Source organism: Pseudomonas sp. WC2 (genome assembly GCF_050586545.1).
In the GTDB taxonomy this organism is placed as follows: Bacteria; Pseudomonadota; Gammaproteobacteria; order Pseudomonadales; family Pseudomonadaceae; genus Aquipseudomonas.
Window position 1 is genome coordinate 1 of sequence record NZ_JBOBDR010000023.1, and the last position, 55,911, is coordinate 55,911.

Sequence of the window (55,911 nt, forward strand, 5' to 3'; positions counted from 1 at the left end):
ATCCGCGCCAACGACCTCAAAGCGTGATGTAGCAGGCTCCAGCCGAATCATCCGCTTCATCTTCCACTCAAACGCCAGCGTCAAACTCACCGCCGCGCAGGCCAGGCCCAGCGCCAATCCCCACCAGACGCCCGTCGGCCCCCAGTTCAAGTGGAACGCCATCCACCACGCCGCCGGTGCGCCGATCAGCCAGTAGCAGCCGAGCCCGACCAGAAACGTGGTCTTCGCATCCTTGAGCCCACGGATGCAGCCCATGGCGATCGTCTGCGTGCCGTCGAACAACTCGAACCATGCCGCCACCGCCAACAGGCTCACCGCCAAGCGAATCACCTCGGCAAACGCCGGATCATTGTGATCGAGAAATAACCCGACCAACTGATTGGGCAGCAACCAGAACACCATCGCAAACCCCAACATGACCACGGCGCCAAAGACGATGCCGACCCGCCCGGACATCCGCGCATCGCTCAGTTGCCCGGCACCGTAATGCTGGCCGACGCGCATGGTGATCGCATACGACATTCCTGCCGGCACCATGAATGCCACCGAAACAATCTGCAGGGCGATCTGGTGTGCGCCCAACTGCGTGCTGCCCATGGTGCCCATGCACAGCGCCGCAAACGCGAACAGCCCGACTTCCACCGCGTAGGTGCCACCAATCGGCAGACCGAGGCGCCAGAGTTCTTTCAGATACTGCCGATTAGGCCGCGACAACCCGGCACGCAACGGATAGGCGTCATAGGCCGAGTGCCGGCGAATGTGCCAGGCCAGTGCCAACGCCATGCAATTGGCGACAATCGCCGTGACCAGACCGATGCCCATCAGGCCCATTTTCGGCAGGCCGAACATGCCAGTGATCAGCGCGTAGTTGAGCAGGAAATTCGCTACCGTGCCAGCGAGGCTGATGACCATCACCGGGGTCGCCCGGCCAATCGCACTGGTGAAGCCGCGCAGGGCCATGAAGCTCAGGTAGCCGGGCAGGGCGAAGGGCAGGGCGATGAGAAATTGCCCGGCGGCGTTGACGTTGGTTTCGGTCTGGCCGAACAGCAGCAGAACCGGTTTCAGGTTCCACAGCAGCAAGCCGGCGCCCAGCGCCATCAGCCACGCCAGCCACAATCCGGCCTGAGTCAGGCGCGCGGCGCCAATGATGTCGCCAGCGCCCTTGCGAATCGCCACCAGCGTGCCGACCGCCGCGATGACGCCGATGCAGAAAATCGACACAAACGAATAAGTCGCCGCGCCCAGTCCGCCGCCGGCCAGCGCTTCGGGACTGAGTCGCGCCATCATCAGGGTGTCGGTCAGCACCATCAACATGTGCGCCAACTGTGAAGCGATCAACGGCCCTGCCAGCCGCAGAATGGCCCAGAGTTCGGTACGCACAGGATGTTGCATGGTCATCACCACTCGATTTCAGAGGGAACAGGGGAGCGTCGATTCTCGGCGCTTGGCAGGCATTGCACAAAGGGATAAAAAGGATGGGTGGCATGAGTAAAACTCATCCCTGGTCTAAATTACCTATTTCGCTGTATCCCGCTGCAGGAGCCTTGTGCATGTCCCGTCGACTTCCTCCCCTGTATGCCCTGCGTGCATTTGAAGCTGCCGCACGACACAGCTCGTTCACGCGTGCAGCCGAGGAATTGTCGATCACCCAGAGTGCGGTGAGCCGGCACATTCGTACGCTCGAAGATCACTTTGCGTGCAAGCTGTTTCACCGCAGCGGTCGCCATTTGCAGCTCACCGAGTCAGCCCGCTTGTTGTTGCCCGGCATCCGCGAAGGTTTCGCCGCCCTTGAGCGGGCCTGCAATACCTTGCGCGCCGAAGACGACATCCTGCGCATGAAAGCCCCGTCGACCCTGACCATGCGCTGGCTGCTGGCGCGCCTAAGTCGCTTCCGCCATTTGCAGCCGGGCAACGAAGTGCAACTGACCAGCGCATGGATGGACGTCGATTCGGTGGACTTCAACGATGAGCCGTTCGATTGCGCGGTGTTGCTGAGCGACGGGCATTTCCCGCCGGATTGGGAGGCGAGCCTGTTGTTTCCCGAAGAATTGATTCCGGTCGGCGCGCCGAACCTGCTCAACGATCAACCGTGGGATCTGGCCCGGCTGGCCTCCACTGAACTGCTTCACCCGACGCCGGATCGCCGCGACTGGCGCAGTTGGCTGGAGCACATGGGGCTGTCCGATCAGGTTTCGCTCAAGGGCGGGCAAGTCTTCGACACGCTGGAATTGGGCATGATTGCCGCAGCGCGCGGTTACGGTGTGTCGATGGGTGATCTGCTGATGGTGGCCGAGGATGTCGCGCAAGGTCGACTGAGTCTGCCGTGGCCGACCGCCGTCGCCAGCGGACTGAATTATTACTTGGTGTGGCCAAAAACCCGCCCGGGCGGTGAACGTTTGCGCCGTCTCAGCGACTTTCTGCAGGGCGAAGTCCGCGCCATGGAGCTGCCGGCGGTCGCGCGCTTGAGCTGAAACGTTGGAGCCGCCACAATGGCGGCCTTGCGCCATACCCACGTTGCGCGCTCAAGTATTCGGATTTACCGCCGACTACGAGCATGTGGAACCGTCGTGCCGGTATCCACGATCCACCCCCATTATTAGAAAATTATCCGAGTCGGGATCAAGGAGGATCCCGTCGCTCGGCCAGGAGCTGTCCATGTCTCAACCTCGCGCTCGGATCGCCTCGCAGCTGGGCCTTGCCCTTGCTGTGATACTGGCGATAGTTATCAGTGGCAGTACGGTGTTCGCCCTGCGTTCGCTGGATACCGCCAACCTCGCTACCCGTGAAGAGCATTTGGCCAGTGAGGCGCGGCTGCTGGCCGACCAACTGAGCACGTTCCACGGCACGCTGCGGGAAAGCACCCAGCGTCTGAGCGGGTTGTTCGAGAAGCGCTTCAGCGCCGGCCTGAGCATTCACGCCGATGAACCAGTGAATGTCGCCGGCACCCAGACTCCGGGCCTGCATTTGGGCAGCGAAGTGCTGAACAACAACTTCAAGGAAGTCGACGAGTTCAAGCAGATGACCGCCGGCGTCGCCACGCTGTTCGTGCGCAGCGGCGAAGACTTCGTCCGCGTCAGCACCTCCCTGACCAAGCAGGACGGTAGCCGCGCCATCGGCACCTTGCTCGATCACGCACACCCGGCCTACGCGAAACTGATGGCGGGGCAAGGCTACGTCGGTCGCGCCTTGCTGTTCGATCGTTCCTACATGACCCAATACACCCCGGTGCGTGATGGCAGCGGCAAGGTGATTGCGGTGTTGTTCGTCGGTTTTGATTACACCGACGCGCAGAACGCCCAGTTCGACAACCTCAAGCGCTTCCGCATCGGCCAGACCGGCTCGCTGGCGCTGCTCGATGAGCAAAACAAATGGCTGGTCCCGCCGGCGGGCGTGCAGGCGCTGGATCAAGCGATCCCGGTAATCAACGGTTTGACGAAGACGCCGGGCAAAGGTCAATTCTGGGGCGACAAGTCCGAAGATTTCTACAGCGTCGCCGTACCGTTCGACGGTGGTCCGTGGTCGGTGGTGGCGAGCATGCCGAAAGCCGAGATTCGCGCGGTGACCTGGAGCGTCGGTACGCAACTGGCGATCGGCAGCCTGCTGGCGATGCTGTTGGCGGTGGGCTCGGCGATGTGGCTGCTGCGTTCCAAGCTGCAACCGTTGGGTGATCTGGTGCGTCAGGCCGAAGCCCTGGGTGCCGGTGACCTGAGCGTGCGCTTGAACGTGACCAGCAACGACGAAATCGGTCAGCTGTCCCGCGCGTTCAATCAGATGAGTCAGGCCCTGTCGACGATGGTCGAGCACATCCGCCGCTCTTCGGAAGAGGTCAACAGCCGTGCACAGGCGCTGTCCGGTTTGTCCGGTGGTGCCTATGAAGGCATGGAGCAGCAATCCGGCGAAATCACCAGCATGGCCGGTGCGGTGGAAGAGTTCAGCGCCACGTCGTTGAACATCGCCGACAACATGGGCGCGACCCAGCGTCTGGCCCAGGAAAATGCCCAGCAAACGCAGATCGGCCGCAGCTCGATGCAAGAAGCTTCGTCGTCGCTGGAGCAGATCGCCGGCGCGCTGAACAGCACCGCCACGGTGATCAACACCCTTGGCCAGCGTTCTCAGGAAATCGGCGGCATCGTCGGTGTGATTACCTCGATTGCCGAGCAGACCAACCTGCTGGCGCTCAACGCTGCGATTGAAGCGGCGCGCGCCGGTGAGCAAGGTCGCGGTTTCGCGGTGGTTGCCGATGAAGTGCGCAGTCTGGCCTCACGCACCCGTCAGGCGACGGATGAGATTTCCAGCATGATCCACAGCATCCAGCAGGAAACCGGCAATGCGATCAGCACCATGGAACAGGGCAATGTGCTGATGCAGGAAGGCTTGTCGCGTAACGCCAATGTCGCCTCGGCGCTGGCGCGGATTGATGAGCAGAGCCGTTCGGCAGGTCAGCAGTTTGCTGCGATCACCACCGCAACTCAGGAGCAGAGCAGCACCGCGACCTTGCTCAGCAGCAACTTGCAGAGCATTGCTTTGGCTAACAGTGAGCAGCGTGAGGTGGTGTCGAACCTCGCGGTCACCGCGAAAGAGCTGGAGAAGCTGGCGGCGGATTTGCGGTCTGAGGTTGATCGTTTTCGTTGATGCGCCTTTGAAATAGCTTTCGCGAGCAGGCTCGCTCCCACATTGGATTAATGTCCACCTGTGGCAGCGAGCCTGCTCGCGATTGCAGTCACCGCAATTCAGCGGCTCAATTACATTTGGCGTTGCTGGACACTTCCTTGCTCGCCAGTTTCAACTGCTTGGCCAGTTCGGCCGCGTTGGTGCTCGCGTAAACCCGGCCACCGGTGTTTTTCGCAATGCACTGCGACGGTCCGCCGGCGCCAATGCTCACCACGTTGACCCGCAACCGCGGTTGCTCCTGGGCAATGCGTCGCGACACTGCGCAAACGTCCTTCTGGCAACCGTCCTCGCCGTCGATGAACATCACGATCACCGCGTCGTTGTTGCGCCCGTCCACGGTGCTCGCTGCCTTGGCCAGGCTATCGGCCAACGGTGTGCCATCGTTGGGCACCAGGCCACGAATCCCGTTGATCAGGCGCTGACGGTCACCAAACTTGAACACCCCTTGGTCAGGCGTGCTTTCGCACCCGGCGAAGGTGATCAGGCGCGTGTCGATCTTCGGGTCCAACGCGTTGATCATCCCTGCCAGCGAATCCTGCGCCACGTTCATGCGGCTCGGTTTCTCGAAGATTCGCATCGTGCGTTCAGGGTCGGTGTACTTGTTGAGATTGTTGCCAAAAAACCAGTCTTCGTCGGCTTTCACCGCTCGGGTGTTGAGCTCCATCGACCCTGAAGTATCGAGCACCACGACGAATTGCGGGATCACCGCATTCGGGGCTTTTTTACGGCAGGCGAAGTTGTCCAGTGTCGGCGGCGGGGGAGCGACCACTACGGGTTTAGGTGGCGGGACGGGCTTGGGCTCCGGAACGGGTTCCGGCTCTGGCACTGGCTCTGGTTCTGGAACAGGTTCCGGTTCCACAACAGGCTCGGGCACGGGCTCGACCGGTTGTTCCACCGGGGCCACGATCGGTGCCGCCGGCGGAACAGCAACCACGGCGGGTTCACGGTGCAGGAACCACCAAAGCCACAGCGCCAAAAGCAGCAACAGCAGGGCCAACAGCGCGGCGGCAATCCACCAGCCACGGCGCGAAGGCGGCACTACCGGCGCCAATGGCACGGGCGGCACCACTGGCGGCACGATCGGACGCGGCGGTCGCTGGTTCCAGCGCACTACCAGCGGCTCGCCGTTGAGGCTGTAGAGCTTGTCCAGCTCCGGGCTGCCGAGCAGGCTGCGCAGATCATCCGCGACCCCGGGCTGCCCGCGTTTTTGCAATTCGTCGGCCAATTGTTCGAGGGAGGTCTGGCGCACCTCATAGGTTTGCAGCAAGCGGCGCTGCGCGTCCTCATTGAGCTCGGCATAGGGCGTGGGCTGGCCACCCAGTTCGGTCCACCATTCCAGCACCTCGCCACTGCCCATCCGGGGGATGGCGAACAGACTCGCGGTGGTGGGTGGAAAGTGTTTCTGAATGAGGGCGACTTTGGCCTGCAGCGCACTCATCCCCTCCGGTGTGGCGTGCGCATCCCTGATGACCCGCTGCATGACGACGATTCCTGAAAAAGCTGCAGGCCTGCGACGGCAGGCCTGCGGGGTGAACAGTTACTCTTCGTAACCGAGACTGAACTGCAACTGATTGACCTTTTTCTGCAGCGTTTTCAGCTGTTCCTGCTTGGCTGCCAGCGCCGCCGGTGAAGCCTTGGCGGTTGGCGCTGCCTGCGAGGCCTTGAGCTGCTGCTCGAGATCGGCAATCTGCTTCTGCACCGAGCCTTCATTACCGCGTCGGCCCTTGAGCGAAGTCAGCAACTTGCCCAGCGACTGGTTGAGCTCAGCCTGGGATTTCTGCTGGCTGGCCAGATCGAGTTTGGTGTTCAGTTGCTGGGCCTGGATGTTCTGGTAGACCTGTCGGAACATCGCGTTCTGCTGGCGCGACTCGGCCAGCGCCTGCTCCTTCTGCTTGACCTGATCGCTGTAACCACCGGAGTAGTCACAGTTCATCTTGGTCAGCATGCTGCTGTCGCGATTGGTCGCATCGCATTCGCCTGGCTTGGTGGCGCAACCGCCCAACGCCAGGATGGCGGTCAGGACCGCCAGCTGTTTTAGCGTCATGTGCTTAGCCCAGAGTGATCGCGGAGCGCTGGCTGTAGAGACCGTCGACTTCCTTTTGCAGGGCGGCGACCTTCTCGTTCATCTTCAGGATGTTCACGTCCACCTGCTTCATCTCGGCGCTGGCACCCCCAGCACGTTCGGCATCAGCCACTTTGGTGTACTCGGTGACCTTGGTGCGCATGTTGCCGAGGTCTTTACGCAGGCGTGCGATGTTCTGATCGATCTCGGCGATTTGCGTTTGCGCCTTGTTCTTGTCGACTTTCTTGTTGGCGATGTCTTTCTTGATCTGGGCGATGCGCGCTTGATCGTCGTTGATCACTTGTTGCGCGGTGGCGGTACGGGCAACCACGTTTTGCGTGTCTTGCTCGACATCGCTGTTCATCTTCGCCAGACGGGTGGTGGTGTCGGAGTATTCGCTGCGACGCTGATCCAGGTAGTAGTTGGCGCCCATGGCCACGCCGCACGCGGTGATACCGGCGGCGATGGCGCATACAGCCTTGTTGCTGCTGTTGGACAGCGCGCAACCGAGAATGCCGACGCCGGCACCCACGGCGCAGGCCTGATAGCCGGACTTGCTGAAGAACTGCGCGTCACTGCCTTGGGTCAGGCGTGGGTCGGCGCCGTCGCTACCGCCAAGCATCGAGCTGCCGGTGTTGGCGCAGCCGGTCAGCAGCAGGCTGCCAGTGACAACGAAAGCGATTTGTAGCTTGAAGCGAGTCCAGAGGCTGCGCGACATGGTGAAGCTCCTTGATGACAGTGTTGTGGTGCGTTGTTATTGGGATACGGTTTTGCAGCTGTTGAGCCAGGCGTCGGTGTCGATCTTCTGCTTTTGCAGGAAGGTCTTCTGGTTCGCCCAGTGCGTGCGCAAATACGGTTTGAGGTCTTGCAACTGTTTGTTGCGGGTGATGATTTCTTCCATCACCGGCACCTGTGCTTCGAGCAGCGGCTGGCCGTACAGCGTCGCCGATTCCACCAGGCTGCTGGCGTAGTAACGGCTGAGTTTGTGCAGGCGATCCTTCTGCTCGTCGAGCTTGCCTTTGCGCATGTCGCAACTGGCGTCCTTGTCGGCGGACTCGCAGTTGAGCTTGTAGTTTTTCTGCAGGAAATCCACGTACTGGCCGTCATCGAGCATCTTGGTGCAGAGGAAGGCACCGAGGTTGAGGCTGGCGCGAATCGCTTGATCGCGGGTTTCTTCCTGCTGCTGATTGCTGGCGCGCAACTGGTTTTCCAGGGCCTGGAGTTTTTCCTTGAGGGCTTTGTCTTCGACGCCCGAGGCCAGGGTATTCAGGGACTGCACGGTGCCTTTGTCCGCCGATTCGGTTTCCTTGCTGCCGGTGCCGAGTTTCTTCCAGCTGCTCTCGATGCTGGCGACTCGCTCGCGTGAAGTCAGGGTCGGCGAGACCATTACCAGACGCAGGCCGCTGGTCTTGTTCTTCGCTGGGCCGTCGGCGTTGTAGTACGGCTGCTCCTTGCGCAGTGCGGTGCGCAGGTCTGCCTGAGCGGTGAGGTAATTGCCGCCGCGCACCACATAGCCGCCGGCCTGGCCGTGCTGACGGTCGAGTTTGTTCAGGCGAAACGGTTCGAACATCATCTCGTCGACGTTGCCGAGCATGTCGTGCAGGCCCAGCGGGTTGGGCTTCTGCAGGCCGGTCAGTTGCAGTTTGCCGTTGGACGATTGCGCCCCGGCGAACCACTCATAGGCGTTGATGCCGTCCGGCATTGGATAGTGCGTGTCGCGGAATTCTGCGGCGCCGACTTCCAGCCCACCGCGTGCGGCGAACTCCCACTCGACTTCGGTCGGCAAGCGCAGAAAGCCCAGCGCGCCGTCTTCTTTCGGCAACTTGTCGGCGGCGTTCTTGCGCAGCCACAGGTTGTACTTGTCGGCGGCATCGATGGCTTGCACCCAGCTCACGGCGACTTGCGGCAGGCGCATTTTGGTCGCGGCGGTGGGGCAGGTGTCTTCGGTCAGCGCGGCGTATTGCAGCTGGCTCATCTCGTACTTGGCCATCAGGTAGTAACGGGATTTATCGCTTTTGCCACCGGTGAAGCTGCCGGCGATAAAGGTTGGCCGAGTCTGCTCGACGTAGCCGTACTCGGCGCCGTCCTGGCCGATGTTGATCGGGTAGTCATCGAGCGGTCCGGCGACCGGGATGAACACCTTGCGAAACACCATCGAGCCTTCGCAGGGCATCGGCAGGACCACGTCGCTGGCCTCGGGCATCGGGTTGTAATACTTCTCTTCCCAGCCCGCCGCCGAGGCGTCGAGCAGGTAGCCCAGGCTCAGGGGCAACAGCAAGCCAAAATGTTTATAGCTCACGCAGACTCTCCGCAGGTTGGATGGTGATGGCTCGCACGGCGCCGATCATGGCCACCAGTGCAGCGACCACAAAGGTCAGGAGCAGGGCGGCGAGGCCATGCCAGAAAGTGATGTGACAAACGAAGGTGCCGGTGGCCTGGCTGCTGCCGAGCAAGTAGTCGAACAAATGGCTACCGACGGCATAAAACCCCAGCCCGCCAAGATAACCGGCCAGGCTCAACAGCAGCGCCTGGGTGATCACGAAGCCGCCGACCGCCGCACGGTTGAAACCCAGCAGGCGCAGCACCGCGAGGCTTTTGCGCTTGCGGTCGATGTTGGCCAGAAACGCCCCGACCATCGACGCCACGCAGCCGATCAGCGCCGCCAAAGCAATCACGCCGAAGATCAAACCCAGTACATGGTTGATCGCTTTGACGTTGTCGATGTCGGCCAGTCGGCTCGAGGTTTCGATGTGTTGTTCGTTGAGCCAGCGTTCCAGCGGCGCGACCTGATCGATGTCCCGCGCATACACCCGAGCACGTGCATACAGAGGTTGCAGATTGCCTTGCGGCTTGCCGGTGGTAGTGCCGAATGCAGCGACCTGATAGCCGTCGCGAAAACGTTCGAGGTCCAGCAGCAGTGGCGGCGCAACGAATCCGGCGGCGCGGCCGAAGCGTGCGCCATCGAGCACCGCGAGCACGTTCAAGGTGATTTCACCGCGTTCGTTGACGCCTTCCAGCCGGCGCAGCACGCGCAATTGCACACGGTCGCCAGCCTTGGCCTGCAAGCGTTGCGCGGCGCGGGCGCTGAGGATCACTTGATTGCCGACAGGATTGAATTGCGGCAGGTTCAGCTGCGGGTCGCCGGGTTCGGTGGCGATGATTTCCGCGCCTTCGACAAACTTTTGCAGGCCGACAAACAAGTCCGCCTGAGTGTTGAGCGAGCGGGTCTGGCCGAGGGCAAATCCGGTTTCCGGGCGCTGGCGCAGGCGTTCGATCCAGGCGCTGTCGTAGTTGCCGTTGCTGAGCATCTTCACTTCGAGATTGCGCGGGTCACGCAGCAGTTCATCCTGCAACTGACTGACCACCCCGTGCTTGAGCCCGAACAACAGCAACAGCGGCGCGATCACCGCCACCAGCGAGGCGGCGATGCACAACGACACCTTGCGGTCGTGCCAGAGGTCTTGCAGGGCCAGCGTGGTCAGCAGGCGCAGGCGCTCAGTCCATCGGTTCAAACAGTGTCTCTCCCTGACGGCTGATGGCGCCGAGCCGTGGCAAACCGAAATCCTTGAGCAAGGCCCAATCATGGGAAACCACCAGGGCGCTCAAACCCATGCTCGACACCAGACTCAGCAACAATTCGAACAAGCGGCGCGCGCTGTGCGGGTCGAGGGCGGCGGTCGGCTCGTCGGCCAACAGCAGCAGCGGTTCATGGGCAATCGCCCGTACGCAGGCGACCCGCTGGCGTTCACCGATCGACAAGGCTTGCGGCTTCTTATCCAGCAAACCTTGCAGGCGCAGCACCTCGACCGCGTGATCGACGTGAGCGCTGTGCGCCGGCATGCCCAGCAAGCGCCGTGGCAGGCTGATGTTGTCGCGCACACTGAGAAACGGCAGCAGGCCGCCACTTTGCAGAATGAAGCCCAAATCCCGCGAACGCACCGTCGCCAGTCCGGGCTGATCATCGCTGGCCAGCAGGCGAGCAATGTCTTGTACCGGTTGTGTGGCCGCCGACGTTTTGCCCAGGCGAAAGCGTTCTAGCTCGACCGGCGCCAGCAATAGGCCAATCGCTTCGAGCAGTGTGCTTTTGCCGCTGCCGCTTTCACCGGTGATGGCGAGGATTTCCCCGGCACCGACCTGCAATTGCGGCAGACGCACGTGATGCGCCAGCGCGCCTTCACCGCGGCGCACCAGCAGGTTCTTGATATCGAGCATCAGCGTCTCGTTAAGGCATCATTTCCAGAGGCACGGGGTAAACGTTGTCCCGCGCATCGCTGTCCTTGGCCAATGCCACCCAACGGTCGACGTCAGCGTTGTAGCGCTGGTAGTGGCGCAGTTTGGTGTTGAGCGTGCGGATGAATTTCTCTTGCGCCAGACCGTCCCAGCTCTTCCAGGTCTCTTCGTCGAGGTTCAGCACTTCGCTCTGGTAGGGCAGGTCTTCGAGGTACTCGCCGAGCACGCCCATGTCCGCCAGTTTGGCATTGCCGTTCTGCTTGAGCTGATTAGGGTCGGCGCCCATGGTCGCAGCGACCGAGCGCAGGCGATCGAACATCTCCGTCGGCGAAATCAGGCCTTCGTTGGCCGCGTCGAGGATCTGCTTCATCACGTCGCTCAAATCGCTGAGCTGGGATTTGGTCAGCAGCACGCGTACGTCGGTGGTCGGGATGTTCTGTTTGATCAGATCGCGGTCGGTGATCCACGCCTTGAACACCGGTGGCGCCTTGCTGTTGGTCTTCTCGCCGAGATACGCCAGTTGCATGGCGTGGCCGATCAGCGCGGCGTCGTCGAGCATCTTCTTCTCGGCCGGATCCTGCTTGGCGTTCGCCGCACTGCCGATGGCGTCTTCGCCCATGTAGGCGGCTTTTACCTGCGAGGTGATGGCGGCGGCCAGGGTGTCGACCTTGCGCCCGAACTCCTGAATGTCGCCCGCGTTCACCGGGTAGTACAGCGAGGTGTTGGTGCCCGGGTAAGTCGACAGGTTCTGGTACTGCGCCTCGGCTTTGGCGTGGTCTTTGATCCCCGCCGGTGTTTTCAGGTGCAGGGTGTAAATCGCCACGCCCGGATTGGCCGCCTCGAGGCGGACCTGGGCAGCGCTCAAACCGGTTTTCGACAGTTTGTCGTCGCCTTCGATGGCGCCGGCATCGGTGATCAGCACTACGTAACGCGCGCCGAACTGACTCCAGTCGACCTTGTCGATGCTGTGCATCACACCGGCGTAGGCATCTTCGTCAAAGCTGCTGCTGGAAACCTTGGCCTGCTTAAGGTCGGCGACCTTGGCGAGGAAGTCCGCGCTGTCTTTTACCTTGGTCGGATCGGCGTACATCTTCGTGGTGTATTCCAGCCCCGGCACCGCATCGGTGCTGGAACGGAAAGCGACCAGGCCGAACTTCACTTGTTTGCCTAGATTTTGCGATTCGATCTGCTGATAGACCTTGCGGATCGCCTCGCGGGTACGGTCGATGTACGGGTCCATGGAAATCGTCGAGTCGATGACAAACACCACTGCCGCACTGAATTCCTTCAATTGGCTGGTGGCCTTGTCTTCGGCTTCCTTGCCCGCGGCTGCGCCGCCAGCGGCAGCACCTTTGGCGTTTTTGTCCTCGGCCTTGCTGACCGATGCAACATTGAGCAGCCGCGTGCGGAAACCCGCTTCGGTCATGACTTCTTCGCCGCTGAGTACCGGCAGCAGGTAGAACTGCTTTTGCAGGTCGACGAAGTATTCAGGTTCTTCGGCCAGGACGCCGGGGGCCTGTTGGCCTTTCTTCAGCGTGGCCCGCAGTGGGGCGACTTTGCTCACCGGGTCCGGCGCATCAAGGATGCCTTCGACCGTGGCGCGTTCTTTGAAGAACAGCAGACGGTCGCGGTTGGCCGGGTTGGTGAAGGCCAGGGTCAGCTGCATTTTCCAGTCGGTGGTGCAACTGGCGGGCAGCCAGCCGATGGTTTTGCCGTAACTGTCGGGGCCGACTTTCAGCCACTCGGCGTTGCTCGCTTGAGCGCGTTCGTAGACGTAGAAACGGCTGAACACCGGTTGTTCATCGCCAGCCGCACCGCCCGCCGTCGGGCTGATCTTGCAGCCCGGAGTGGTCAGTACACGCTGGAACAAAGTCTTTTTGCCCGCCTGGATCAACGGTTTTTCATCGGCCTGGGCCAACGAGCCGATGCACAGTGCAAGCAATGCGGCGCCGCTGAGCAGGAAACGATTCATGGACGCGCGCATCACTTTTGCAACTCCTCGAAACGCTGCTTGGCTTCGGCATTGTTCGGGTCCTGGGTCAGGATGGTTTCGTACCAGTACGCCGCCGTGGCGTTGTCTGCTGTAGGGAAGCAATCGCTGGCTTTCAGGTACTTGGGATCGTATTCGTGGGCGTAAGCGTTGGCGATCAGAGCGTCACCGGCCTGGGCGCGGTTGGCGTACAGACGCTGGGCGACACCGCAGTGTTTGCCGGCCTTGGCCTGGTTGATGATCTCCAGCAGCTTGGCGCTGTCGGGTGCGGCTTTGATGCAGGTCTGCACGAACGTCAGCTCGGGCACACTGTTCATGCTTTCCAGGGTGCAGGCCTCGGCATCGGCACTCGCCGTTGGCGTTGCGGCGACCGCTGGAGCGGCAGGTTCCGGGGTGCGTTTCATCCACCAGAAAACGGCGGCAGCTGCCAATAGCAGTAACACCACAATGATCAGGCCGATCAGACCTTTGTTGCTCTTCTTCACCGGCGCCGGCGGCGGGGTGTAGACGGGCTCAGGGGTAATCGGCTCAGGTTCGACGGGCGCCTCGAGGTCGGGCAGCACCAGCTCTGGCAATTCGGGAATCTCCGGCTCCGGAGCTTTCGGCGTGCTCAGCTGTGCGGCGCCGTAAGTCGAGCGGGTTTCACCGCCGGCGGTGGACGGCAGCAGCCCGACACCCGGGCGGACGACACCGACGTCGGTATGCCCCGGCCCCTGCTCGCGCAGTTCGATGCGAAATTGCGAATTGGCGCCGCCTTCCAGCAATGGATCGACGACTTCCGGGCCAACCTGGGCTTCGAGCGCTTCACCGCTGGCGGCAACGTCGAAACGCGACACCTGAAACCAGAACGGGTTGTTGCTCCAGACTTGTCCTTCCTGGAGATAGAAACTGTCCTGGTTACGCTGAATGGAAAACTCCAGCTGTTCCTCGGCGCCTGTCCATTTTTTTACAGTCAGGCAGGCGCGGCCAGGGACATTGGGCTCTAACGCGAGCAGGTCGACACGAATTGGCATTGCTTATCTCGCTGCGAACGCGGTGAGCACTTGGCCCAGCCGTTCGTTCTGTTCAGGGGTGATTTCGCGACCGGCACCATGGCCGGCGTTGTCCAGCGTGATGTAGGCCAGGCCCGAGAGCCAGTCGCCGAGAAACAGCTGCGCCTGATTCGACGGCTGTGCCGGCAGCACCGGAACCTGTCCCGGACCGATGTCGGCATAGAACGAAAACAGCGGCGCCTTGGCACCGGCACGGCTATTAGGGCGTTCGCTCACCGGTTTCTGGATGTAGCCGAACCAAGAGACGAAGTCGCGCAGCACACGTTGCACTTCCAGCACCTGACGTTCGACCAGTTGATCGCGACGGGCGCCACTTTGCGCGCGCTTGAGTACCGCGCGGCTCAGTTGGCCCGGCAAATCATGGCGGTAGCCGGCGGTGATCAATTCATCGACCACGGCTTCCAGCAGGGCTTTCTCCAGGCCCAACAGATTTAGCAGGCTTTGCCGGGTGGTCAGTTCGCGCAGGTGGGCGATCCAGGCTTTGAACGCGGCTTTGGCGAAGCGGTGCTCGTTGCTTTGCAGCTCCGGCGCGGCGTTGGTTTTGCTACTGAGCGGAGCACTTTCCTGACCCAGATCGCCACCGAAGTCGAAATCGAAACCGGCGTCGTTGCCGTACAAGCTCTGGCTTGGCGACGCGCTGACCGGCTCATCGCTGGCCGCCGGCTCGTCATCGGTTTCGTAGACGCCACTGAGGTACAGGTCGCGCACTTCTTCGCTGCTCATGTCGAGCTGATCGATCAACTCGCCGAGCACCGCCGGACGCCGGCCCAGACCGGAAAGAATCATCTGCGCCTGGGCTTTCTTGGCCGCCGCCGCGCCGTCGCCGTCGGCGTGATACCAAGTGCTGAGGCCATGAGTGGTCAGGCCTTCAAGGCATTCGTTCAGCTGCTCGCGGATGCGCTGCAGTTTGAATTCGATGTTGGCCACGCCGGTGAAACTGCCGCTGAAGTGGCTGATACCACCGTCATCATCTTTGAGCATTTCCGCCCAGGCCTTGGCCGGGTTGGCGACGTGTTTGCACACCAGCGCGTTGCTGGCGAAGCTGCTGCCCAGCGCTTCGACGCGGCTTTGATAATTGCTATTGAGGCCGGTTTCGGCGCCACTGGCGTCCTGCACGATAAACGCCGCGTCCATCCGCGGTTTGCGCACCAGGAAGGTGTTCTGGAACGGCGTGCCGGCCCAGTCGTTCATCCAGTTGAGGCTGCCGAAGCGCTCGAGCATGGTCAGTTTGACCATGCCGTTCCAGCTCTCGTCGTATTGATCGGCGGTCAGGCTCAGCGAGTTGGTCACCCGCAGGTCGAGCATGGTCAGCGCCCAGATCAGTCCGGTCGCGCGTTTGCTGCGCTCGGCAGCATCGGCGCCCTGGGTCTTTTCGATCCAGCGCGTCAGCACCGGGCCGACGTCGTTGACGTCACTCTGTTTGGTCGAGCCGGTGCAGACCACCAGCGCGTTCATTTCCTGATTGTCGGTGTAGCGTTCGAACAGGTAGGCGACCTTGCCACGCAGAATCAGTTGCGAAACCGAGTTGTCCTTGGTCGCCGATTCCGGATCGCTGGAGTCGGCAATCTCGTGAAGTTTTTTGCGCCCGCGATAGCCCGGGAAGTCGAGCAGGTCGACCTGATTGACGATGTCGTCTGCCGGCGGCTCGATCAGGCCGAAGGTCATTTCTGCCGTGAGTGCCGCCAGTTGCGCGACCGGGATGCCCTGACTGTTTTGCAGGCGTCCGCTGACTTGCGGGCGCACGTCGACCGGCAAATCTGCCGGGCTGCCGAAGCGCTCGAGAATGTCGACGTTCATGATGCTGTCGCGCTGGCTGTAGGTGTCGTTCTCGAACGTCACCAAAGCTTTCAGCGGGGCGAACACGGTCTCGGGCAAGCCGAGTTTGTGCAGCGCCCCGGCCAGTTGCTGATACACGCGGGTCAGTTCGCGTTGCTCACCCCAGAGGATGGCGAACAGCTCGGCACGCTCCTGATAATTCAGCCGTGGCGCCAGTTGCAGCGCTTTCGGCCAGTACAGGTGTTCGAGTTTTTTTACCGAGTTGCGGAAGTTGTCCCGCAGGTAATCCCACAGCGACACCAGATCGTCAGCGTTGACGCCCGGTTGCAGCGGTCCGTTCTCGCGGCCTTCGAACGGTTTCAGCACGCGCTGAATACGTTCTTCGTCGATCTCGTAGGAAATCCGTTCAAGGTCGAAGTCCTTGAACCAGGAGTTGGCGAGAATCTTCGCCAGCTCGATTTCCTTGAACAACGTCAGCTCCACCGGGAACTGCGGATCCTCGCTCGGCGTGGCGCGACGGCTGAAGCGGGTCACCAGACCAGTCGCTTCCTTGCCGCCACCGACCGGGTTGATGTGGCGGATGAAGTCCAGGCGCTGGCCGCCGTAATCGGTCTCCAGTTTGCCGTTCTGACCGGCCGCCAACGCCGAAATCAGGTAGGACTTGCCGGCCTGGGACAGACCGAAGAAACCGATGGTCATCGGCGTGCAGGCCACGCGACCGAGGCTGTGAGCCAGGTTGCGGGCGCGATGCAGGCGGATGTTCAGGTTGTCGGCTTCGCTGTCCAGACGTGGCGCGTTGACACGCGTCTGGCCAATCCAGTCCAGTGCCTGACCGGCACCTTCATAAACCGCAGCCCATTGGGCAGAGAGCTGGCGTTGCTCGGGGGTCAGGTCGTTCATTTGCGTTTCACACTTCCACTGTCGAGCCAGTACTTGGTCTCGCTCAGGCCGGCATCGAGCATGGTGTTGAGTTCCAGCTCGAGGTCGCTGCGCGGGTTGAAGCTGACGTTGCTGCTGTTGGATTCGATCGCACGCACCGAGAGGCGGTCGCTGACCAGATCCTGTGTTTTCGTGTATTTGTCGGCGGTCTTGACCTCGAACCGCACCTTGAGCAGCGGCGCACTGCCGTTCTCACCGACCGCGCGGGAGAACTTGTCCCGGCCCGATTTGGTGAAGCGCAAGGTGTACAGCGGTGAGGCCGACCAGCGATCAGCCGCCAACTGACGGAAGCCCAAGCGCAGGTCGCCGCGCATTTCCAGCTGCGGCGTGTCGGCGTCATCGCCCACGCCGATTTCCGGCAACTTGATCTTGTAGTCTTCGGACTGGATGTCGCGGTACAGCACGTCGGCATCCTTGATCACGTTGTTCAGGTCGATCACGCCGATGTGCTTGACCGTCGAGTACGGTTTCAGCGCCGAAGAGCGGAAGTAGAAATTCGGCACGCTGTGATTGGCACACAGCAGGCACAGCATGGCACCGACCGAAGCGGTACTTTTCGGATCGTCGATGCGGCCGTTCTTGTGGAACGGGTACCAGCCGCCGGTGCGGTAGTTCTGCAAGGCCAGAATGCGCCCCGGTGGCAGCGGCAAGACCTTGCGGATGAACGCCTGAATGCCCGGCAGCCGCGAAGGGCGGCCAGTCAGCAGGAGGACGTCGCACGGGTATTGCGCGACCACTTCGCACAACGCACCGAGGATCTTGGTGATATTGATCTGGTCGTTGAGGAACGCGGCGTGAAGCTTTTGCAGATCGAAGCTGATCTGCGCTTCATACAGGTCGAAATTACTCTGCCCGCCCACGTCGCGGCGTACGGCAGCGTTGACGTATTCGAGCACGGTCTGGCTGATCGCGTTGTCGCCGAGCAGCTGCCGGTAACTCTGCGGTGTGGCTTCCTGCGGGACTTGCGGGTCGTAGTGTTCGTAGGCCTTGAGCAGCGCCAGGCCGAGGGGCGAGAACACTTGCAGGTTCAGTTGCTGGCGCAGGATCACGTCTTGGGCGCTGACCGATTCGTCGCCACACAGTCGCGACATCAGCGAGTCCGGTGCTCTGACCCCGGCGTTCTGCAGGGCTTTCTCGAAGCTCGGCAGAATGAAGTCTTGAATCACGTCGAGCAGAATGTCGTCGCCGGCCACTTTGAAGCCGTCGCGGAAACGCTGCTCGGGGACGATGTGCACGTTGCTGCCGCTGCCGGTATTGCCGGCGCGGTCGAGGCGATAATCGGTGATGACCAGGTCGGTGGTGCCACCGCCGATGTCGATGGTCGCCAGGGTAATGCGTTCGCGGTCGGTCTTGTCAGGGCGGGCGATGGTGTCGAAAAACTCTTCCGGGTGACCGGCGAAGTTCTCGTTGACCTCGGTGTACAGATAGACCAACTGGCCGCAGGAGGCTTCATCCCATTCGACGCGGATGCTCGGGATTGGCGTGCGCGGAGTGGCGCTTTCGGTCTGGTGCGGGTCTTCTTCACCGGCGTGCCAGCCGAGGCTTTTCCACACCAGACCGATGGCCTGCAGCATGCGTTCGTTGAGAATGCTGCGTTCGGCTTGAGGCATTCCCGGCGGCACGGTCAGGGTGATGCTGTTGAGCTGACGTGGCGAGCGGGTGTGGCCCTGACGCGAGCGCTGGGCCGGGCTGTTGATTTGCGACAGGGCTTGCGCCAGCACTTCGGCGAGCATGAAGGTCATCAGCGAGCTGCGCGAGTAACGCGGCATGAACACCGGTAGACGGTCATCTTCGTCAAGGCTGTAAAGCGCTTCGCCAGTCTCGTTGATCAGGTGCGAAAACGGCGCGGCGGTGGCGTAGGGCTCGTTGTCGGTCTTGACGTACGAGCAGTTGAAACGCCAGCCCGGTGCGTAGGCTTTTTCGTCCCACAGATAACGTTTCGGACTCGACAGGCCGGTCGAGCCTTCGGTGCCGCGACGACGGCTGGCCAGACGTCCGGCCTCGTTACCGACGCGGGCGATTGTCGCCCACTGGAACGCGTCGTGCCGACCACTTTTCACCGAGCAATGGTCCTTGCCGAAGTTCGCCTGAGCGAATTCGACACGGCTTTCGAACGGCTGGTTGTAGGTGTGTTCCGGGGTGATCAGGTCGCGCAATTCCAGCACGTAGTTGTGCTTGAGGCCGGAGCCGGCCTGACCGTGGTTTTCGATGAGAATGCCGCAGGTGCGCGAGTTGCCGACGTCAAGCACCAGGTCAACCAGGATCGGTTGACCATTGCTGTCGTTGGCGACCACTTTGAGTTCCGGAATATCGACTTTCGGTCGCGCCGTCGACTGCATCGCGGTTGACGGTTTGCCCAGCAGGCTGAGCACGTTGAGGTAATGCGCCAGGTGATGGTTAGCGCGAATGTCGATGTCGATTTCTTCGCGCGAACGATGGCTGTTGCCTTCGTTGAACAACTCGAGCAGCCACTCGTTGACCCACGGCTGAGCGAGGAACCAGCGGGTTTCGCTGGCCTTGGTCGCCAGTTTGAAAGACACGCCGGAGCTGATGTCTTCTTCGTTTGGCGCAAGGTACGCGGTGCCGTCACGCTTGGGCATCACGCGGCTGTCGAACGCCATGGTCAGGCGATGGGTATTGCCGTCGATGTCGGGCGTGTCGAGTTTCACCAGACGCATGCGCGACCAGTTGCTCGGACCCTCGTCAAAGCGGTGCGGCGGCATGAAGCGGAAAAACGGGATCGGCAGCCAGACACCGTTGAGCAGGTCGAGGCTGCTTTTCATGTCGAGGCTGAAGGCCGGTTTGGCCTTCTCGACCTTTTCCGGCTCGGGCTCGTAGAAGTAGAAGTCTTTCTCTTCGTTGTACATCAACCGGCAGACCAGCCCGCTGATCATCGGGGCGAATTCGCCCGCCGGTTCCTTGCGAGGGTCCAGGCGCAGGGCGAAATCCATGAACTGGATGCCGGTGTCGCTGACGAGCGTGACGGTGTCTTCGAACTGGGTGACTTCAGGCAACATTTCGCGTTATTCCGTACTTATTCGCCCGTCTGCCGCATGGACATGGGGAATTGATCTTTGCCATAACCGCCGGTGCAATCGGCGACCGAGGTCGCTCCCTTGCGGCAGTTGACCTTGGGCATGTCGTAGGTGCTGCCATCGCCGCAAACGGCCTGGCCCTGACTGTCGATGGCGAGGCTGCCGCCCTTCATGGAGGCGGCGACCGGGCCGCTGCATTTCGAGCCATCAGCCTGATGCACCGTCACTTCGCCTTTGCCATCCTTGAACTGGTATTCCAGGCGCAGCGGTTTGCCGGTGCGGCGGTCTTGAATGCCGGCGCCAGCGCGGTACTGGCCATCGAGGAAATTGGCGGCGCCGTCAGCGGCATCGGGGGGAATGCTCAGGGCCGGGCCTGCTTTGGCTGCGGCGGCTTTGTCAGCTTCTGCTTGCGCTGGGGCAGGTGGGGCAGTCGGATTTTGCGCAGCATCCGCAGGCGTTTCCGCAGCCGGGTCCTGGCTCACGCCGGTGTTCTCTGCGGCTGGTTCGTTGCCGTCGAGTGCCGGCACTTCTGCGCCTTGTGTGCCCTCTGCACCGAGCACGGCTGCGCCAGTGTCGACGTTCGCGCCGGTGCCGGTCACCGGGACGCCATTGAGCGTGGTCGCGGTGCCGACGGGCAGCGGTTCAACCTGTCTTTCAACAGGCACGACGCCCTCGGGCAGCAAGTCGACGGCCACCAGTGGAATCGGCACGCAGCCGCGCAAGCCGAGCAACAGCCACAACAGCAGCAACAGGAACGGTAGCAGCAACAGCCACCACCACCAGCGTCGCCACCATGGGCGCGTCACGACCGGAACCACCGGCGCGATCGGGGCCGTTACTGGCGCTGGCGTTTCGGGAGGCAAGGTGAAAACCGGAGGAACCTGATAGAGGCAGTGCAACGGATCGCGATTGCGATCGGCGCCGGCGTGCTCGAAACCCCAGAAGGTCAGCACGGGTTTGCCTTGCACCAGATAAACGAAGTTTTCGTCGGGGAAGTGGATGACGCGCTTGAGCAACTTGCCGAACACGGCTTTGTCGCCTTGCTGCGGCTCGTCCGAATCAGTGCCGAGGAAACGCTGGCTCAATTCTTCGAGGGCAGTTTTCAAGGCTTCCAATTGGCGGCGGGCAGGCGCGCGCTCTTCTTCGGTCGCGCTGCTCCACGGGATCACATCACCGTCGAGGCCGCTATACCAGTCGATCTGATTACCGAGTTCATCGCTCTGAGGAATGGCCAAGTGATCGACCAGTTCGGGATTCTTGCGGCGAATCGCTTCGCGCAATTGCAGCGCCGCCCGGTAAACCGGTTGGCCCGTTTCGCCCAAGGCAGTGAATGACCCGCTCTTACCGCTGCGTAGTAGTGCCCCGCGCATCCATACTCCATATGTTCCGTTGCGCAATGACAGGCGGAAATGCCTGTGCCTTGCTCCTGCATTTAGCTGGCGACCTTAATGTCATTATGATGTCGCCGTCAATCAGCCGATAGGCCAAAACCGAACGAGGCTAGCTGAAGAATGCCAACCTCGCTCGGGATTATTTTGCCACTGACTAAAGGACGGCATTGATAAGGGTTTTTTACGCTTGCTGAAACGATTCATCAGCGCTATAAAAAACCTACAAATCCAATAAAAGGCACGCTCATGACTTCGCTCAAACTCGCTGTCGCCCTCGCCACGATGGCAGCGGCTTCCCAGGCCATGGCTTGGGATTACGTCCTGCTCGACTCCGACAAGCCTGCGCAAAACTGGACCGTGACCAGTGAGCAACTGGGTGTCAAAACCGATAAAGCCTTCTCTGTAACCCTGCGCACCTTGCATGGTGGTCGGCAGGAGGGTGTGAGCATCGTCGACATCGATAACGGCGCGATGAAGCTCTCGGTGGTGCCGACCCGTGGCATGAATGTCCTGCAGGCCAAGGTCGGGGATGTGCGTATGGGCTGGGATTCGCCGGTCAAGGAAGTGGTCAATCCGGCCTTTATCGAGCTCAATGGCCGTGGTGGTCTGGGCTGGCTGGAAGGCTTCAACGAGCTGGTGACCCGCTGCGGTTACGAATGGGTCGGCCATCCGGGCATGGACAACGGTGAACTGCTGACCCTGCACGGTCGCGCCGCGAACATTCCGGCCAGCAAGGTCACCCTGCACATCGACGAAAACCCGCCGTACGCCATCAGCCTGCGTGGCGAGCTGAAAGAGCAGGCGTTCAAGAAGGTCGATTTCTCTGTCGTGACCGAACTCGTTACGGTGCCGGGCAGCACAACGTTCGCGTTGAACGATACGCTGACCAACAACGGCGACTATCCAAAGGAATATCAAGCGCTGTATCACAGTAACTTCAGCACGCCGTTTCTCGAGCAGGGCGCGCGGTTTGCGGCACCGGTCAAACAGGTCTCGCCGTTCAACGACAAGGCTAAGGGCGAACTTGCCGACTGGCAGACGTATCGCGGGCCGACCAAGGATTACGACGAAACCGTCTACAACGTCGTGCCCTATGCCGACGCCCAAGGCGAAACCCTGACTGTTCTGCATAACAAGGCCGGCAGTCTCGGTGTTTCTGTTGGCTTCAACACCCAGCAGTTGCCGGTGTTTTCCCTGTGGAAAAACACCGATACCCAAGGTCAGGGCTATGTCACCGGGCTGGAACCGGGTACCAGCTTTTCTTATAACCGCCGCTATCAGCGTCCGCTGAATCTGGTGCCGACTATCGCACCCAAAGAACACAAACAGTTCCAGATAAGCTACAGCCTGCTCGCGGACAAAGGTGCTGTGGATAACGCCTTGAAGCGTGTGACCGAAATTCAGGCCGGACGCGACACCGAAGTGCGGCAGACGCCGCTGGTTGATCTGACCGAGCATTAAGGTGTCGCTGGCCGGTATTGCAGCGCTTCGGCCAAGTGTTCGCGTTTGATTGCATCGACTTGCTCAAGGTCTGCCAGTGTCCGGGCGACCTTGAGCAGGCGATGGGCCGAGCGTTGGGATAGCGTTAAACGCTCACAGGCCGACTCCAACCAGGCTTCGTCGACTGTGGATAACTTGCAGTACTGCTTCAAACCCGGCAGATCGAGAAACGCATTGGCACAACCTTGGCGCTTTTGCTGGCGCTCCCGCGCCTCGGCCACCAATGCGGCAGCGCTGGCGCTGTCCTCGCCGGGCTTAATCGCAGGATTCAGCGCCGTGGCTTCCCGCGCCACGGTAAGGTGCAAATCGATCCGGTCCAGCAGCGGCCCCGACAGCTTGTTGCGGTAGCGCTGCACCATGTCTGGTGTGCACGAACACTTGCCGCTCGGCTCGCCAAGATATCCACAGGGGCAGGGGTTCATTGCTGCGACCAACTGGAAACGTGCCGGAAAGCGCACGCGATCCTTGGCTCGGGAAATCACGATGTGCCCTGACTCCAAAGGCTCGCGTAAAACCTCCAATACCTTGCGATCAAATTCCGGCAGCTCATCGAGAAACAGCACGCCGTGATGGGCGAGGGTGATTTCGCCGGGTTGCGGTTTCGAGCTGCCACCAACGAGTGCCGGCCCGGATGCCGAGTGGTGCGGTTGACGGAAGGGGCGCTGCGGCCAATGGGTCAGCGGTGCACCACTGGCGACTGACTGAATCGCCGCCACCTCCAGTGCTTCACTCTCGGCCAGCGGCGGCAACAGCCCCGGCAGGCGACTCGCCAACAATGTCTTACCCGTCCCCGGCGGCCCGCTGAACAACAAGTTATGGGCACCCGCAGCAGCAATCAGCAACGCTCGTTTGGCCGCCACTTGCCCTTGCACTTCATTCAAGTCGGGATAAGGCTTGCTGGCGTGCATCAATCCATCGGATACATAGGGCTCAACCGGCGTATGCCCATTGAAATGCGCCACCGCCTCGAGCAGATGATCCACCGCAAACACCTTCAACCCCGAAGCCAGGCAGGCCTCCTCGGCATTCGCCCGCGGCACCACCAGCGCACGCCCCGCCTTGCGCGCCGCCAATGCTGCCGGTAGCACCCCGCGCACCGGCCGCACTGCTCCGGACAATGCCAATTCGCCGAGGCACTCCACATCATCGAGAGTCAGCGTCGGCACTTGCACACTCGCCGACAGAATCCCCAAGGCAATTGCGAGATCAAAGCGCCCGCCATCCTTCGGCAGATCCGCCGGTGCCAGATTCAAGGTGATCCGCCGCGCCGGAAACTGCAGCCCGGAATTGATGATCGCACTGCGCACCCGATCCTTGCTTTCTTTCACGGCTGCTTCTGGCAGGCCGACCATGGTCAGTGAGGGCAGACCGTTGGCGAGATGGACTTCGACGGTGACGGCCGGGGCTTCCACGCCAATCTGGGCGCGACTGTGGACGATGGAGAGGGACATGGTGTTCCTTGAGTTGTTCGCAAACCGCTTCCTGCGGTTTAACCAGCGTAGATGTGCGGCGGGGCGCTCTGCGGTATCTGAAACGTTTGGATATATCTCCAGATATTGCCAAGTCAGCCTGCCGAAGGCGGGTATCGCTGATGGCACTACGCAATGTGTACGAACGTACCGAATTACCTCGTTTGGCGAATGACTGTAGTTCCCTTACTTGCGTATATCAGCGTTGCAAAGCTGGATAGGATCTCTAGCGCTGCAACGAATTGTTAACTTTCTGATTAGCCGAAAAGGAACAGTGAGGCCGTTCTCGAAGCAACCCTGAGTGATTTGGGTATTGCCTGTGTGCCGTCAGCGATTGCTGAACAGGCGCTGAGGGACAAGCGTCTGTATTCGGTTCTGCCCCACTGGCGTTATTCGGGAGCATCGCAAGGCATGGCGTGGCTGCTGTATCAGCCAAACCGGCATGGTTCACAGAAGCTGAAGGTCATGGTCGATTACTTGCTTTCGAAGCTCTACTGCATCAGCTGAGCTTACCGCGCTCTGTCCCCGCCTCCACACTTGACGCGGGGCAGACAGTCGCCCGTTATTGCTCGGGCGCAGTGAGCTTTGCTTCCAACTCAGCAACTTTCGCTTCAAGGCTCTCCAGTCGTGCGCGAGTACGCGCCAACACCACCATCTGACTATCAAATTCCTCACGGCTCACCAGGTCCAGTTTGCTGAAGGCACTTTGCAGCAGCATCTTGAACTGGCTTTCGATTTCGGCTTTCGGCAGCGGGGTGTCGCCGTTGAACAGGCGGGAGGCGGTGCCGCTCAGGGCGTCGAGGAAGTCTTTGGGCGCGAGCATGATGGATGTCCTGGAAACAATGGCCGGCAGTGTATCACGCAGTGTCTATAGTCATTTACGCGGTCAGGGATGCACGCTTTTCGCGCAAGCGGACGGACGGCGGCGCACCGTTATTGTGCGTATCCGGATGGCCTTTTGCGTGCAAGCGCTTGCAGCAGCGGCCAAGGGATTGAAATCAGGGGTTTTTGGCGAGATGGCAAGCTTTCTGCTTAGTCACCTTCGACCCATGCACTGATGCAGTCGCTGTGACGAATGCAGTGCGGCAGACGGAGCGGGGAGTTTCGTCAGCAGCGGTTAGCTGGCGTCAGTCGGGCAGGTAAGGCCGACGATGCGTTACAAAGCCAGGCACTGCGCTTAGACTTGAGTCGGGTTTGTTTTCCTGGGGCAAGTCCACCAATTCGGGAGAGAGTTTCATGAAGCTAGTCACTGCCATCATCAAGCCGTTCAAGTTGGACGACGTGCGCGAGTCGCTGTCCGAAATCGGCGTGCAGGGCATTACCGTTACTGAAGTCAAAGGCTTCGGCCGGCAGAAGGGTCACACCGAGCTGTATCGCGGCGCGGAATATGTGGTCGATTTTCTGCCCAAGGTGAAAATCGACGTGGCCATCGACGACAAGGATCTGGACCGGGTTATCGAGGCGATAACCAAGGCAGCCAACACCGGCAAGATCGGTGACGGCAAGATCTTCGTGGTCAATCTGGAACAGGCGATTCGCATCCGTACCGGCGAAACCGATACCGACGCGATTTAAGCGCCGCCACAAACCCCAACGCCCCAGGAGAAAACAATATGACTCTGCGTAAATTCGCAGGGCTAGGAGCCCTGTTGTCTATCGTAATGCCAAGCCTTGCAATGGCGGCAGACGAAGTGGCGGCCCCAGTCCTCAATTCCGGCGACACTGCCTGGATGCTCACCTCGACAGCCCTCGTGCTGTTCATGACCATCCCCGGCCTGGCGCTGTTCTACGGCGGCATGGTTCGCTCGAAAAACATTCTTTCCGTGATGATGCAGTGCTTCGCCATTACCGGTCTGATCAGCATCCTGTGGGTCATTTATGGCTACAGCATTGCGTTCGACACCACCGGCATGGAGCAGGGCGTCGTCAACTTCAACTCGTTCTTCGGCGGCATGGGCAAGGCGTTCCTCGCCGGTGTCACGCCTTCGAGCCTGACCGGTCCTGCGGCGTTGTTCCCTGAGGCGGTGTTCATCACCTTCCAGATGACCTTCGCGATCATCACCCCGGCGCTGATCGTCGGTGCATTCGCCGAGCGGATGAAGTTCTCCGCGATGCTGATCTTCATGGGCATCTGGTTCACCCTGGTTTACGCACCGATCGCGCACATGGTCTGGTCCGGCAACGGCGGCCTGATGTGGGACTGGGGCGTGCTCGACTTCGCGGGCGGCACCGTGGTGCACATCAACGCCGGTGTGGCCGGTCTGATTGCCTGCCTGGTATTGGGCAAGCGCAAAGGCTTCCCGACCACCCCGATGGCTCCGCACAACCTTGGTTACACCCTGATGGGCGCGGCGATGCTGTGGGTCGGCTGGTTCGGCTTCAACGCCGGTTCCGCCGCCGCCGCCAACGGCACCGCCGGCATGGCGATGCTCGTGACTCAGATCGCTACCGCTGCTGCCGCGCTGGGCTGGATGTTTGCCGAGTGGGTCACCCACGGCAAGCCAAGCGCACTGGGCATCGCCTCGGGTGTGGTTGCCGGTCTGGTGGCAATTACTCCGGCTGCCGGTACCGTGGGCCCGATGGGCGCGCTGGTGATCGGTCTGGCAGCAGGCGTGGTGTGCTTCTTCTGCGCCACCACCCTGAAACGCAAACTCGGTTATGACGATTCCCTGGATGCCTTCGGCGTACACGGTATCGGCGGTATCCTCGGCGCGATCCTCACCGGTGTGTTCGCTGCGCCGGCGCTGGGTGGCTTCGGCACCGTCACCGACATCGGTGCGCAAGTCTGGATTCAGGTCAAAGGCGTGGGCTTCACGGTGATCTACACCGCGATCGTCACCTTTATCATCCTCAAGGTTCTGGACGCCGTGATGGGTCTGCGTGTGACCGAAGAAGAAGAGTCGGTCGGTCTCGATCTGGCACAACACAACGAACGCGGCTACAACCTGTAAGTACGCGCACTGAAAAAAATTGCCCGGTTCGCCGGGCATTTTTTTGTCCGGGATTTGTCATTAAGCGACAGGCTGAAAGGATTTTTCGTACGCCTTTAGTCGTGTTTACGACGGCGGTTTTTCACCGGCCAAAGGCTTACATCATTGAGCGAATATTAGGGCCTTTGTTTTTTCCCAGAGCGCGCTAGAATGCGCCCCGAACGTGCGGAGAACTGTATGTGGCAACAGACTCTGATAACCCTGCGGGCACGGCCCCGGGGCTTTCATCTGGTAACGGACGAGTTACTCGCCGGCCTGCCTGAACTCAGGGAGTGCCGGGTTGGTCTGTTGCATTTGTGGCTGCAGCATACCTCGGCGTCGTTGACCATCAACGAGAACGCCGATCCGGCGGTCCGTCGCGACTTCGAACGATTTTTCAATCGTCTGATCCCACAAGGAACAGACGGCTATGAGCATAACGACGAAGGCCTGGACGACCTCCCGGCGCACTTCAAGGCCAGCGTGCTTGGTTGCCAGATCAGTCTGCCGGTTTCGGCAGGTCGGCTGGCACTGGGGACCTGGCAAGGCGTTTATCTGGGCGAGCACCGTGATCATGGCGGTGCCCGAAAAGTCCTCGCCACCTTGCACGGTGAAGGGGCGTAAACCGTTGGTCATCAATGGTTACTGATTTTTTAACGGCGACTTTCGACAGTTGCCAAAGCTGGTCTATAACTAATCTGCTTTTCGCAAGTCATGAGGTAGAACATGAGCGACGATGATCTGGAAAACGACGACCTCGAAGTAGGCGACGAAGACGAGGCCGAGGAAGGCTTGGAAGCAGCAGCGGAAGACGTTGCTGATGACGATGGCGGCGAAGATACGCCAGCCCCGGCTGCCAAAGGCAAAGCCAAGGCTGCGGTGTCGGTAGACGAGTTGCCGAGCATTGAAGCCAAGAACAAGGAGCGCGACGCCCTGGCCAAGGCCATGGAAGAGTTCCTGTCTCGCGGCGGCAAGGTTCAGGAAGTGGAGGCCAATGTGGTCGCCGATCCTCCGAAGAAGCCGGACAACAAGTACGGCAGCCGCCCTATCTGAGGCGTGCCGCTGGCTTGCTGAAAAAGCCCGCCGTCGCTGCGGGCTTTTTCATGCCTGGAATAAAGTTAGCAAAACGAACGCAATTCCCTGTGGGAGCGAGCCTGCTCGCGAAAGCGGTGGGTCAGTCAACATCAGTATTGAATGACAGAATGCCTTCGCGAGCAGGCTCGCTCCCACAGGGGGGGAAGTGGATTATTTCGAGGAGGCATTCCAGCGGGCAAGCACCGCTGGCAAATCGGTCAGGCTGCGGATCTCGGCATCCGGCAAGCGATCCGCTTCCCATGCTTTCCCCGCCGGGTTGAACCAGACCGCCCGCAACCCGGCCTGCTGCGCCCCGGCAATGTCATCCCCCGGATGATCACCGATATGCACGGCGGTTTCGGCTGTAGCGCCCCCGCGCTGCAAGGCCTCGTGGAACAATCGCGCATCCGGTTTGGCGATGCCGATATCTTCCGCGCACAACGCAAACTTGAAGTAATCCGCGAGGCCTAACCGCCGCACATCGGCGTTGCCATTAGTGACCACGCCAAGGGCGTAATGATTGGCGAGAATCTCCAGCACCGGCTCCACTTCAGGGAACACTTCGATCTGATGCCGTGCGTGCAGAAATACTTCAAAACCCTTGTCTGCCAAGTCGGTGGCTTCACCGTGGGCGTATCCAGCGTCTTCCATCGCATGAAACAACACCCGCCGACGCAGCGCGCTGATGCGATGTTTCAGCCCAGGTTCATTGGTCAGTACCCGCTCGCGGATCGCCCACAAATGCTCAACCGGCACCGCACCCAGATTCGGCGCATGCTCGCTCAGCCATTCGCGCAATACCGCTTCGGCGCTGACGATGACTGGCGCGGTGTCCCACAACGTGTCGTCGAGGTCGAAGGTGATCAACTGGATGCTCATGAATCATCGCCTTTCATGCGTTTGGCCCGTGGGTGGGCACTGTCATAGACCGCCGCCAGGTGCTGGAAGTCCAGGTGGGTGTAGATCTGCGTGGTCTTGATGTCGGAATGGCCGAGCAATTCCTGCACCGCGCGCAGATCCTGCGAAGACTCCAGCAAGTGGCTGGCGAAGGAGTGCCGCAGCATGTGCGGGTGCAAGTTCTGCCCCAGTTCGCGCTCGCCGGCCAGTTTGACCCGCACCTGAATCGCGCGCGGGCCGAGGCGCCGGCCTTGCTGACTGACGAACACCGCATCGTCCGCCGGGTTGGTCATCGCCCGCAAGGGCAACCATTGTTCGATGGCTTCGCGGGCCTTTTTGCCCACCGGCAGCAGACGGGTCTTACTGCCCTTGCCGAGCACCTGGACCATGCCATCGGCGAGGTCGAGTTGATCAAGATTGAGCCCGGTCAGCTCGGAAAGGCGCAGGCCCGAGGAATAGAACAACTCCAGAATCGCCTGATCACGCCGCGCCAGAAAATCATCCTCGACCGCACCTTCCAGCAGTTGCAGCGCACGGTCAGTGTCGAGGGTTTTCGGCAGGCGACGCTCGCCTTTCGGTGGAGCCAGACCGGTGGCCGGATCGTGGTCACAAAGGCCTTCGCGATTCAGATAGTGATAGAGCCCGCGAACCGCCGATAGCAGTCGGGCGAGGCTGCGCGAGGACTGACCTTGCGCATGCAAACGGGCGATCAGGCTGCGCAGACGCTGAATGTCCAGCGCTGCCCAACTGCCGATGTTCTGTTTCACGCACCAGCCGAGGACTTTATCGAGGTCGCGACGGTAGGCCGACAGCGTGTGCGGCGACACCTGTCGCTCACTGCGCAGGTGTTCGCAGTAAGCGTCCAGTTGTCGTTCCATGTTCAGCGTACCGAGCGCAGGGAGCTGTTGACCCGTGGCAGCACGCGGCCCATGACTTCAGCGATATAGCTCAAGAACAGTGTACCCACCGAACTCTTGTAGTGCTGCGGGTCACGGCTGGCGATTGCCAGAATCCCGTGGATACCCTGATGGCTGACCGCGACGACGGCGGTGGAGCCGATCTGCTTGCGCTGTTCTTCGCCGAAGAGGAAGTCCAGCTCGTGTTCACGCAGGGTGCCGCTGACGCTTTTGCCTTCGGTGAGCAGACCGCCGATAGCGACTTGGGCGTCGGCGTGGGTGACCCAGCGGCCAACCGGGGCCGGGTTATCACCGAGCAGAATCAGGCTGACAAAAGGCACCTGAAAGTCCTGACGCAGACTGTCTTCGACGCTGATCACCACGTCTTCCAGGCTGCTGGCATCCATCAAGGAAAGAATGAGGCGGCGAGTCTTGTCGAACAGGCGATCGTTGTCGCGGGCGACGTCCATCAACTGCGAAAGGCGATGGCGCATCTCGATGTTGCGGTCGCGCAGGATGGCCATCTGCCGCTCGACCAGCGACACGGTGTCGCCGCGCTGGTGCGGGATGCGCAGGGCGGGCAGCAGTTCTTCGTGCTCGACGAAGAAGTCCGGATGCGCCTCGAGGTATGCGGCAACCGCTGCCGCCTCCAGGCTCTCGGACGCTGATTCGTCGGACTGTCGGGCGGGTACCTGAGGCTTATCGGTCATGGTTTCTGCTCACTCAAAGACGTACTTGTCCTTCGTATACACGCACTGCCGGACCGGTCATCAGCACCGGTTGGCCAGGGCCCGCCCATTCAATGGACAGACGCCCGCCGGGCAGGTCGATCAATAGCGGCGAATCCATCCACCCCTGGCTGATCGCAGCGACAGCCGCTGCACACGCGCCGGTGCCGCAGGCCTGGGTTTCCCCGGCACCGCGTTCCCACACGCGCAATTGCGCACGGTTGCGGTCGATGACTTGGAGAAAACCGACGTTCACTCGCGCCGGGAAGCGCGGGTGGTGTTCGATTTTCGGCCCCAACTCATGCACTGGCGCACTGTTGATGTCCTGCACGCGCAATACCGCGTGAGGGTTGCCCATCGACACAGCGGCCAGTTCGACCGTGGTGCCGTCGACGTCCAGCTGATAGTTGGTCGCCTGCGCTGGCGCTTCGAACGGAATATCCGCCGGCACCAGACGCGGAGCACCCATGTTCACGCCGATCTGGCCGTCGTTACGCACGTCCAGTTCGATGATGCCGCCCTTGGTCTCGACGCGGATCTGCCGCTTGGCGGTCAGACGCTTGTCGAGCACGAAGCGCGCAAAGCAGCGCGCGCCGTTGCCGCACTGCTCAACTTCCGAACCGTCGGAGTTGAAGATCCGGTAACGGAAATCCACGTCCGGGTTGCTCGGCGCCTCGACGATCAGCAACTGGTCGAAACCGATGCCTGTGTGGCGGTCGCCCCATTGCTTGGCGTGCTTAGGCTGAATATGCGCGTGCTGGCTGACCAGGTCGAGAACCATGAAGTCATTGCCCAAGCCGTGCATTTTGGTAAAACGCAGCAGCATGGGTTACTCCGGCAGCAGGCTTTCGCCGGCAAACAGCTCAGCCACGGTTTCGCGGCGACGCACTTCAAAAGCCTGATCACCATCCACCAACACTTCAGCGGCACGGCCACGGGTGTTGTAGTTGGAGCTCATCACAAAGCCGTAGGCACCGGCCGAATGCACGGCCAGCAGATCGCCTTCGGCCAGGGCCAGTTCGCGGTCCTTGGCGAGGAAATCGCCGGTTTCGCAGATCGGGCCGACGATGTCGTATTTGCGCGCAGCGGTGTCACGCGGTTTAACCGCGGTAACGTCCATCCACGCCTGATACAGCGCCGGGCGGATCAGGTCGTTCATTGCCGCGTCGACGATAGCGAAGTCTTTGTGTTCGGTGTGCTTGAGGTACTCGACCTGAGTCAGCAGTACGCCAGCATTGGCAACGATAAAGCGGCCCGGTTCGAACACCAGCGCCAGATCACGACCGTTCAGACGCTCGCGCACGGCTTTGATGTAGTCGGCAGCCAGTGGCGGCTCTTCATCGCGGTAGCGCACGCCCAAACCACCACCGAGATCGATGTGGCGCAGGTGAATGCCGCAATCGCCGAGGCGGTCGACCAGATCCAGCAGACGGTCGAGCGCATCAAGGAACGGTGGCAGCGTGGTCAGTTGCGAACCGATGTGGCAGTCGACGCCGACCACTTCCAGGTTTGGCAGATGCGCGGCACGCACGTACACGTCTTCGGCGTCGGCGATGGCGATGCCGAACTTGTTCTCTTTGAGACCGGTGGAAATGTACGGGTGGGTGCCGGCATCGACGTCCGGGTTCACGCGCAGCGAAACCGGTGCGCGAACGCCCAGCTCGGCGGCGACCACTTGCAGGCGCTCGAGCTCGTCGGTGGACTCTACGTTGAAGCAGTGCACGCCGACTTCCAGCGCGCGACGCATGTCGTCACGGGTCTTGCCGACACCGGAGAAGACGATCTTGTCAGGGCTGCCGCCTGCGGCAAGGACGCGTTCCAGCTCGCCACGGGAAACGATGTCGAAACCGGCGCCGAGACGGGCCAGGACATTCAATACGCCGAGGTTGGAGTTGGCTTTGACGGCAAAGCAGACCAGGTGCGGCATGCCGGCCAGCGCATCGGCGTAGGCCAGATACTGGGCTTCGATGTGCGCGCGCGAGTAAACATAAGTAGGCGTGCCGAAGCGATCGGCGATGGCGGACAGCGCCACACCTTCCGCGAACAGTTCCCCGCCACGGTAGTTAAAAGCGTCCATGGCGATCCCTTATTGGTAAACGTCGTGCTTGTGTGCCTTGGAGGCAGGCTTTTGTTGCGACGATTTGGCTTGCTCGGCCGGGTCCTGATCGTCATCGGGCAGGTACAGCGGGCCTTTTTGACCGCAGGCCGAAACAAGGCAGGCAACCGCGACGAGCGCAGCAAGGGAAGAGATCAGGCGCTTCATGGCGAAATCCTTGAAAATGCGTTAATTGCGCCGGAGTATACCGGCCACCCGGCAGCTTGCCTATGCGAGGGGGTTCCCGTCCGGCGGGGCTCACTGTATGCGCGCAAACCCCTGTGGGAGCGAGCTTGCTCGCGAAAGCGGTGTGTCAGGCAACAATAATGTTGAATGTGCCGGCCATTCGCGAGCAGGCTCGTCCCACCGGGTTGGGTGTTCGATGCCCTACCGGTGCTTGGTCGTTAATCTTTGCAATCGGCCGGCAGCGTCCGTATCTTTCGGCGCTTGAGCCTGATCAGAACATTTTTTGAGGTTGCCGCAATGAGTTTGTCCGAAGCCCGTTTCCACGATCTGGTCGATGAAACCCAGGAAAAACTGGAAGACATCTTTGATGAAAGCGACCTGGATATCGACATGGAGAACTCGGCCGGTGTCCTCACCGTCAAGTTCGAAAACGGCTCGCAGCTGATCTTCAGCCGTCAGGAGCCGCTGCGTCAGCTGTGGCTGGCGGCCGTGTCCGGTGGTTTTCACTTCGACTACGACGAAGAAAGCGAGCGCTGGATGTGCGACAAGAGCGAAGAGCAGTTGGGCGAAATGCTCGAGCGCATCGTCAAGCAGCAGGCCGGCGCCGATTTCGATTTCGAAGGCCTGTGATTCCGTGACTGATACCGCTCCTGTTCGTCCGCCGAAGCCGCTTTACAGCAACATCAGCCCGGCCGTGCCTTCGCCCTGCAGCGGCGTGTGCCGGCTGGATGAGCACAAGGTCTGTCTGGGCTGCTTCCGGCATGTCGAAGATATCCGCGAATGGCGCTCGGCGGACGATGAGCGGCGGCGGGTAATTTGCGCGCAGGCATCGCAGCGCAAACAGTGCGGCGGGGCGTGACTTGTATATTTTTTGAGCTGTGATAGTGTCCGAACACGCCTCAACCCATCGAGGCTTGGTGAAAACCCCGCCTTTTTTGGCGGGGTTTTGCTTTTTTTGTGTGCAGAAGAAAGGAGTCTGCCCGGATCATGACCGCACCTTCCATCACCCTTACCCGTCTGGACGTGCAACGTCTGGAGCGCCTGATCGACAACCTGAATGAGAAAGACCAGGCTGCGCCGGGCGTGATTGCGCTGCAAACCGAGCTGGACCGCGCCGACACCGTGGTCGGCCACGATGAAGTGCCCGCCGATGTCGTGACCATGAATTCCCGCGTGCATTGCCGCGAAGAAGGCAGTGGCAAGGATTACCACCTGACGCTGGTGTATCCGAAGGATGCCAATGCCGATGAAGGCAAGATCTCGATCCTGGCACCCGTCGGCAGCGCGCTGCTGGGCCTGAAAGTCGGTCAGCACATCGACTGGCCGGCGCCGGGTGGCAAAACCCTCAAACTGACCTTGCTCGAAGTCGAATCGCAGCCAGCCAACGGTGGCGCCTTCCCCGAGTAACCCCGCCTCAGACCTGTTCGAGTGCCTCGTTCAGGGCGCGCTCCAGGTCAGCCTTGTAGCGCAGATACAAATTGCTCGAACTCTGCCCATCACCGAGCAGGCCTGAAAGGTCGAGGTCGGTGATGTAGCAGCGATAGCGTTCGCTCTCACGCCGCTGCTCGACGATTTCCCGGGCGACCACGCTGAACAGTTGGTCGCCATGTTCCAGCTCGCTGAATTCCCGTTGATTGCAATACAAAGTGACCTGCACTTCGCCCGGTGCGGCCTTGCCGACGATCGCCTGCACGTCGTAGAACGGCTTGTTCACTGGCGTTTGCGGCGCTGGCCGCGCTTCGACCCGTCGCGCGCGCCCCGGTCCCGAAGGCAATAACTGGTAATACAAGGTTTCGAGGCGCGCATCGGGGGAGGCGTCCATCGGCAACACGGCTTCGCGGCGGAACAGGATCGATTGCAGGAAACGTTGCAACGGCACCAGCAGGCTCTGCTCGTCGTGGTACGGCAAATGCTGCTGCCAGAGCGCGTTGAATTCATCCAGCACGTACAGCTCGGCCTGCTGCTCGGTGATCCGGTAGAACACCTGAATGCATTCCGGCTGGCCCATCGGCAGGATCAGCGCGAGGTCGTGGTCCTCCAGCGCCATCGGGTCCAGGTGCAGCGGGCTATAGCGCGCCTGCTCCTCACCGAGGTAATCGAGCAGGGCCGGCAAGGTCGCCAGGGCGATGTGATTGACCTGGCCCGGCACCAACTCCAATACGTGATAGTGCTGCTGCACCTGAATCAGGTAGCGGTGATTCAATTCACTGAGCAGCAGATTCTGCGCGGTGTCGACGATTTCCTCGACGCGGCGGGCAATGAATTGCGCGCGGTTGTGGCAGAAGCAACGCACCTTCAACGACGGCTGCAACGGCCCGCGTGGCAGATTATTGAGGTAGTCGCGCAGGCAGTCGAGCAACGCGTGCGGGCCGTCGAAACGGGTGACCAGCACCTCGTTCCAGCTATTGAGCGTGACCTGATCCAGGGTCAGCACGAGATTTTCGCGCACGCCGGCGTAGCTCAACGAGTCGGTGCGCTCGGTGGTCATCAGGATGTTCAGATCACGGTGATGCTTGAGCGGGTCGACGCCGACGTTGACCAGCATCAGCACTTCGCTCGGCACGGCGGCGCGCAGCAGCGGCTCTTCGGCCACGGTGGGCAAGGGCAGGGCGATGCACTGTTGCAGGCTGCCAAGCAGGTTGAACAGCTCGAACTCGCTCAGGTCGCTGTTGCCGGGATGCAGGGCCAGTCGTGTGCTGCTGTCGATCACGCCGTTGCGGTGGCACCAGGTCAACAGTTCAAGCAACTCGCGGCTGCGTTTGATCGGTGCGAAGTGTTCCCACTCCAATGCCGTCAGGCTGCCGTTGTACAGGCCCCACTGAGTTTGCCCCGGTTCCTTTTTGTTGCGCGACTGCACCAGTGTCAGGGTGTCTTCAGCCAGATCCGGGGCGATGCCGGGATTGATGAATTCGACCTTGTCGGCCTTGCGCTCGAACGCGGCGTAGAGCCGGCGGCCGAGCACGTTGAGGTCGCGCTTGTTGATCAGACTGACCGTCTGTTCGGTACGGGCGAACTGTGTCAGGAAGCGATAGCTGTAATTCAGCTCGTTGACCAGCGCGCGGCGTTCGGCGCTGACCTGCCGGACTTTCCACTGGCTGCGGCTGTCGAGCAGAGCGAGTTGCCGCTGATCCCAATGCCATTCGCTGGCCAGCCGTTCGAGCAACGAACGTTGCCAGCTCTGGGTCCGACTGTTGCCGGTGAGCTTGCGGTTGACCTTCAGGTACAGCGCGCGGCGCACCAGCTCCAAGCGTTCCGGCTCGTTGCGCGCGATGAGGTATTCCTCGATGCGCCGGTACACGACCATGTACGGGTCCAGCTCATCGAGATCGAGCTGATTAGCGAACACGGCTTTTTTGAAGCGCAAGCTCAGGCACTGCACTCGCGGATGCTCGCTGGCGTAAACCTCGGTCAGGAGCAGTTTGAGCACCGATTTGTAAGGCGATTCGATGCCCTTGAACAGTTGCCACAAGCCGGCGCCAATGAACTCCCCCGGCGGAATCGTCGCCAAGTGGCCGAGGTCGAGGGTTTCATCGGCGCGAATAAAGCGCTTCGACAATAAGGTGTGGGTGTATTGGGCGTAGGCGGTTTCTTCGTAAACCGGCACCAGCCACCAGATCGGTGTGCGCCCGGCCAGCCAGATCGCCGTGCGGTAGAACTCATCGAGGAGCAGATAGTGCTGCGTGGTGCCGCAGTTTTCCGAGCTGAGCTGGTTGTCGCGTTCGCCTTTGACGAAGCGTTCCGGGTCGATCAGGAAAAAATGCGCCTCGGCGCCTTGGCTCGCCGCCCAGGTTTCGAGCAACTGGCATTTCTTGCTCAGCTCACTGAGTTCGCTTTCGCTCAGGTCCGGCGCGTGGCAGACCCACACGTCCATGTCGCTTTGATCGGCCTGCGCCAGCGTGCCGAGGCTGCCCATCAGAAACAGACCGTGAATCGGTCGTGGCGGATTGCTGCCGTGGCGTGGCTTGTAAGAAAACGAGCGGGTCAGGCGCTGGGCTTCGGCAAGGGTATCGGCGTCCGGTTCGTAATTGGACACCCCGGCCGGCGTACTGCTTGAGACATAACCCGGCAGCAGCGGATGGTTGACGTGGAAGAACAGCGGCAGAAGCGTCAGTACACTCTGCTGGCGTGTCGACAAACCTTCGAGTGCCCGGCTCAAGCGTCCTTCATTGAGTTTGAGAAAACGCGCGCGCAGCTGGCTGAGGACCTTGCGGTCGATGCCTTCGTCCAGGTCGGGGCGGATTTCGTGGGTGCGCGTCATGTCAGCTCAAACCGGCTCGCAGGCTCGGACGTAGAGGGTCTCGGAATGTCCGGCAGTTTAGCCTTAGCGCGGCGGGACTTTTAGCTGATTTTGTTTTTTTGACGTCAGATTTCTATCGTGGGCGAACAGGCAGGCCCGCGGAAATCCCGTGGCAGGAGTTTCCGTGGGCGAAGTCAGGGGGAATCAGGCGGTTTCTTGCTCTCTCAGAATGGTCAGCACGGTTTGCACATTTTGTGCAGCATCGCGACCGAGGCTGGTCAGATATCCGCCATCGGGCTGATCGGTCAGGTCTTTTTCAAAGAGGCGTTTGGCGGCAGAAATATGTTTCGGGGCAGCGGTCTGATGAATTTTCAAACCTTCCTGGGAACTGTCCAGGGGAAAGAGTGCGAGGACTTCCAGTTCGGCAACCAACTCAGGGGTAAGCGACATAAGGACTCCAGACTTTCTAGGAATTGGACGACAGCGCCCCTAAGGTGAACCCGCTTTTGCGGCATGTCCAGTGCTCAGATCAGGGATTTTGTCTTGAGGCGATTCCAGTGTAGTCGGGGCCGGGGAGTTGGCTGGATGGATGGGTGACAAATTGTGTGGGAGCGAGCCTGCTCGCGAAAGCGGTGTGTTATTCAGCGTTGTTTTTGCTGATGCCGCGCTTTCGCGAGCAGGCTCGCTCCCACAGGGGAATGTGCTTGGCCTACTGCTTTTCTGGTGGCAGCTCTGGCAATGCACGCAGCGCCGTTTCGTACCACTCGGTATCAAATGCGCGGTCTTCATCCAGCATTGCGTCAATCTCGTAAGCCAGTACGTGCGCCATCAGATTGAGGATCTCTTCACGCTCGACACCCACCAGCGTCAGCTTGTTGAACGTGGCCTTGGCTGCTGGCGGATTGTCGCTTTCGATCTGGTTCTCGATCGCTTCGATCAACGTCGCTTCGGTGAACTCTTCTTCGTCGTTGTCATTGTCGATGTCTGTCGGCTCGCTCATGGCAGGCTCCTCAAGGAAAGGCGCCAGTTTACCCGCATTCAGCGGCGTGATGCTGCTGGCGGGATTGGCCTGATCAATCTATAAACAGGCACTGCCCACCCCGCACGGCCTGGAGGCTATGTGATGCTCAAGCTCTACGGATTCTCAGTCAGCAACTACTACAACATGGTCAAACTGGCGTTGCTGGAAAAAGGCCTGCCGTTCGAAGAGGTCACCTTTTACCCGGCGCAGACCCAGGAATCACTGGCCATCAGCCCGCGCGGCAAAGTGCCGGTGCTGGGCGTGGACGCTGGTTTCATCAACGAAACCGCGATCATCCTCGAATACCTCGAACAAACCCAGAAAGGCACGCCGCTGCTGCCAAGCGATCCGTTCGAGCGCGCGCAGGTGTTGGCGATTGCCAAGGAAATTGAGCTGTACATCGAATTGCCGGGACGCGCTTGTTATGGCGAGGCGTTCTTCGGGATGACCCTGCCGGACGCGATCAAGGAAAAGACCAAGAGCGAATTGCTATTGGGTTTTGCCGCACTGGGCCGTCACGGCAAATTCGCCCCGTACGTGGCGGGCGACAGTCTGAGCATTGCCGATTTGTATTTCCTTTACAGCGTGCCACTGGCCTGTGCGGTCGGGCAGAAGCTGTTCGGAATTGATTTGCTGGCAGAGATGCCGCAGGCGAAGGCGTTGCTGGAGCGACTTGAGCAGAATCCGCATGTGCAGAAGATTGCGGCGGACAAGGACGCGGCGATGCCGGGGTTTTTGGCGATGATCGCTGCCAAGAAGTGATTTTTTTGCTGTTCTGAAGATTGCATTCGCGAGCAGGCTCGCTCCCACATTGGACTGTATTCACAATTCCAACTGTGGGAGCGAGCCTGCTCGCGAAGCTTTTGATCTTTAGCGGCTGGCGATCAGCGCCTGGCCGCGCACCACAGCCGCCTTGACCTGCGCCGGCGCAGTGCCGCCGATATGGTCACGGGCATTCACCGAGCCTTCCAGGGTCAGCACGGCAAACACGTCTTGCTCGATCTGATCACTGAACTGCCGCAGTTCTTCCAGGCTCATCTCGGCCAGATCCTTGCCAGTGTCCACGCCGTATTTCACCGCGTGACCCACGATTTCGTGGCAATCACGGAACGGCAAACCACGGCGTACCAGATAGTCCGCCAGATCAGTCGCGGTGGAGAAACCACGCAGCGCCGCTTCACGCATGATCGCGTGCTTCGGTTTGATCGCCGGGATCATGTCGGCAAAGGCGCGCAGCGAATCGCGCAGGGTGTCGGCGGCGTCGAACAGCGGCTCTTTGTCTTCCTGGTTGTCCTTGTTGTAGGCCAGCGGCTGGCCCTTCATCAAGGTCAGCAGGCCCATCAGCGCACCGAAGACACGACCGGTCTTGCCGCGCACCAGTTCTGGCACGTCGGGGTTTTTCTTTTGCGGCATGATCGAGCTGCCGGTGCAGAAACGATCCGGCAGATCGATGAACTGGAACTGCGCGCTGGTCCACAGCACCAGCTCTTCGGAGAAGCGCGACAAGTGCATCATCGCGATGCTTGCGGCCGAGCAGAATTCGATGGCGAAGTCGCGATCGGACACGTTGTCCAGCGAGTTGCCGCCGACGGCGTCGAAGCCGAGCAGTTGCGCGGTGTATTCGCGGTCGATCGGGTAGGTGGTGCCGGCCAGCGCGGCGCTGCCCAATGGCATGCGGTTGGTGCGCTTGCGGCAATCGACAAGACGCTCGTAGTCGCGGCTGAGCATTTCGAACCAGGCCAGCATGTGGTGCCCGAACGTGACCGGCTGCGCGGTCTGCAAGTGGGTGAAGCCCGGCATGATGCTCGCGGCTTCGCGCTCGGCTTGCTCCAGCAGGCCTTTTTGCAGGCGGGTGATCTCGGCGAGGATCAGGTCGATCTCGTCACGCAGCCACAGGCGGATGTCGGTGGCGACCTGGTCGTTACGGCTGCGCCCGGTGTGGAGCTTTTTACCGGTGACGCCGATGCGATCGGTCAGGCGTGCTTCGATGTTCATGTGTACGTCTTCGAGGTCGATGCGCCAGTCGAACTGGCCGGCCTCGATTTCGCCCTGAATGGTCTTCAGGCCATCGATGATGCTGTCGCGCTCGGCATCGGTCAGCACGCCGACTTTGGCCAGCATGGTGGCGTGGGCGATCGAGCCCATGATGTCGTGGCGATACAGGCGCTGGTCGAAAGTGACGGAGGCGGTGAAGCGGGCGACGAAGGCGTCGACGGGTTCACTGAAGCGGCCGCCCCAGGACTGATTGGTCTTGTCAGTGCTCATGAATTCGCTCGTATCGGCTTGAAGAAAAAAGGCGTGTAACGCTGGCGCGGATAATAACAGGGTTGCCCAGACTGTCGCTGACACCGGTCGATACGTTTTTTTCTCATGGGCTCAGCCATAGTCCGCGCTGGGGCCGGCGAATTTGCGCAAGGATATTTTTCGATTGAGCAATATCGTTCCGACGAACGTCTACAGTAGGACATAAGGGTCGGCGTGACTGCGGATCGCGCAAAGGTCTGGCCGCCGACTATAAGAAGAGGGGGTGGGTGCGGTTGTCCTTCGGCAATCCCCGTGAACAACGCGAGAAACAGCGGGCTTTGAGCAGTACGACCGGACACTGGCAAATATTGCTGGCCGACGTACGGCACTTTTTGGCGCTCGGGCTAGTCTTAGCGTGGATCGCGGTGACGGACGTCACTTCACCTGTCTACGCTATCCTTGTGCGAGACTCACGCAGGAATCCAGCGCAATATGAATGTCCTGATCGTTGATGACGAACCACTGGCTCGCGAGCGCCTCAGCCGAATGGTGAGCGAGCTCGAGGGTTATACAGTTCTGGAGCCCAGCGCCACGAATGGCGAGGAGGCGTTGGCACTGATCGACAGCCACAAACCGGATATCGTGTTGCTCGATATCCGCATGCCGGGCCTCGATGGCCTGCAGGTTGCTGCCCGTCTGTGCGAACGAGAAACGCCGCCCGCCGTGGTGTTTTGCACCAGCCCCGATGAATTTGCCGTGGAAGCCCTGCAGGCCAGCGCCGTGGGCTATGTGGTGAAACCCGTGCGAACTGAACATCTGCATGACGCCCTGAAACGGGCTGAACGTCCCAACCGGGCGCAACTCTCGGCCCTGACCCGTCCCGCTGCCGAAAGTGGTACCGGCCCGCGCAGCCACATCAGCGCCCGCACCCGCAAAGGCATCGAACTGATCCCGCTGGATCAGGTGGTCTACTTTATTGCCGACCACAAGTACGTGACCTTGCGCCACGAGGCCGGCGAGGTGCTGCTCGACGAGCCGCTCAAGGCCCTCGAAGACGAATTTGGTGAACGCTTTGTGCGTATCCACCGCAACGCCCTGGTCGCCCGCGACCGCATCGAACGTCTGCAACGCACGCCGCTGGGGCATTTCCAGCTGTTCCTCAAAGGGCTCAATGGCGATGCGCTGATCGTTAGCCGTCGGCATGTCGCCGGCGTGCGCAAAATGATGCAGGGCCTGTAACCCGGTCTTTTGCGCCGGTTCAGACGTCATTTCATCAGGCATCGAAGGCCAGGGAGGCCGCGCCGACTCTGATTCAAGTCAAAGTGGATTTGGCTGAGCTGTTATTATCCGCCGTATCTATTCAGTACGGATTGATCCATGTCCTCTCGCGAAATCCGCATCGCCACCCGTAAAAGTGCGCTGGCCCTCTGGCAGGCCGAATACGTCAAAGCCCGTCTGGAAGCGGCCCACCCGGGTCTGCTGGTGACGCTGGTGCCCATGGTCAGTCGCGGTGACAAGCTGCTTGATTCGCCACTGTCGAAAATCGGCGGCAAAGGCCTGTTCGTCAAAGAACTGGAAACTGCCCTGCTGGAAAACCAGGCCGACATCGCCGTTCACTCGATGAAAGACGTGCCGATGGACTTTCCTGAAGGCCTCGGTCTGTTCTGCATCTGCGAGCGCGAAGACCCGCGCGATGCCTTCGTTTCCAATACTTATGCCAGCCTCGAAGCGTTGCCTGCCGGCGCAATCGTCGGTACTTCGAGTTTGCGTCGTCAGGCCCAATTGCTGACGCGCCGTCCGGATCTGCAAATTCGCTTTCTGCGCGGCAACGTCAACACCCGCCTGGCCAAGCTTGATGCCGGCGAGTACGACGCAATCATCCTCGCAGCCGCCGGCCTGATTCGCCTCGGCTTCGAAGAGCGCATCACTTCGGCAATCAGCGTCGATGACAGCCTCCCGGCCGGTGGCCAAGGTGCGGTCGGTATCGAATGCCGCAGCGCCGATACTGAAATCCACGCCTTGCTCGCACCGCTGCATCACGCCGACACCACGTCGCGGGTGACCGCCGAACGTGCTCTCAACAAACATTTGAATGGTGGCTGCCAAGTGCCGATCGCCTGCTACGCCGTGCTCGAAGGCGAGCAGTTGTGGTTGCGCGGTCTGGTCGGTGAACCGAGCGGCGGCAAGCTGCTCAGCGCCGAAGCCCGGGCACCGCGCGCCGAGGCCGAAGCGCTGGGTGTGCAAGTTGCCGAAGACCTGCTGCGCCAGGGCGCGGACGACATTCTCAAAGCGGTCTACGGCGAGGCAGGTCACGAGTGACCGGTTGGCGCCTGCTGCTGACGCGCCCCGCGGAAGACTGTGCGGCGCTGGCGCAGACGTTGGCCGGGGAGGGCGTTTTCGGTAGCTGTCTGCCGCTTCTGGACATTGTTCCGCTGCCGGTCTCTGAGAAGATCCGTCAGGCTATGGCGCGGTTACAGCGTTGTGATGCGGTGATCGTGGTCAGCAAGCCAGCGGCGCGTATTGCACTGGATCTGCTCGACGACTCAGTTGCGCTGACGATGCCGTGGTTCAGCGTCGGTGCGGCGACGGCGCAGATTCTGCTCGAACACGGCCTCGACGCCCACTTCCCGGTTGACGGGGATGACAGCGAAGCGTTGCTGCAATTACCACGTCTGCGTGAGGCCGTCAGCCAGCCGGGTGCGCAGGTGTTGATCCTGCGCGGCGAGGGCGGTCGGGAGTTGCTTGCCGAGCGCTTGCGGGAGCGAGGTGCTAGTGTCGAGTATCTGGAATTGTATCGACGTGACCTGCCAGCCTATCCGCCGCAGGAGCTGTCACGGCGGATTGCAGCGGAACGCTTGAACGGGCTGGTGGTCAGCAGTGGACAGGGTTTTGAGCACCTGCAGCAGATGGCCGGCGATGCCTGGCCGCTTATTGCGCAGTTGCCGTTGTTTGTTCCAAGCCCAAGGGTCGCTGAGCAGGCACGTGCCGCCGGGGCCCAAACAGTTGTGGATTGCCGCGGCGCGAGTGCCGCGGCTTTGCTGACGGCGCTGCGGGAGCATCCCCGGCCCGTTTTCTAATGCAAAGGATGGATACGTGAGCGAAGCAGCCTTGCCTAAAGATGATGCCCAACCTGTGATCGATGCCCAGGTTGAAACGCCACCGCCGGCCCGAGAGCCGCGTCGAGGCAATGGTCTGGCCATCGTCGCCCTGTTGCTCGGCGCTGCCGGCGTCGCGATCGGTGGCTGGGGTGTCTGGCAGGTGCGTCACCTGCAGACCAACACCCAACAGCAGTCCGGTGAAGTCCAGGCATTGAACGATCAGGCGCAGAGCCTGAAGCTCAATGAACAGCGTCTGACCGAACGCCTCGCGCAGTTGCCGGGTGCCGACGAACTTGCCGAGCGCCAGCGTCTGGTCGCTCAGCTTCAGGGCGATCAGCAGCGCCTCAATCAACGTTTGGAAACCGTCCTTGGCGCCAGCCGCAAGGATTGGCGTTTAGCTGAGGCCGAGCACTTGTTGCGTCTGGCCAGCCTGCGTCTCTCGGCATTGCAGGACATCAGCAGCGCGCAGGCGCTGGTGCAGGGCGCCGACGAAATCCTTCGCGAGCAGAATGATCCCGGGTCGTTCGCTGCCCGCGAGCAAGTGGCGAAAACCCTGGTGGCTTTGCGCAGTACTGCGCAGCCGGATCGTACCGGCCTGTTCCTGCGCCTCGGCGCGCTGCGTGATCAGGTCATCGATCTGACTGAGCTGGCGCCTGAGTACAAGGATCGCGGTGAATCGCTGTTGGGCCTGACGGCCGACGGCGATGGCGAAAGTCGTTGGGCACAATGGTGGGATAAGGTTTCGCGATATATCCGCATCGATTTCAACGCGGACAAGAATGTGCGACCGCTGCTGGCCGGGCAGAGCCTGAGTCAGGTGCGTCTGGCCCTGAGCCTTGCGCTTGAGCAAGCGCAGTGGGCGGCCCTCAATGGTCAGGCGCCGGTCTATACCCAGGCGCTGGCCGAAGCACGCGATGTGCTGAAGGGCAATTTCAATCCGGATAATCCACAAAGCAAAGTGATGCTGGAGCAGGTCGGCGAGCTGAGCAAGGAACCGGTGACGGTCAATACGCCGGATCTGGCTGGTACCCTCAGTGCGGTGCAAGCCTATCTGGAACGGCGTAACGTCAACGCCGAAGAGTCGGTGAAACCTTTCGCCAAACCTGCCGCCAACACCGCGCAGGAGGCCACGCCATGAAGCGCCTGTATGTGATCCTGTTTCTGGTGATCGCGGCGACGGCGGCGCTGGGTTTTGCCGTGGCGCAACATTCCGGTTACGTGCTGATCGCCTACCAGAGCTTCCGTTATGAGGCGAGCTTGTGGGCGACTCTCGCGGCCATCGCGGTGGTATGGCTGCTGATCTGGGGCATCAAGGTGCTGGTCGAACTGGTCATGACTTCCAGCGGTGTGGTCAATCCATGGTCGCGCCGCAATCGCAGTCGTCGTGTGCAAGTGGCGATCGAACATGGGCAGCTGGATCTGGCGGAAGGCCGCTGGGCCAGCGCGCAGCGTCATTTGTACCGCGCGGCTGAAGCTGAGCGCCAGCCGCTGCTGTACTACCTCGGCGCGGCGCGTGCCGCCAACGAGCAGGGTAATTACGCAGAGTGCGATCACTTGCTCGAGCGCGCACTGGAGCGTCAGCCGCAGGCCGAGCTGGCGATTGCCCTGAGCCACGCACAGCTGCAGACCGATCGTGGCGACACTGACGGAGCACTGGTGACGCTGCAGGCGATGCATGACCGTCACCCGCACAATGCGCAGACGCTGCGTCAGTTGCAGCGCCTGTATCAGCAGCGCGGCGAATGGTCTTCGGTGATCCGTCTGCTCCCCGAACTGCGCAAGGACAAAGTGTTGCCACCGGCTGAGCTGGCTGAGCTTGAACGCCGTGCCTGGGGCGAGAATCTGTCGCTAGCGGCTCAGCGCGAAGAAGACGGTACGGTCGGATTGCAATCGCTCAACCGTGCCTGGCAGCAGCTCACGTCGGCGCAGCGTCAGGAAGCGCCGCTGGTGTTGGCCTATGCCGAGCAGTTGCGTCAGCTCGGGGCTCAGGTCGAGGCAGAGGAAGTGTTGCGCAGCGCCCTCAAGCGCAAGTACGACAGCCATCTCGCACGTCTGTATGGGTTGGTGCGTGGCAGTGATCCGGCGCGACAGTTGCAGACTGCCGAGGGCTGGCTCAAAGAGCATCCGGGCGATCCGAGCTTGTTGTTGACCCTGGGGCGTCTGTGTTTACAAACCAGTCTGTGGGGCAAGGCGCGCGACTATCTGGAAAGCAGTCTGCGGGTGCAGCGCAATCCGGAAGCCTGTGCGGAGCTTGCGCGTCTGCTTGCGCAACTCGGTGATACCGAACGCAGTAATCAATTGTTTCAGGAAGGTCTCGGCCTGCTCGATGAACGCCTGCTGGCCGCGCCTTTGCCGGTGCCGGCTCACGCCTGAAAACGCGAGGGGGTTCGCTCCCTCGTACAGGTTTTGTGCCTGAATATTTTCCTGGGTCGAACGTCCCGCGCAGTTTCCTACAAGGTGCTACACCAATTCCTCGCCATCCTGTCGGGATTTCCCTACACCTCTGGTGAAGTGTCGGCAGGGCCCCGCCTTGAAAGGCTGACACGCTTTCCTCTACCGTAACTGTCTGTCTCTACTGTTACGGATAAGCCATGTCGTTGGCCTGCTCACGCTCCTTGTTTTTCATGGCTTTCACCGCAGGGGCTCTGGCCCTGGGAGCTTCCTATTACCTCGAATACGCGGTCGGGCTGACGCCCTGCAGTCTGTGCCTGGTCCAGCGGCTGTTCATGACACTGCTGACCGCGTGCTGCGGGCTGGCGGCGGTGCACGGCCCTCGCCGCGTCGGGCTGTCGCTCTATTGGGTGGGTGCGCTGGGCGCCAGCCTGGGTGGCACCATCGCGGCCTGGCAGCAGGTGTTGCTGCAGGGCGATACCCTGTCGCAACTGGCCAACTGTTCGCCCGACTCCGAAGCGCTGTTCAGCAGCCTGCCGTGGTTGTGCGCGACCGTGCGCATGTTGAAGGGCAGTGCCGATTGCGCGGAAATTTCCTGGACGCTGTTCGATCTGAGCATTCCGGAATGGAGCCTGTTGTTCTTTGTCGCGATGTCGATCTTTGCGGTTTATCAATTGCTGCGTCTGGTCTGGAGCGCTCTGCAACGACCGCTCAGCGGCGAAGCGTCGCACCGGACGTTGATCAGGGATTAAACACTTGTATGAACTTTATCTCCTGCGTAACTTGAAGCCATAGGCGTGCGGGCATAATCTGGCCCGCACGTGTCATTGGATTTATGTTGCTCGATGACGCTCTGCCCGGCCGTCCCCCCAGCCAAAATCAAAAGAGGGGCGCGGGTGTAGAGCAGCATGACCCACAAGGGAAGAGAGATTGCCATGCTCGAAAGTTGTCAGAATGCTCAGGAACGTTGGGGTGGAGTTCATCTGCTGATCGACCGCTGGTTGCAGGAGCGTGAAGAGCTGATCGGTGCCTACGACAAACTCGGCGCGCAGCCTGAGTCATTGTCCGAAAGCCGCAAGCCCTTGCAGGAATTCTGCGGTGTGCTGGTCGATTACGTGTCGGCGGGGCATTTCGAAATCTACGAACAGCTGACCGGGGAAGCCAAGGCGTTCAACGACAAGCGTGGTCTGGAACTCGCCGAGACGATCTATCCGCGCATCGACGTGATTACCGAGAAACTGCTCGCGTTCAATGACCTGTGCGATGAAGGCAAATGTGTCGCCGAGAAATTCAAGGAGCTCGGTGGCCTGCTGCACGAACGCTTCGAACTCGAAGATTGCCTGATTGAAGTGCTGCATACAGCACACAAGGAAGAAGATCCGGTTCAGGCCTGACTCTTTCTGCCGATCAAAAAAACGGTGCGCCCAAAGCGCACCGTTTTTTATTGCCTGATCAACTCGTCGCGCCGCGCAATTCGACTTCGAATACCAAGGGCGTAAACGGTGCGATCAAGTCACCGGCACCGTCGGCGCCGTAGGCTTGGTCAGAGGGAATCACCAGTCGCCATTTCGCCCCCACCGGCATGTTTTGCAACGCCGTGCGCCAACCGGCGATCACGCTGTCGAGGTTGAACCATTGCGGCTGAGTGTTCTGATCGAACACCGTGCCGTCCGGCAAGCGGCCGATATACAGCACCTGGACTTTTCCATCGGGGCCGGCCTTCGTACCGGTGCCGGGCACCAACTCGGTCAGCAGGATGCCGTCGGCCAATTCCTTCACGCCCGGTTTGGCTTTTTCTGCGGTGAGAAAACGCTGCTCGTTTTCCATCGCGGCGTCACTCGACGGCTGTGATTTCTGTTCGGCATTTTGCGACTCGTGATCCGCCAGAATCTGCTCGATGCGTGCTTCGCTCAGGGCCAGCGGCTTGCCTTGATACGCCTGCTGCAAACCTTCGACCAGTGCCTGAATCTGCAATTGCGGGACTTCCTGACGCAGTCGTTCGCCCAGGCTCGCACCGAGGCTGTAGGCCAGATCATGAGCGTCGTTCGCGGTGGTTTTTTCGTCGGCGTGGGCTGCCGAAAAAACCATGCAGAGGGATAAAAAAAGGTAGCGCGACATGGGCACTCTCCGTCCTGAGATGCGGGGGATTATGCCAGTGCGAACGTCTGCAACGGTGAACTGCTTTTACCTTCACGCAGAACATTTTCGATTCGGTGCAACGCAACGTAATCGATACTGTCAAGATGACCTAGCGGCGGTAACTGCAGAGGTCTAGTATGAGCCGCACTCACGTCAGCCAGGAGGTAAACCATGTCGGCCACCAAGAAGCCTGTAAATACTCCGTTGCACTTACTCCAACAACTCTCGGGCAGCCTGCTCGAGCATCTGGAAAACGCTTGCTCGCAAGCCTTGGCTGATGCTGAAAAACTGCTCGCCAAACTTGAAAAGCAACGCGGCAAGGCGCAAGAAAAACTGCACAAATCCCGCACCAAATTGCAGGACGCAGCCGCTGCCGGTAAAGCCAAGGCACAGAACAAAGCCAAAGGCGCCGTGAAAGAACTCGAAGACCTGCTCGATGCGTTGAAGGATCGTCAATCCGATACGCGCGGCTACATCCTGCAACTCAAGCGCGATGCTCAGGAAAGCCTGAAACTGGCCCAGGGTGTGGGTCGCGTGCAAGAAGCCGTGGGCAAAGTACTGTCCACCCGCGCTGCCAAACCGGCAGCGGCACCGGCGAAAAAAGCAGCTGCGAAAACTGCAGCCGCCAAGCCTGCAGCGAAAACCGCAGCGGCTAAACCGACTGCGAAAACCGCTGCCAAGCCTGCTGCAAAAGCACCGGTAAAAGCCGCTGCCAAACCGGCTGCGAAAACCGCTGCAAAACCTGCAGCGAAAAAACCGGCCGCTGCCAGCGCTGCAAAACCGGCGGCTAAAACCAGCGCTGCAAAACCAGCTGCCGCCAAGCCAGCTGCCCGCACTGCTGCTGCCAAGCCAGCTGCAAAAGCCGCGGCTAAACCGGCTGCAAAACCAGTTGCCAAAATCGCGGTAAAACCAGCCGCTGCCAAAGCTGCTCCAGCGAAAACCGCAGCCGCTAAACCTGCTGCCAAGACTGCGGCAAAACCAGCAGTAAAACCTGCTGCTAAAACGGCCGCTGCCAAACCTTCCGCAGCTAAACCTGCCGCAGCTAAACCCGCTGCCAAAGCCGCCGCTAAACCTGCTGCCAAACCAGCGGTAAAAACCGCCGCCAAACCAGCAGCCAAGCCAGCCGCGAAACCTGCCGCTGCCGCTAAACCGGCGACTGCCGCCGCCAAGCCTGCCGCTGCGAAACCAGCCACCAAACCGGCTGCAAAACCGGCCGTGAAAAAGCCAGCCGCCGCCAAACCAGCTGCTGCCAAACCGGCTACCGCGCCAGCCGCCAAGCCTGCCGCACCAGCGCCTTCGGCCGCAGCTGCTGCACCGGCAACCGCCGCAACTACCTCGACCCCTTCGACTGCGCCATCGCCAGCCGCCGCGTCGAGCGCCAGCAACAACCCAACCAGCGCTTCCTAAGCGCCGGTTGCCGCGACGCGCAGCACTTGCAGCGCGTCGCGGTTCGGGCTGGCCGCCGTGCCGGCCAATCCTTCCAGCCAGGTCATCGAACCTGTGTCGTGTCGCGTCCACGTCTGCGCCACACCTTCAAGCCGTGACAACAATGCTCGCTCTGCTTCCAGCTCGAGTGACTTGATCTGCTCGCGCATTCCTTTCAATACCGCATCATCAACCGCCCGGTTTTTCCATTGCATGCGCAGCGACCGCAGCGGCTGCACCACCTCGATATCCCAAGGTTCGGTCAGCGCCTGAAGCACGCTTACGCGCTGTTCATCGCACGTTACCCCGCGTTGTTCCAGCCATAAACCGCAGAGCAACAGGCAGACATTGGCCCCCGCCGTTTGCAGTTGCAGGCAGGCGTCTTCCACACCCGGTCGGGCGTAGGTGGCAAGGGAAAAGCTCCATAGGTCAGAGGACATCGTGCTACTCGCGCCAGTTGTGAGCGAAGCTGGTAGACTCCGCCGCCATTATGATCCGACTTCAGAACCTGACTTTACAGCGTGGCCCGCAACGTCTGCTAGAAGACGCCGAGCTGACCCTGCACGCCGGCCACAAAGCCGGCCTCATCGGTGCCAACGGCGCCGGCAAATCGAGCCTGTTCGCCTTGATTCGGGGTGAGCTGCACCCCGACTCGGGTGATTGCTTCCTGCCGGCTGACTGGCGCATCGCCCACATGCGCCAGGAGATCGAGACGCTCGAGCGTCTTGCGGTCGACTATGTGCTCGATGGCGACCTGCGTCTACGTGAGGTGCAACGTGACCTCGCCGTCGCCGAAGCCGCGCATGACGGTGCCGCTCAGGCCCGCCTGCACTCGGAACTCGATAGCGCCGACGGTTACACCGCCGATGCACGAGCGCGCAAGTTGCTCGCCGGTCTCGGCTTCACCAACGAACAGATGGATCGTCAGGTCGGGGATTTCTCCGGTGGCTGGCGGATGCGTCTGAACCTGGCGCAGGCATTGATGTGCCCGTCGGACCTGTTGTTGCTCGACGAACCGACCAACCACTTGGACCTCGACGCGATCATCTGGCTCGAAGAGTGGCTGAAAAGCTACCCGGGCACTTTGCTGCTGATTTCCCACGACCGCGATTTCCTCGATGAAGTCGTCGATCACGTCGCGCATGTCGATCAGCGCAAAATCACCCTCTATCGCGGCGGCTACACCGCGTTCGAACGCGCCCGTGCCGAGCGTCTGGCCCAGCAGCAACAGGCCTACGAGAAGCAGCAGGCGCAACGTGCGCACATGGAAAGCTACATCGCCCGCTTCAAGGCGCAAGCCACCAAGGCCCGTCAGGCGCAGAGCCGGATCAAGGCACTGGAGCGGATGGAAGAACTGTCGGCGGCCCACGTGGATTCGCCGTTCGACTTCGTCTTCCGCGAGTCGACCAAGATCTCCAGCCCGCTGATCGACCTGTCCGACGCGCGTCTGGGCTACGGCGACAAAACCATCCTCGAGAAGGTCAAGCTGCAACTGACCCCGGGTGCACGGATCGGCCTGCTCGGCCCGAACGGCGCGGGTAAGTCGACGCTGATCAAGAACCTCGCCGGTGAGCTGTCGCCGCTGGGCGGGCGCCTGACCCGTGGCGAGAACACCGTGGTTGGCTATTTCGCACAGCATCAGCTCGACTCGCTGGACGCCAAGGCCAGCCCTTTGCTGCACTTGCAGCGTCTGGCACCGACCGAACGCGAGCAGACCCTGCGCGACTTCCTCGGCGGCTTCGACTTCCGTGGTGCGCGCATCGATGAGCCGGTGCTGAACTTCTCCGGTGGCGAAAAGGCGCGTCTGGCCTTGGCGCTGATCGCCTGGGAGCGCCCGAACCTGTTGCTGCTCGACGAACCGACCAACCACCTCGACCTGGAAATGCGCCTGGCGCTGACCATGGCGCTGCAGGAATTCAGCGGCGCGGTGTTGGTGGTGTCTCACGATCGGCACTTGCTCAAGAGCACCACCGATAACTTCTACCTGGTCGCGGACGGCAAGGTCGAAGAGTTCGATGGCGATCTTGAAGACTACGCGCGCTGGCTGGTGGAATACCGTCAGCGCAACGCGCCGGTCAGCAATAGCCCGGTCAACCCGGACAAAACTGACAAGAAGGCGCAGCGTCAGGCAGCGGCTGCGTTGCGTCAGCAACTGGCCCCGCACAAGCGTGAAGCCGACAAGCTCGAAGCCGAGCTGGGCAAGCTGCACGAGAAGCTCGCCAAGGTTGACGCCAGCCTCGGCGACAGCGACATCTACGAGCCGGCGCGCAAGAACGAGTTGCGCGATCTACTTGCCGAACAGGCCAAACTGAAGGTTCGCGAAGGCGAGCTGGAAGAGGCGTGGATGGGAGCCCTCGAGACGCTGGAAAGCATGCAGGCGGAGCTGGAGGCGCTGTCCTGATGGAAGCGTTCCAGCGACCGCTGCCCGCCGTCTGGATCGAGCCGATCTGGTTTGCGGTGCAGATTCTGTTGATCCTGCTGGCCGGCTATCTCACGCAACGTTTTGTCGCCAAAGGCCTGACCCGACTGGGTGAACGTTATCCGTTTCCGCCGCAACTGCTGATGCCACTGCGGGGTGTATTGCGCTGGCTGATCATGGGCAGCGCGCTGATCTTTGTGCTGGAACGCCTCGGTGTGTCGGCCACGGTGTTGTGGACGGCGCTGTCGGGTTTCGTCGCGGTGGCGGCGGTCGCGTTCTTCGCGATGTGGAGTGTGCTGTCGAACCTGCTCTGCGCGATTCTGATCTTTACGGTTGGCCCGTTTCGTTTGGGCGATATCGTTGAGTTGGTCGACACCACGGACAAACCGGGCGTCAAAGGTCGGGTGGTGGCGATCAATCTGCTTTACACCACGTTGATCGAGGCTGAAGAGCTGGGGACTGGCAGCGCGATGGTGCAGGTGCCCAATAGTCTGTTCTTCCAGCGTTCGGTGCGACGTTGGCGCGGGAATGATGTGTTTCCGTCGAGTGGTTTCGAGAAGTAGGGCTTCAAGCAGGAGCTTTTGCTTTTGGGCCCAAACAGCATTAGCTTTGACAACTTGTTACAGCATGAGTCGAGGTGTGCGATGGAGCTTCAAACATGGCTGGCGTTTTTTGCCGCCTGCTGGGTGATCAGTTTGTCCCCGGGTGCTGGCGCCATTGCGTCGATGTCCAGCGGTTTGCAATACGGTTTCTGGCGCGGCTACTGGAATGCCCTCGGCCTGCAAATCGGTCTGGCCGTGCAGATCGCCATTGTCGGCGCCGGTGTTGGCGCGATCCTCACTGCTTCGGCCACTGCCTTCCACGCGATCAAATGGTTCGGCGTTGCTTACCTTGTGTACCTGGCCATCAAGCAATGGCGTGCGCAGCCCATGGACATGAGCGATGACGCGGCGGTACGACCGATCGGCAAACCGCTGGCGCTGGTGTTCCGAGGTTTTCTGGTGAACATCAGCAACCCCAAGGCACTGGTGTTCATGCTCGCGGTGCTGCCGCAGTTCATCAACCCGCATGCGCCGCTGTTGATTCAGTACGTGGTGATCGGCGTGACCATGGTCTGTGTCGACCTGATTGTGATGGCCGGTTACACCGGTCTGGCGTCGAAGGTCTTGCGTCTGCTGCGCACACCGCAGCAGCAGAAGCGCATGAACCGCACGTTTGCTGGGCTGTTCATCGGCGCTGCGGCGTTTATGGCGACGTTGCGTAAAGCAGCCGCGTAAACCGCACAGGCAGAAAAAAGGCGACCTCCCGAGGTCGCCTTTTTATTGCCTGTGCGTTACTCAGCGCAGAATCACCGGCGGCGTATCTGCTGGCAGATTGTTGCGCTGAGCCGGCTCGCGAGATGGCTCGTAACTGCCATCGCCGAGCTGCTGGCTCAATTGCCCGGCGACATCCTCACCCAATGCTTTGGACACATCGCGAACCACGCGCGGGCGGTTCAGCGATACGTGGATATCCCGGCTGTTGACCAGTTTGGTGTCCTGCGCTTCGCCCATCGCCGTGAAGGCCGAGATGATTTCGTAGGTCTTGGTGTTGATCAGGCTGAAATCCGCAACCAGGGTCAGGGCCAGCACCGCCGAATAGCTGTCGGTGTTCGCCAGCTCGTTCATGTCCTGAGTGAAGTCGATGTCGGACACCGTGCCGAACAGCACATAGTCGGCGCCCTTGTAGCTGCCAGCCTTGATCCGCTTGATCACATCATAGACATCGCCCTTGGACGACGCCGTGTACGGTTTGCCCTGGATCAGCTGAAACATACCGGTACGGAGGATTTCGCCTTTGATGTCGCCGGTGAACCGGCGCAGTTCGGTCTGCTGAATGTAGCTGTTGGGCGTCTCGTATTCTTCATAGCTCGACGAACCGCTGGCGCCGTAATAACTCTCCTGGTGATTGCTCTGCGCCGAGATGGTGTGGATGTATTGCTCCACCCGTTCTTCGTACGCCAGGTCGGCAACAGCAACTTTCGGGGCCGCCTGCACGCTGAACGCGCAAGCCAGGGTCAACAGGCCAATCCATGTGCGCATCGATCAACGCTCCGTGGTTTTGCGGATTTCTTTTTCGTCCATCCATTCGGCCAGACCGCTTTCGACATCGATCAGTTGCAGGCTGAATTTGTAGAAGACGTCCTTGTAATCGCTGCTGCGTTTGACGATCGAACTGATCGAACCTTCAAGACGGTATTTCGCGGCGATCATGTTGCCAGTCTTGGCCACGGTGCTCTTCTTGTACAGGCCGCTCTGGTTTTGCAGTTTGAGCTGATCGATCTGGCTTTGCATCGCCGTGTTGTCGCTGGCGAAGCGCGCCACACCGGATTTCATCAGCTGAGTCTTGATGCTGGTGGTGATTTCGCGGGTGTCGATGTACTCGCTGGTCTTGTTCATCACGTCGTAGACCTGAACCACCGGACGTCCTTGCAGAACCCCGGACTGGGCCAGCGAGCGGGTCATCGACTCAGCGATCATCTGCAGGTCAGTGGAGCCGAATTCGTTGGTCACGGTTTCAACCGCGCGAGGGTCGCCGTAACTGATGTTGCTGCTGCCCAGAGTCGGCGAGTTGTCGACGCAACCGGAAACCAGCAGGGCGAAAACGGCGAGGCAGGAAACGCGTGCAAACATGGCAATGCTCTCTGGAACGAAATGGGGTGTCGGGCTCAAGGCGTCTGCAGTTCCAGACGGAAATCCACGGCTTTCGGAGTGGGAGCGATGCTCTGGAGGAAGCTGTTCTGTCCGCCGTAGATCAACTGGGGTTTCCAGACTTCTTCTTCAGCGACCGGGAAGCCTTCCGCGCCGAGCCAGGCGAAGCGGTAATAGAAGGTCTTGTTGCGCTTGTCGGTGTTGCTCAACTGAACGCCAACGGTCATGAAGCCGTTTTCCCGGGCGACACGCATGTTGCCGATGGCGATGTTTTTCAGCTCACCCATGGCCACGACTTTGCTCGCGGCGCTGCCCGGTGCTGGCGGAGGCGGTGGCGGCGTTGCACAGCCGCTGGCCAACAGGGCGAAGGCGACAACGGCGATGAGGTTGAAGCGCATGCAAAGACTCCGTTCTTCAGATTTTCCGGGGCGGACGACAGGGCGCGCGCCGATGCTCGGCAGATTGACGGTCTGCCTGATTTTCTTCAAGCGCCAACGCATGCCTATTTCAAGCCCGATACGGTTTCCGTCGGCGCCACGTAAGCCGTGCCGATGATAAATAACCGGTCGCCGAATGCCCGCAGGTTGATGAGTTGGTGATCACGATCAATGCGTACGGTCAGCGTACCGGTGGAATTGGGCACATTGATCGTGTGATTGCCCTTTTTCAGGCGCAGTCGCGTTACCAGGGTTCTGTCGGGCAAGGTGCGCCAAGTGCGGGTGTCAGCCTCTTCGAGCGGATCTTTGCGGGTCACGACCAGTGAGGCCTTGGTGGGGTTCTGGGTGTTGAAATCAGCTTGCGCGACTGCATCCAGGTTGGCGCGGAACCTCGCCGATTCAATGATCTCGGGCATGTCGTCGCGCAAGGTGCGCGTCGCCATGTCGGTCACGCTGTTGATGAGGCTCAAGGGGCGTTTGCGCGCATCGATCTTGATGGAATCAAAAAACGGCGTGACCGTGTCCGGCACCATCACCGGGAAGGAAATCGGCGCTTCGATGACCAGGTTTTCATTGACCTGCACCGGAATCAGTACTTTGACCGACGCACGGGCGGGCGCCAGACCGCTTTGCACCACGATCAATACGTCGCTCTCGTCAGCCTTCGTCGGCGGCTTATTGAGGTCGCGCAGCGCCTGCTCGAGAAAAGGCACGTTGGGGCGCAGTTCGATGGCCTGCCGATAGCCCGGCGCAGCCAGATCACGCTCGCCCAATGCCTCATAGGTGAACCCCGCCAGATAATGGCTGAACGCACTCTGATAACCGTTCTTCAACTCGATGACCGAAGGCG

General features: G+C 60.8%; 51 protein-coding genes and 2 pseudogenes (1 of these 53 only partly in view). 23 read left to right on the plus strand and 30 right to left on the minus strand.

The genetic code is table 11. From position 1 onward, the window contains the following. Positions 1-1,392: NorM family multidrug efflux MATE transporter (locus tag ACQ4OE_RS23375; protein WP_430948108.1), on the minus strand; the 1,392-nt coding region annotated here is incomplete at its 3' end. Positions 1,393-1,550: 158 nt separating this feature from the next. Between ACQ4OE_RS23375 and ACQ4OE_RS23380 the strand changes: the two genes are divergently transcribed. Both ACQ4OE_RS23380 and ACQ4OE_RS23385 read left to right on the plus strand, forming a co-directional pair. After that, positions 1,551-2,471, plus strand: coding sequence for a LysR substrate-binding domain-containing protein (locus tag ACQ4OE_RS23380; RefSeq protein WP_122594539.1), 921 nt, complete (start codon positions 1,551-1,553; stop codon positions 2,469-2,471). A 184-nt stretch (positions 2,472-2,655) separates the two neighbouring features. Next, entirely contained in the window at positions 2,656-4,632 is a 1,977-nt protein-coding gene (locus ACQ4OE_RS23385) for a methyl-accepting chemotaxis protein (protein ID WP_122594540.1), read from the plus strand. 106 nt (positions 4,633-4,738) lie between these two features. Here the strand turns inward: ACQ4OE_RS23385 and ACQ4OE_RS23390 are convergent, their stop codons facing one another. The 11 genes and pseudogenes from ACQ4OE_RS23390 to ACQ4OE_RS23440 form a co-directional block, all read right to left on the minus strand. Further along, positions 4,739-6,151 carry a vWA domain-containing protein gene (locus ACQ4OE_RS23390; RefSeq protein ID WP_430948064.1) on the minus strand — a complete coding sequence of 471 codons (1,413 nt, stop codon included), beginning with the start codon at positions 6,149-6,151 and terminating at the stop codon, positions 4,739-4,741. Positions 6,152-6,208: 57 nt separating this feature from the next. Continuing rightward, on the minus strand, positions 6,209-6,715 hold the full coding sequence (locus ACQ4OE_RS23395) for a hypothetical protein (RefSeq protein WP_122594542.1): 507 nt from the start codon (positions 6,713-6,715) through the stop codon (positions 6,209-6,211). A 4-nt stretch (positions 6,716-6,719) separates the two neighbouring features. Continuing rightward, complete coding sequence (locus tag ACQ4OE_RS23400) at positions 6,720-7,451, minus strand: hypothetical protein (protein WP_430948065.1); 732 nt, start codon at positions 7,449-7,451, stop codon at positions 6,720-6,722. A gap of 36 nt (positions 7,452-7,487) precedes the next feature. Next, positions 7,488-9,032 carry an SUMF1/EgtB/PvdO family nonheme iron enzyme gene (locus ACQ4OE_RS23405; protein WP_430948066.1) on the minus strand — a complete coding sequence of 515 codons (1,545 nt, stop codon included), beginning with the start codon at positions 9,030-9,032 and terminating at the stop codon, positions 7,488-7,490. Beyond that, on the minus strand, positions 9,022-10,245 hold the full coding sequence (locus ACQ4OE_RS23410; RefSeq protein ID WP_122594545.1) for an ABC transporter permease: 1,224 nt from the start codon (positions 10,243-10,245) through the stop codon (positions 9,022-9,024). Before ACQ4OE_RS23410 ends, ACQ4OE_RS23405 begins: the two co-directional genes overlap by 11 nt. Then, positions 10,229-10,870: pseudogene (locus ACQ4OE_RS23415) on the minus strand (ABC transporter ATP-binding protein); the annotation flags it as partial. The pseudogene ACQ4OE_RS23415 and the gene ACQ4OE_RS23410, both read right to left, overlap by 17 nt. 85 nt (positions 10,871-10,955) lie before the next feature. Beyond that, positions 10,956-12,947: a vWA domain-containing protein gene (locus ACQ4OE_RS23420; RefSeq protein WP_430948067.1), complete on the minus strand. Its 1,992-nt coding sequence runs from the start codon at positions 12,945-12,947 to the stop codon at positions 10,956-10,958. After that, entirely contained in the window at positions 12,947-13,966 is a 1,020-nt protein-coding gene (locus ACQ4OE_RS23425) for a hypothetical protein (RefSeq protein ID WP_430948068.1), read from the minus strand. Before ACQ4OE_RS23425 ends, ACQ4OE_RS23420 begins: the two co-directional genes overlap by 1 nt. 3 nt (positions 13,967-13,969) lie before the next feature. Further along, positions 13,970-16,681 carry a putative virulence factor gene (locus tag ACQ4OE_RS23430; RefSeq protein WP_430948069.1) on the minus strand — a complete coding sequence of 904 codons (2,712 nt, stop codon included), beginning with the start codon at positions 16,679-16,681 and terminating at the stop codon, positions 13,970-13,972. Beyond that, entirely contained in the window at positions 16,678-19,737 is a 3,060-nt protein-coding gene (locus ACQ4OE_RS23435; protein ID WP_122594549.1) for a virulence factor SrfB, read from the minus strand. The genes ACQ4OE_RS23430 and ACQ4OE_RS23435 overlap by 4 nt, the downstream gene beginning before the upstream one ends. A gap of 17 nt (positions 19,738-19,754) precedes the next feature. After that, a complete protein-coding gene (locus ACQ4OE_RS23440; RefSeq protein ID WP_430948070.1) occupies positions 19,755-21,125 on the minus strand; it encodes an SrfA family protein in 1,371 nt (456 codons plus the stop codon). Between the two features lie 267 nt (positions 21,126-21,392). On the opposite strand from ACQ4OE_RS23440, the gene ACQ4OE_RS23445 reads away from it, so the two are divergent. Next, positions 21,393-22,607, plus strand: coding sequence for an aldose 1-epimerase family protein (locus tag ACQ4OE_RS23445; RefSeq protein ID WP_430948071.1), 1,215 nt, complete (start codon positions 21,393-21,395; stop codon positions 22,605-22,607). Here ACQ4OE_RS23445 and ACQ4OE_RS23450 read toward each other — a convergent pair. Further along, entirely contained in the window at positions 22,604-24,097 is a 1,494-nt protein-coding gene (locus tag ACQ4OE_RS23450) for a YifB family Mg chelatase-like AAA ATPase (protein ID WP_430948072.1), read from the minus strand. The genes ACQ4OE_RS23445 and ACQ4OE_RS23450 overlap by 4 nt on opposite strands. Before the next feature lie 300 nt (positions 24,098-24,397). Here ACQ4OE_RS23450 and ACQ4OE_RS23455 point away from each other — a divergent pair. After that, positions 24,398-24,622: pseudogene (locus ACQ4OE_RS23455) on the plus strand (LysR substrate-binding domain-containing protein); the annotation flags it as partial. 55 nt (positions 24,623-24,677) lie between these two features. On the opposite strand, the gene ACQ4OE_RS23460 reads toward ACQ4OE_RS23455, so the two are convergent. Continuing rightward, positions 24,678-24,938, minus strand: a complete 261-nt coding sequence (locus ACQ4OE_RS23460; protein ID WP_430948073.1) for an accessory factor UbiK family protein — start codon at positions 24,936-24,938, stop codon at positions 24,678-24,680. 413 nt (positions 24,939-25,351) lie between these two features. On the opposite strand from ACQ4OE_RS23460, the gene glnK reads away from it, so the two are divergent. The 4 genes from glnK to sutA all read left to right on the plus strand — a co-directional run bounded on the left by glnK (position 25,352) and on the right by sutA (position 28,137). Next, complete coding sequence (gene glnK, locus ACQ4OE_RS23465; RefSeq protein WP_002555808.1) at positions 25,352-25,690, plus strand: P-II family nitrogen regulator; 339 nt, start codon at positions 25,352-25,354, stop codon at positions 25,688-25,690. Between the two features lie 38 nt (positions 25,691-25,728). After that, positions 25,729-27,066: an ammonium transporter gene (locus ACQ4OE_RS23470; protein ID WP_007920417.1), complete on the plus strand. Its 1,338-nt coding sequence runs from the start codon at positions 25,729-25,731 to the stop codon at positions 27,064-27,066. Between the two features lie 216 nt (positions 27,067-27,282). Further along, entirely contained in the window at positions 27,283-27,708 is a 426-nt protein-coding gene (locus ACQ4OE_RS23475; protein WP_007920418.1) for a secondary thiamine-phosphate synthase enzyme YjbQ, read from the plus strand. A 102-nt stretch (positions 27,709-27,810) separates the two neighbouring features. Beyond that, positions 27,811-28,137 (plus strand): transcriptional regulator SutA, encoded by a 327-nt coding sequence (gene sutA / locus ACQ4OE_RS23480; protein ID WP_122594554.1) that lies wholly within the window; start codon positions 27,811-27,813, stop codon positions 28,135-28,137. Positions 28,138-28,329: 192 nt separating this feature from the next. On the opposite strand, the gene ACQ4OE_RS23485 is transcribed toward sutA, so the two are convergent. The 6 genes from ACQ4OE_RS23485 to lptM are packed head-to-tail and all read right to left on the minus strand — an operon-like array spanning position 28,330 to position 32,942. Further along, positions 28,330-29,037, minus strand: a complete 708-nt coding sequence (locus ACQ4OE_RS23485) for an HAD family hydrolase (protein ID WP_430948074.1) — start codon at positions 29,035-29,037, stop codon at positions 28,330-28,332. After that, entirely contained in the window at positions 29,034-29,933 is a 900-nt protein-coding gene (xerC, locus tag ACQ4OE_RS23490) for a tyrosine recombinase XerC (protein ID WP_034152032.1), read from the minus strand. The genes ACQ4OE_RS23485 and xerC overlap by 4 nt, the downstream gene beginning before the upstream one ends. A gap of 2 nt (positions 29,934-29,935) precedes the next feature. After that, the gene (locus tag ACQ4OE_RS23495; protein WP_430948075.1) at positions 29,936-30,661 is read right to left on the minus strand and encodes a DUF484 family protein; all 726 of its coding nucleotides are present in this window, start codon (positions 30,659-30,661) and stop codon (positions 29,936-29,938) included. A gap of 13 nt (positions 30,662-30,674) precedes the next feature. Next, complete coding sequence (dapF, locus tag ACQ4OE_RS23500; protein WP_122594556.1) at positions 30,675-31,505, minus strand: diaminopimelate epimerase; 831 nt, start codon at positions 31,503-31,505, stop codon at positions 30,675-30,677. A 3-nt stretch (positions 31,506-31,508) separates the two neighbouring features. Then, positions 31,509-32,756, minus strand: a complete 1,248-nt coding sequence (gene lysA / locus ACQ4OE_RS23505) for a diaminopimelate decarboxylase (RefSeq protein WP_122594557.1) — start codon at positions 32,754-32,756, stop codon at positions 31,509-31,511. 9 nt (positions 32,757-32,765) lie between these two features. Next, the gene (gene lptM / locus ACQ4OE_RS23510; protein WP_122594558.1) at positions 32,766-32,942 is read right to left on the minus strand and encodes an LPS translocon maturation chaperone LptM; all 177 of its coding nucleotides are present in this window, start codon (positions 32,940-32,942) and stop codon (positions 32,766-32,768) included. A gap of 315 nt (positions 32,943-33,257) precedes the next feature. On the opposite strand from lptM, the gene cyaY reads away from it, so the two are divergent. From cyaY to rnk, 3 genes are all read left to right on the plus strand, one after another. Further along, a complete protein-coding gene (cyaY, locus tag ACQ4OE_RS23515; protein WP_008084571.1) occupies positions 33,258-33,590 on the plus strand; it encodes an iron donor protein CyaY in 333 nt (110 codons plus the stop codon). A gap of 4 nt (positions 33,591-33,594) precedes the next feature. Beyond that, the gene (locus ACQ4OE_RS23520; protein WP_405122668.1) at positions 33,595-33,819 is read left to right on the plus strand and encodes a DUF1289 domain-containing protein; all 225 of its coding nucleotides are present in this window, start codon (positions 33,595-33,597) and stop codon (positions 33,817-33,819) included. A gap of 128 nt (positions 33,820-33,947) precedes the next feature. Next, positions 33,948-34,367 (plus strand): nucleoside diphosphate kinase regulator, encoded by a 420-nt coding sequence (gene rnk / locus ACQ4OE_RS23525; protein WP_053124969.1) that lies wholly within the window; start codon positions 33,948-33,950, stop codon positions 34,365-34,367. Positions 34,368-34,374: 7 nt separating this feature from the next. Here the strand turns inward: rnk and ACQ4OE_RS23530 are convergent, their stop codons facing one another. The 3 genes from ACQ4OE_RS23530 to ACQ4OE_RS23540 form a co-directional block, all read right to left on the minus strand. Continuing rightward, on the minus strand, positions 34,375-37,218 hold the full coding sequence (locus tag ACQ4OE_RS23530; protein ID WP_430948076.1) for a class I adenylate cyclase: 2,844 nt from the start codon (positions 37,216-37,218) through the stop codon (positions 34,375-34,377). A 183-nt stretch (positions 37,219-37,401) separates the two neighbouring features. After that, positions 37,402-37,647, minus strand: a complete 246-nt coding sequence (locus ACQ4OE_RS23535; protein WP_008084565.1) for a TIGR02647 family protein — start codon at positions 37,645-37,647, stop codon at positions 37,402-37,404. 259 nt (positions 37,648-37,906) lie between these two features. After that, entirely contained in the window at positions 37,907-38,197 is a 291-nt protein-coding gene (locus tag ACQ4OE_RS23540) for a hypothetical protein (RefSeq protein WP_122594561.1), read from the minus strand. A 123-nt stretch (positions 38,198-38,320) separates the two neighbouring features. Between ACQ4OE_RS23540 and ACQ4OE_RS23545 the strand changes: the two genes are divergently transcribed. After that, positions 38,321-38,980: a glutathione S-transferase gene (locus ACQ4OE_RS23545; protein WP_430948077.1), complete on the plus strand. Its 660-nt coding sequence runs from the start codon at positions 38,321-38,323 to the stop codon at positions 38,978-38,980. Positions 38,981-39,088: 108 nt separating this feature from the next. Here ACQ4OE_RS23545 and argH read toward each other — a convergent pair whose 3' ends face one another. Next, entirely contained in the window at positions 39,089-40,483 is a 1,395-nt protein-coding gene (gene argH / locus ACQ4OE_RS23550) for an argininosuccinate lyase (RefSeq protein ID WP_007911110.1), read from the minus strand. Between the two features lie 471 nt (positions 40,484-40,954). Here argH and ACQ4OE_RS23555 point away from each other — a divergent pair, with 471 nt between their 5' ends. The 7 genes from ACQ4OE_RS23555 (at position 40,955) to ACQ4OE_RS23585 (ending at position 47,345) form a co-directional block, all read left to right on the plus strand. Beyond that, on the plus strand, positions 40,955-41,701 hold the full coding sequence (locus ACQ4OE_RS23555) for a LytR/AlgR family response regulator transcription factor (protein ID WP_007911111.1): 747 nt from the start codon (positions 40,955-40,957) through the stop codon (positions 41,699-41,701). Positions 41,702-41,839: 138 nt separating this feature from the next. After that, on the plus strand, positions 41,840-42,781 hold the full coding sequence (gene hemC / locus ACQ4OE_RS23560) for a hydroxymethylbilane synthase (protein ID WP_122594565.1): 942 nt from the start codon (positions 41,840-41,842) through the stop codon (positions 42,779-42,781). Further along, positions 42,778-43,539: a uroporphyrinogen-III synthase gene (locus ACQ4OE_RS23565; RefSeq protein ID WP_430948078.1), complete on the plus strand. Its 762-nt coding sequence runs from the start codon at positions 42,778-42,780 to the stop codon at positions 43,537-43,539. The genes hemC and ACQ4OE_RS23565 overlap by 4 nt, the downstream gene beginning before the upstream one ends. 16 nt (positions 43,540-43,555) lie before the next feature. Then, positions 43,556-44,698 (plus strand): uroporphyrinogen-III C-methyltransferase, encoded by a 1,143-nt coding sequence (locus tag ACQ4OE_RS23570; RefSeq protein ID WP_122594567.1) that lies wholly within the window; start codon positions 43,556-43,558, stop codon positions 44,696-44,698. Further along, complete coding sequence (locus ACQ4OE_RS23575; RefSeq protein WP_430948079.1) at positions 44,695-45,933, plus strand: heme biosynthesis protein HemY; 1,239 nt, start codon at positions 44,695-44,697, stop codon at positions 45,931-45,933. Before ACQ4OE_RS23570 ends, ACQ4OE_RS23575 begins: the two co-directional genes overlap by 4 nt. A 218-nt stretch (positions 45,934-46,151) precedes the next feature. Further along, positions 46,152-46,703, plus strand: coding sequence for a disulfide bond formation protein B (locus ACQ4OE_RS23580; RefSeq protein WP_122594569.1), 552 nt, complete (start codon positions 46,152-46,154; stop codon positions 46,701-46,703). Between the two features lie 183 nt (positions 46,704-46,886). After that, positions 46,887-47,345 carry an Rsd/AlgQ family anti-sigma factor gene (locus ACQ4OE_RS23585; RefSeq protein ID WP_016985889.1) on the plus strand — a complete coding sequence of 153 codons (459 nt, stop codon included), beginning with the start codon at positions 46,887-46,889 and terminating at the stop codon, positions 47,343-47,345. Between the two features lie 58 nt (positions 47,346-47,403). Here the strand turns inward: ACQ4OE_RS23585 and ACQ4OE_RS23590 are convergent, their stop codons facing one another. Continuing rightward, the gene (locus ACQ4OE_RS23590) at positions 47,404-48,069 is read right to left on the minus strand and encodes an FKBP-type peptidyl-prolyl cis-trans isomerase (protein ID WP_430948080.1); all 666 of its coding nucleotides are present in this window, start codon (positions 48,067-48,069) and stop codon (positions 47,404-47,406) included. A 192-nt stretch (positions 48,070-48,261) separates the two neighbouring features. Here ACQ4OE_RS23590 and ACQ4OE_RS23595 point away from each other — a divergent pair, with 192 nt between their 5' ends. Continuing rightward, a complete protein-coding gene (locus ACQ4OE_RS23595) occupies positions 48,262-49,497 on the plus strand; it encodes an AlgP family protein (RefSeq protein WP_430948081.1) in 1,236 nt (411 codons plus the stop codon). Here the strand turns inward: ACQ4OE_RS23595 and ACQ4OE_RS23600 are convergent. Continuing rightward, positions 49,494-49,955 (minus strand): TIGR02444 family protein, encoded by a 462-nt coding sequence (locus ACQ4OE_RS23600; RefSeq protein ID WP_430948082.1) that lies wholly within the window; start codon positions 49,953-49,955, stop codon positions 49,494-49,496. The genes ACQ4OE_RS23595 and ACQ4OE_RS23600 overlap by 4 nt on opposite strands. A gap of 50 nt (positions 49,956-50,005) precedes the next feature. Here ACQ4OE_RS23600 and ACQ4OE_RS23605 point away from each other — a divergent pair, with 50 nt between their 5' ends. The 3 genes from ACQ4OE_RS23605 to rhtB all read left to right on the plus strand — a co-directional run bounded on the left by ACQ4OE_RS23605 (position 50,006) and on the right by rhtB (position 53,211). Then, positions 50,006-51,916: an ATP-binding cassette domain-containing protein gene (locus ACQ4OE_RS23605; RefSeq protein ID WP_430948083.1), complete on the plus strand. Its 1,911-nt coding sequence runs from the start codon at positions 50,006-50,008 to the stop codon at positions 51,914-51,916. Then, positions 51,916-52,497, plus strand: coding sequence for a mechanosensitive ion channel domain-containing protein (locus tag ACQ4OE_RS23610; protein WP_430948084.1), 582 nt, complete (start codon positions 51,916-51,918; stop codon positions 52,495-52,497). Before ACQ4OE_RS23605 ends, ACQ4OE_RS23610 begins: the two co-directional genes overlap by 1 nt. 81 nt (positions 52,498-52,578) lie before the next feature. Beyond that, the gene (gene rhtB, locus ACQ4OE_RS23615) at positions 52,579-53,211 is read left to right on the plus strand and encodes a homoserine/homoserine lactone efflux protein (protein ID WP_053124937.1); all 633 of its coding nucleotides are present in this window, start codon (positions 52,579-52,581) and stop codon (positions 53,209-53,211) included. Between the two features lie 60 nt (positions 53,212-53,271). On the opposite strand, the gene ACQ4OE_RS23620 is transcribed toward rhtB, so the two are convergent. The 4 genes from ACQ4OE_RS23620 to ACQ4OE_RS23635 all read right to left on the minus strand — a co-directional run. Next, positions 53,272-54,015, minus strand: coding sequence for a penicillin-binding protein activator LpoB (locus ACQ4OE_RS23620; RefSeq protein WP_430948085.1), 744 nt, complete (start codon positions 54,013-54,015; stop codon positions 53,272-53,274). A 3-nt stretch (positions 54,016-54,018) separates the two neighbouring features. After that, positions 54,019-54,606 carry a penicillin-binding protein activator LpoB gene (gene lpoB, locus ACQ4OE_RS23625; protein WP_064389507.1) on the minus strand — a complete coding sequence of 196 codons (588 nt, stop codon included), beginning with the start codon at positions 54,604-54,606 and terminating at the stop codon, positions 54,019-54,021. Positions 54,607-54,641: 35 nt separating this feature from the next. Next, complete coding sequence (locus ACQ4OE_RS23630) at positions 54,642-55,022, minus strand: YcfL family protein (protein ID WP_430948086.1); 381 nt, start codon at positions 55,020-55,022, stop codon at positions 54,642-54,644. Between the two features lie 104 nt (positions 55,023-55,126). Next, positions 55,127-55,911, minus strand: the 3' portion of a protein-coding gene (locus ACQ4OE_RS23635) for a COG3014 family protein (RefSeq protein ID WP_430948087.1). The gene runs 607 nt beyond the window's last position; only the last 785 of its 1,392 coding nucleotides appear in the window; its start codon lies beyond the right edge, outside the window; it ends in the stop codon at positions 55,127-55,129.

Excerpts from the sequence above, each read along its gene's own strand:
- ACQ4OE_RS23380 (WP_122594539.1), top strand. The coding sequence starts at position 1,551 with ATGTCCCGTCGACTTCCTCCCCTGTATGCCCTGCGTGCATTTGAAGCT.
- ACQ4OE_RS23385 (WP_122594540.1), top strand. The coding sequence starts at position 2,656 with ATGTCTCAACCTCGCGCTCGGATCGCCTCGCAGCTGGGCCTTGCCCTT.
- ACQ4OE_RS23390 (WP_430948064.1), bottom strand. The coding sequence starts at position 6,151 with ATGCAGCGGGTCATCAGGGATGCGCACGCCACACCGGAGGGGATGAGT.
- ACQ4OE_RS23395 (WP_122594542.1), bottom strand. The coding sequence starts at position 6,715 with ATGACGCTAAAACAGCTGGCGGTCCTGACCGCCATCCTGGCGTTGGGC.
- ACQ4OE_RS23400 (WP_430948065.1), bottom strand. The coding sequence starts at position 7,451 with ATGTCGCGCAGCCTCTGGACTCGCTTCAAGCTACAAATCGCTTTCGTT.
- ACQ4OE_RS23420 (WP_430948067.1), bottom strand. The coding sequence starts at position 12,947 with ATGCGCGCGTCCATGAATCGTTTCCTGCTCAGCGGCGCCGCATTGCTT.
- ACQ4OE_RS23425 (WP_430948068.1), bottom strand. The coding sequence starts at position 13,966 with ATGCCAATTCGTGTCGACCTGCTCGCGTTAGAGCCCAATGTCCCTGGC.
- ACQ4OE_RS23430 (WP_430948069.1), bottom strand. The coding sequence starts at position 16,681 with ATGAACGACCTGACCCCCGAGCAACGCCAGCTCTCTGCCCAATGGGCT.
- ACQ4OE_RS23435 (WP_122594549.1), bottom strand. The coding sequence starts at position 19,737 with ATGTTGCCTGAAGTCACCCAGTTCGAAGACACCGTCACGCTCGTCAGC.
- ACQ4OE_RS23440 (WP_430948070.1), bottom strand. The coding sequence starts at position 21,125 with ATGCGCGGGGCACTACTACGCAGCGGTAAGAGCGGGTCATTCACTGCC.
- ACQ4OE_RS23445 (WP_430948071.1), top strand. The coding sequence starts at position 21,393 with ATGACTTCGCTCAAACTCGCTGTCGCCCTCGCCACGATGGCAGCGGCT.
- ACQ4OE_RS23450 (WP_430948072.1), bottom strand. The coding sequence starts at position 24,097 with ATGTCCCTCTCCATCGTCCACAGTCGCGCCCAGATTGGCGTGGAAGCC.
- ACQ4OE_RS23460 (WP_430948073.1), bottom strand. The coding sequence starts at position 24,938 with ATGCTCGCGCCCAAAGACTTCCTCGACGCCCTGAGCGGCACCGCCTCC.
- glnK (WP_002555808.1), top strand. The coding sequence starts at position 25,352 with ATGAAGCTAGTCACTGCCATCATCAAGCCGTTCAAGTTGGACGACGTG.
- ACQ4OE_RS23470 (WP_007920417.1), top strand. The coding sequence starts at position 25,729 with ATGACTCTGCGTAAATTCGCAGGGCTAGGAGCCCTGTTGTCTATCGTA.
- ACQ4OE_RS23475 (WP_007920418.1), top strand. The coding sequence starts at position 27,283 with ATGTGGCAACAGACTCTGATAACCCTGCGGGCACGGCCCCGGGGCTTT.
- sutA (WP_122594554.1), top strand. The coding sequence starts at position 27,811 with ATGAGCGACGATGATCTGGAAAACGACGACCTCGAAGTAGGCGACGAA.
- ACQ4OE_RS23485 (WP_430948074.1), bottom strand. The coding sequence starts at position 29,037 with ATGAGCATCCAGTTGATCACCTTCGACCTCGACGACACGTTGTGGGAC.
- xerC (WP_034152032.1), bottom strand. The coding sequence starts at position 29,933 with ATGGAACGACAACTGGACGCTTACTGCGAACACCTGCGCAGTGAGCGA.
- ACQ4OE_RS23495 (WP_430948075.1), bottom strand. The coding sequence starts at position 30,661 with ATGACCGATAAGCCTCAGGTACCCGCCCGACAGTCCGACGAATCAGCG.
- dapF (WP_122594556.1), bottom strand. The coding sequence starts at position 31,505 with ATGCTGCTGCGTTTTACCAAAATGCACGGCTTGGGCAATGACTTCATG.
- lysA (WP_122594557.1), bottom strand. The coding sequence starts at position 32,756 with ATGGACGCTTTTAACTACCGTGGCGGGGAACTGTTCGCGGAAGGTGTG.
- lptM (WP_122594558.1), bottom strand. The coding sequence starts at position 32,942 with ATGAAGCGCCTGATCTCTTCCCTTGCTGCGCTCGTCGCGGTTGCCTGC.
- cyaY (WP_008084571.1), top strand. The coding sequence starts at position 33,258 with ATGAGTTTGTCCGAAGCCCGTTTCCACGATCTGGTCGATGAAACCCAG.
- rnk (WP_053124969.1), top strand. The coding sequence starts at position 33,948 with ATGACCGCACCTTCCATCACCCTTACCCGTCTGGACGTGCAACGTCTG.
- ACQ4OE_RS23530 (WP_430948076.1), bottom strand. The coding sequence starts at position 37,218 with ATGACGCGCACCCACGAAATCCGCCCCGACCTGGACGAAGGCATCGAC.
- ACQ4OE_RS23535 (WP_008084565.1), bottom strand. The coding sequence starts at position 37,647 with ATGTCGCTTACCCCTGAGTTGGTTGCCGAACTGGAAGTCCTCGCACTC.
- ACQ4OE_RS23540 (WP_122594561.1), bottom strand. The coding sequence starts at position 38,197 with ATGAGCGAGCCGACAGACATCGACAATGACAACGACGAAGAAGAGTTC.
- ACQ4OE_RS23545 (WP_430948077.1), top strand. The coding sequence starts at position 38,321 with ATGCTCAAGCTCTACGGATTCTCAGTCAGCAACTACTACAACATGGTC.
- argH (WP_007911110.1), bottom strand. The coding sequence starts at position 40,483 with ATGAGCACTGACAAGACCAATCAGTCCTGGGGCGGCCGCTTCAGTGAA.
- ACQ4OE_RS23555 (WP_007911111.1), top strand. The coding sequence starts at position 40,955 with ATGAATGTCCTGATCGTTGATGACGAACCACTGGCTCGCGAGCGCCTC.
- hemC (WP_122594565.1), top strand. The coding sequence starts at position 41,840 with ATGTCCTCTCGCGAAATCCGCATCGCCACCCGTAAAAGTGCGCTGGCC.
- ACQ4OE_RS23575 (WP_430948079.1), top strand. The coding sequence starts at position 44,695 with ATGAAGCGCCTGTATGTGATCCTGTTTCTGGTGATCGCGGCGACGGCG.
- ACQ4OE_RS23580 (WP_122594569.1), top strand. The coding sequence starts at position 46,152 with ATGTCGTTGGCCTGCTCACGCTCCTTGTTTTTCATGGCTTTCACCGCA.
- ACQ4OE_RS23585 (WP_016985889.1), top strand. The coding sequence starts at position 46,887 with ATGCTCGAAAGTTGTCAGAATGCTCAGGAACGTTGGGGTGGAGTTCAT.
- ACQ4OE_RS23590 (WP_430948080.1), bottom strand. The coding sequence starts at position 48,069 with ATGTCGCGCTACCTTTTTTTATCCCTCTGCATGGTTTTTTCGGCAGCC.
- ACQ4OE_RS23595 (WP_430948081.1), top strand. The coding sequence starts at position 48,262 with ATGTCGGCCACCAAGAAGCCTGTAAATACTCCGTTGCACTTACTCCAA.
- ACQ4OE_RS23600 (WP_430948082.1), bottom strand. The coding sequence starts at position 49,955 with ATGTCCTCTGACCTATGGAGCTTTTCCCTTGCCACCTACGCCCGACCG.
- ACQ4OE_RS23605 (WP_430948083.1), top strand. The coding sequence starts at position 50,006 with ATGATCCGACTTCAGAACCTGACTTTACAGCGTGGCCCGCAACGTCTG.
- ACQ4OE_RS23610 (WP_430948084.1), top strand. The coding sequence starts at position 51,916 with ATGGAAGCGTTCCAGCGACCGCTGCCCGCCGTCTGGATCGAGCCGATC.
- rhtB (WP_053124937.1), top strand. The coding sequence starts at position 52,579 with ATGGAGCTTCAAACATGGCTGGCGTTTTTTGCCGCCTGCTGGGTGATC.
- ACQ4OE_RS23620 (WP_430948085.1), bottom strand. The coding sequence starts at position 54,015 with ATGCGCACATGGATTGGCCTGTTGACCCTGGCTTGCGCGTTCAGCGTG.
- lpoB (WP_064389507.1), bottom strand. The coding sequence starts at position 54,606 with ATGTTTGCACGCGTTTCCTGCCTCGCCGTTTTCGCCCTGCTGGTTTCC.
- ACQ4OE_RS23630 (WP_430948086.1), bottom strand. The coding sequence starts at position 55,022 with ATGCGCTTCAACCTCATCGCCGTTGTCGCCTTCGCCCTGTTGGCCAGC.